Source organism: Enterococcus sp. LJL99 (genome assembly GCF_054871725.1).
Genome location: NZ_JBTXLT010000002.1, coordinates 115,344 through 173,014, shown reverse-complemented (window position 1 = coordinate 173,014; position 57,671 = coordinate 115,344). Strand labels below are relative to the sequence as shown.

The following is a 57,671-nucleotide window of genomic DNA, read 5'->3' as shown; positions in this document are numbered from 1 at the left end:
AAAGCTTAAAAAAATAAGGAGACTTTTTTCAATTGAAATTCTTTGAGTCTTTTTATTAGTAAAATAGAGACAACCACAAATATTGCCATTATTATGAGCAATCAATAAATTGTTAGGGGAAGATTTGCAGAGACACTCACTTAATGCATATGCAATTTTTTCTACTTCTATTTTAGTAAAAAAAGCGTGTGTAAATTTCGCTTCAAATCCATAAATCACTAACTCTGCAATCGAAATAACCAGTTTGTTGTGTTCAAAATAGGAAGCGGGGTTAATAGAGATTGTCATAATTTTACCTCAATCGTGTAGAGCATTTTAGAATTATAAGCTAACGAACAATGAATATTTTCAAAAATAAGTAGATCTTTGTAACTATATTTTTTTAAGGTTACTAGTGGATCGCTTAAAAACAATTGAATTTGTTCTAAAAGCATCGCTTCATCATCAACAACGAATGTTTTTGAAATATACGTTCCAGACAGAATTGGAAAATCAAAATCTTGAATCGAACCTTTTGTATATGCAACAAGTTGCATTTCTTCCGAAAATAAATAATAAATTTCTTGTAAGTTATCAAAATTTTCATCAGTAGCTATTTTTAAATAATCAATTTCATTTTCTGAAAGAAACTGATTTGAGAGAACATTAAGGTACCGATCTGGATATTCTAAAAAAACAATTTCATCTAATTGATATCTTTCTTTAGCTATATTTATCTGACTTACCAATTGTTTAATTTCGTTAAGTTCCTTAATTTTTAATTCAATATTTTTTTCTACTTTGGACAGTTCTTCATCAATCGTTTCATTCTCCAAAATATTTTTTATTGCCTCAATCGATAATCCAATATCCCTAAATATAATAATTTGATATAAACGGTAAATATCTGATTCATCAAATAATTGATACCCATTCTGTTCAACCTTACTTGTAGTTAAAATATCTTGTTCAATGTAATATCTAATTTTGTATTTAGTGATATTAAAAAGTTTCGCCAGTTGTCCGGTTGTAAGTAACTTCATCTGCTTCACTCCTAATCTGTATCACCAGTATAAACCATGTGGTAACCACATAGTCAATAAGTTTTTTTAGCGAGTTTGAAAAAATGGATTTTACCAAATATTTAGTCCTATTAGTATTTTAAAGATAAAAAACTCAATTTATTCCTAAATGAAAAAAACATGATAAATATTTTCTCAGTCCAGACCAAGAATAAAATATCTATCATGTTTTTTAGTTTTAAACTATTAAATCTGAAAGCAATTTAATCAATTTGAATCGTTTCTCGACTATTCATTCCTAAAATTACAATCGCTTCTGAAAAATGAATTTCATATAATTCTAGCATTGCTCCCGCTTGTTCAATATTTTCTGCATAACTTGGAATTTTAGCAATCCATTGTTCAGCAACATCAAAGACTGTTTGTTGACTTTTTTTGACTTTTCCGTAATGAACTCGAACATGATTTGGTGTTCCTACTGGAATCGTTGTAAAAGAAACATTTGGATTTTGTTCAAATTCCGCAATTTTTTCATTTCCTTTAAATGTTGAAAAGAACACACATTTCTTCGTTTCATCATAGAAAAAGTTTACAATACGAACATTGGGAATTTCACCTACACAGGTTGCTAAGGCCATTTCATCTTGCCCAGCCATCATTTCAAGAAATTTTTCTTTTGTATCATTCATCATCATTTTACCCCTTTATTTTTATAATTGTCTGATTGACAAATTCATTCTAGCAAAAGAACCCTGACAACTGACTGTCAAGGTTTAGAAAAATAGTTGATTAATTTAGCATTTAACTGTTTCTGATTTTTAATATCGTCAACTTTTTAATTGTAAAAAATTTGACCATTGCGACGATAGTTTATATCTGGTCTTCCTTCACGATAATTGATTAAGCGAGCAACCGCATAAAAATAATCAGAAAGGCGGTTAAGAAAAATCAACGCTTCACAATTAATTTCTTCCTCTTCTTGAACCCGAACAACGCATCGTTCCGCTCTTCTAGCCACAGTTCTAGCCATATGTAATAAACTTGCAATTGGACAACCACTTGGTAAAATAAACTCTTTTAATTCTGGCGGAATACTGCTATATTTATCAATGCGCTCCTCTAACCATACTATCATTTCAGCTGTTGTCCGATAACCTTTAGAGCTATTAGGTGTTGCCAAATCAGTCCCACAATCAAATAAAATTTGTTGAATTTCTTTTAATTCTTTTTGAATTTCTCGATAGGTTTGCATTTGACTCAGAATATAACCAATCAAAGAATTTAGTTCATCAATTGTGCCATAGGCTTCCACTCTATCAGAAGCCTTGCTTCGTTTTTCGCCACCAATGATGCTTGTTTGACCTTTGTCACCTGTTTTAGTATAAAGTTTCATCTTAAGAATTCTCCTTATTTTCTAAATACTCACGTAATTCCTTAATTCCTTGATCCGCAACTGATGAGACCTGAAAAATTTCTCTGGCACCTGCAAGCTGTAATTGCTTTTTTACTAGCTCAATTTCTGATTCTGTAGCTAAATCGATTTTGGTAATCACACCAATACAGGGTTTGGTAAAAGCTGAGGTAAAAAGAGGGGAAAAGGTTTGCTTTTTATCAATCGCACTAGCTAATAAAACAATAACTTGAGCGGAAACAGCTGTCGTCAACAACGCACTATAATAATTACGATGTTCAATAAATTCACCTGGTGTATCAATAATTTGATCATGGAATTCAACTGCCTGTGTTTTATTATAGGTTAGTTCTTTTCCTTGTAGTTTCTGCAAAAGAGTTGTTTTACCACAACCAATTGCTCCAACAAAAATAACTTTCTTCATCTTATCCTCTCCAAATAATTGTTCTATTTCTAGTAAAAATTCAAAGATAGCTTAAAAATTAGGCAGTGTCAGAAAAAGTTAAGAAATTCAAATTCTCCAATAGTTTTCAGACACTCCCTAATTACTTATCCAATTTTTAAGTTGTCTTTGATTTATTGATTTTGCCAATCCGCAGGATAAGTAACATAAACAAAACGAGCATTTCCAGTAACCGAAAATTGAATGTTACTTCCTTTTGGAATTAGTATTATTTCGCCAGGTCCAGCTGAAATTTTCCGTCCTTCAATCAAAACATCTAGTTGACCTTCAATAATATAGTCGATTTCATCGTACTCTAGTAACCAATCGAAAGTAGTATCTTCCATTACCATAAGTCCACAACCTAAACGAGGACTTTCTGCTAGAGACACTAAATCTTTACAATAAACTTTATGAGCTGGATTACCAGTATCTAAGCGATCTTCCTCTGAAACATTTAATTCTGGTAATTTAATCGCTAAAATCCCACTTGGATCAACAATTTTTGTTAAATTAGCTTTTGCAAATAGTTGTTCAGTCAACACTTCTCGAACGATTGAACGAATGGTTTCTTCATTTAGATTATTCATACTTGTCTACCTACTTTGCTTCTTTTTTTAACATACGATTCGCCATAAAAATAGCGACTACAACTGCCGTTACACCACCAACCAGTTTCCCAACGATCATTGGAAAAATCATTTCTTTTGCGACACCAGCAGTGAACCCTAAGTGATCTCCCAATACAAAAGCAGCTGATACTGCAAAAGCGACATTAATTATTTTTCCTTTTGGATCCATATCTTTCATCATTTGGAACATTGGGATACTATTTGCCAAAGTTGCGACCATTCCAGCAGCTGCGACGTCATTCATTCCTAATAGTTCCCCTAATTTCATCAAAGGTTTATTGAATACTTTGGTAATCACAAAGACTAAACAAAAAGCACCAGCTAATGTTAAAGCAATACCACCAACTACTTCAATTCCTTCTGAAATTGGAGTAATTCCTTCGATTACTGTAATTCCTACTAATAATTGCAATGCACCTAAGACTAGTCCCACTGTTGCTACCATTACAACAATTTTACCGAATATGGTAAATCCTTTAATCATTGCATCTGGTTTTAGCCAAAGACCAATCATGATCAAAATAGCAACAAGTAAAATAGGAACTAAGTTTTTTAATAACATAACGACTGGAAAACCAGCTATTAAACCTCCGACAAAGCAACCGATTGGAATCGTGATTAAGCCAGATAAAACACCTGTTGCCAAATATTTTTGGTCTTCTTTTTCAATAATTCCTAATGCTACTGGAATCGTAAAGACAATTGTTGGTCCCATCATCGCCCCTAAAATCGTTCCAGCAAATAACCCGACTTGTGGATCTTGTGCTAATTCTACAGCCAATGAAAACCCGCCCATGTCATTAGCTAATAAAGTAGTTGCAAACATGGCTGGATCAGCTCCTAATGCAGTATACAAGGGAACCACAACTGGTTTTAAAAATGTAGCTAAAACAGGAGCTAATGTAATAATCCCAACCATCGATAGTGTCAGAGCGCCCATTGCCATGATTCCTTCTTCAAATTGCTCCCCTAAACCAAACTTATTTCCAATACATTTATCAATGGCCCCTAATACCATAAAAAATGCAATAATATACATAATAATTTCGTTGATACTCATCTATATCTCATCCTCATTTCTACTCATTCATTTCAACTGAATCAATGATTCCTATAATCACCGCATCCACAGGAATCTCTGAATTTTCTAATGACATTCTGGCAGAACTACCTGTAGAAACCAAAACTAAATCATCGATTCCAGCTCCAGCATTATCTGCAGCGACAAGCGAATTATGAGGTCCATGGTATTCATCTAATTCAACAACTAAAAACTTTAATCCATTTAACTTTTCGTCTTTTCTGGTTGCCCATAAACTCCCTTTTACACGACCGATGAACATTTAAATCCCTCATTTCTCATCTATTATACGAATATTGATTCTCTGTTCTCGAAGATAATCTTTTGCATAGTCTGTTAGTTTAACTGTACTTGAAAGTTCTAGTGTTGATGCTGGATTCAAGTTTAACGTAAGAAGTTCATGATACGTAAGAATTTTTTTATCTGTTAGAATTTCATAAGGAGGTGAGCAATGGTTCAAAATGGGTTCTTCCTTTAACTCAGAAAGAGCCATAAACTTTGCTCCATAACGATGAAATTGCTTTTCGAATTCTTGAATTTTTTGTTTCAGCCCGTATCTTCCTTGTTTTAGTAAGGATAGATAGGTTCTACCTTCTTTGATAATCAGAAAATCGTCTCCTGCTTTAATTGCTTCAACAATCATTTTTTCTGTTTCATTTTGTGGATGAAACTGTAAACTATTGACTAAATTCTCAAAAGAAATTTCGGTTAAAATGACTAACTTCCTTTTTTTACTTTTTTGCTGTTTTTGTAAGTAGTTAAACGTCTCATTAGAAATAAATGATTGATTATTCCCTAATAAAATCACTTTTTGAGTCATTCGTTGTACTTGTAGTCGTTCCATGACTTTTGCTGTCACACGTTCCACTAATTGTTCAAATTCAAGTGTCTTCATTCTTTATCCCTACTTTACAATATAGCCACGAACTCCTTTTTTAAAAGAGCAGGCATTCGCTTCATCATAGTCAATATGCATTGCTGTCGCAAATTTATCACTAACTCTAATCACTACATCATCAAAAATCAATGCCCGTTGTTCACTATTGATTCGTACTTTCACGATTTGACCTTGACTAAGATTCCATTTTATAGCATCTTCTGACGATACATGAACATGTCTTTTAGCAATAATCAAGCCTTTTTCCAATGAAACAACTCGATCATTATTAATCAATACAATCCCAGGTGTTCCTTCAATATCGCCACTTTCTCGAACCAATACTTTTTTCCCTAAAGTTAACGCATCCGTTCCAGATATTTCAACTTGGGAAGCAGCTCTCGCTGGCCCTAAAATAACTACATTATGAAGTGCCCCTTTTGGTCCTAATACCGTTATTCGTTCTTTAGCCGCAAATTGTCCCGGTTGGGATAGATATCTATCAATCGTCAATTCATACCCTTTACCAAATAAAGCCTCAATGTGTTCTTGAGATAGATGAACATGACGACCACTCGCTTCTACTAAAAAACCTTGTTCTTCACTCAATTTTGCGACAACTTGTTCTACCAAATTATCAATCAATTGTTCATTCATTACATGTTTCACCTCTGCTACTTTTTTCCCTTAATTCTTAAAAAGAGATTGATCAAATGATACTTTAAACACAATTATTTTTCGTTTGAAAAAAAGGAGCATTCGATCAACATTTTATTGTTCAAACAATGCTCCTTTTTCCAAACGTTCAACGTTTGATTACTATAAAAATCGTATAGGTTAAATCAGTTAACTATTTTCAAGCGTTCAGGTAATTATTTTACTGGTGGTAAAATAGCATCTACTTCAGTATGTGGACGTGGAATTACATGAACAGATAATAAATCTCCAACACGCTCAGCCGCTGCTGCTCCAGCATCAACTGCTGCTTTCACCGCACCAACATCACCACGTACCATAACTGTAACTAATCCGCCACCCACTTGTTCTTTACCAATCAATGTTACATTTGCCGCTTTTACCATGGCATCTGCTGCCTCAATTGCTCCTACCAATCCTTTTGTTTCAATCATTCCTAATGCATTTGCGTTCATAATATAATTCCTCCTAAAGTATTGTTTTTGTTTTTTTGTTAAATGAGTAAAAATTATTTATTTACATAATATTAAATAATATTATTGTAACTTTGCTAAAATCCGTTCAACGATAGTATCTACAAGTTGCGCTTCATTAATTGGCGCAATTGTTGTTGTAACAGGTGTGTTTTCTCTTAAATCTTCTAATTCGCGGACTCCGTACGCGATTCTACGAATATTGAATAAATTTTCTGGACTAATATTATCAGAAGTAGAACTTCCCCCTACTGCTCCACAACCCAATGTCAGTGCAGGTGCTAGATTTGTAGTCGCTCCGATTCCACCTAAGGCTCCTGGTGTATTGACTAGTACTCTGGAAACAGGTTTTTTCAACCCAAATTCACGAATAATTTGATCATCTTGAGAATGAATCATCATTGTATGTCCTGCACCTTCTTGGTAAAGAATATCCATTGATAATTCACACGCTTCTTCCCAATTATTGACGGTATAGAAGGCTAAAATTGGCGCCAGTTTTTCGCGTGAATAAGGAACTTTTGGTCCGACTTGTGTTTCTTCCGCAATCAAGACACGAGCTTCTTGTGGAATACTCAAACCAGTCAATTGTGCAATCGTTTGAACAGATTTCCCAACGATTTGCGGATTCATACTACCATTTGTACGCATAATATATTTCCCTAATGTCTCTGCTTCTGTTTTTGACAAGAAGTACGCGTCTTGTTTTTTTAACTCGTTAATGACAGTTTCTCGATTACTGTTTTCAACGATAATTGACTGTTCTGAAGCACAAATTGTGCCATTATCAAATGTTTTCGAATCTAAAATTCGTTTTACTGCTAAAGGAATATCTGCACTTTTTTCAATATAAGCTGGTCCGTTTCCTGGGCCAACACCAATAGCTGGTGTGCCTGAAGAATAAGCCGCTTTAACCATTGCTGAACCACCCGTTGCTAAAATTAGATCGGTATCACGATGCTTCATCAATTCATCCGTTCCTTGCATCGTTGGCGTTTGCATACAACCAATCGCCCCTTTAGGACAGCCTGCTTGTTCCGCCGCTTCAGAAATAATTTTGATGGTTTCTAAGATGGCTCCAAGCGCATTCGGATGTGGTGAAAAGACAATCGCATTTCCTGCCTTGATTGAAATCAAGGCTTTATATATAACAGTTGAAGTTGGATTTGTTGACGGAATCAATCCAGCTACCACACCAACAGGTACAGCGATATCAATTATTTTTTTCTCTTGATCTTCTTTTAAAATACCGACAGTTTTCATGTCTTTGATATAATCCCATACAAATTTTGAAGCAAAGCTATTTTTGACAATTTTATCTTGCCATAATCCAAAACCAGTTTCTTCACTTGCCATTTTGGCTAGTTTTTCACGATTTTCATATGCAGCTTGCGCAATCGCTTCACAGATCTGATTAATTTGTGCTTGAGACATTTTGGCTAATGTCTGTTGTGCTTTTTTAGCAGAGGTCAATAGATCTCTCACTTCTTGGATTGAAGCTAAATCTTTATCCAGTGTTTTCATCCGTTACGCTCCTCTACTTTTTCTTCTGATCTTTCTTCTCTTTTGCTTTGTTTTCTTTTTTCTTCTTTTTTGGGCTTTTATTTTCTACGATTACTTCTTGTTCTATTACTGGTTCTTCGATTTCGATTACTTCAATATCCACAATTGTTTCACTTTCAATCGAACTTTCAACGGTCGTTTTAGTTTCTTCTCTATCATCTAATAATAAGTTTTGCACAGCAGGATCCATTCGAGCAATCACATGACTTGCTCTTAAACAGTTTAGCTTCTCTGCTACCATTTTCCCCGCATCCACTGCGGCAGTAATTGCTGCTACATCGCCGACTAACTCAATCGTTGTAATTCCACCTTTGACTTTTTCAGAGCGTAAAAGTTGAACATTAGCAGCTTTTAAAGCCGCGTCTGCTGCACTGATTGCACCTAAATAACCTGTTACTTCAATCATTCCTAAAGCTTCTATCATTTTGACTTTTCACCATCCTTTAATAAGTGGTTGGATTTTCTGCCACCATCATTACTGCTTCTGCAAATGCATCACAAGCTGCTTTACAAGCTGATTGACTTCCACTTAATAAAGCTCCACCGAAATTAGTTTCAGATGGCGGACCATAAAAAGCAGCAACTTCAACATCTGCTGCTTTTAAGGCAGCATCCAAGGCATACATTGACTCTAATGGGGGAGCAATTAGATAGGCGATAGCCGAACCTTCTTCAATATTTGCTTCTTTTGACAAATGTGTTCCCGTTCGAGAAACACAATGAGCAAAGTAAGGAACTGAATTATCATCGTTTGCACTATAAAAACTTGGCCCCGATTCGATTTCTTGAACAATGACTGCTAAGCCACTTTTGACTTCTGCTGGACTAGGTCCTGCAATAATGCCAATCACTTCACCAGCTAATTTAGTTGTTGCATTATCCACGCCACCATAAAAGCTTTTTGCATAAACAACTTCTACAGCAGCTGCTTTCGTTGCTTCATCTAAGGCAACATACGTAACATCATCGCAATTGGAAGTCACTAAACCTAAACTACGATGCTCAGGTTTTAAATCTAGAGATTTGGCCATTGAAGGCGCTACATTTGAGATAACTTTTACACTTAGTACATCTGCTCCTAAACGCTCATTTTTCATCGTTGCATTTCCTCCTTATTCAACTTCTTTTAAGTCAATACCAGATTTTTTATGTTCTAACATTTTGTGGATCAATTCAGCAATATACGCACCTGCTTCTACTGCCGGTGTCCCACCCTTATGAATATTCGAAATGACCGTTCTTCTTGCTTCTGGCATACCCACTGTTGGTTTATAGGCTAAATAAGCACTCATTGATTCTGCTGTTACTAATCCTGGACGTTCTCCAATCAAGTAGCATACCACTTCCGCATCCGTTAATTCACCAATTTGATCCATTGCAGGTACTCTTGCATGTTTGATAAAAACAACAGAATCATCATCATAATCCAACCCAAACATTTTTAATCCTTGTTTAATTGAAGGGAGGATTTCTTTGATATTTGCTTCAATAGCCGCAGAACTTAATCCGTCACCTACAATTATTTGAACCTTTTGTTTTGGTTTAACTTTATTTTTGATTTTAGCAGTATTTTCTTCATCAAATTGACGTCCAAGATCAGGACGTGTTACATATTCGTCTTTATCACGACATTTAGTTGCTACATCAACAAAATTCATTTCTTTGATCAAGTCATCAGAAACATAGGAAAAAACTGCATCTTGAGCTGCTGCATGATCCGCTCTAAAACGAAGCATCGATTGTGTCTTATAGCGTGGACCACTTCTCCATAGTCCTAAACGAGCAGGTGTTTTAGCTTTCATTTTTAAGTAGCCTTCACGATCAGTTGGCTTTGGAACTAAAAATTGTTTACGAATATCAACTTCTGTAATATCATCAATCATGCCATCTTCAACTTGGGTTTGAACAGCTGAATAAGGTTGTTTTTCAATTGGCTCAATGGCTGTCGAACCTGTTGTTGTTGCATTAGTATCTGTCATTTCTTCTAAAATCGACACGATCATCGTTTTGATTTCATTTTTGTCCATCATTTATCTTTTTCACTCCCTTATTTTTTTAAGAATACTGAAGCATCACCAGCTAAATCGGTCAATTGCCCATTTGCCATGAAGCCCATTTTTTCTAGCCATTCTTCAAATTCTTTGATTGGACGTTTATTCAACATCGTACGGATCGTAGCCGTTTCATGATAACCAGTTGTTTGATAGTTCAACATCACATCATCACCATGAGGGATCCCCATCACAAAGTTGACTCCTGCAGTACCCAATAATGTCAATAAGTTTTCTGCATCATTTTGATCGGCCTTCATATGATTGGTATAACAAACATCACACCCCATTGAAATACCAGATAATTTACCCATAAAGTGATCTTCTAAACCTGCTCGTATTACCTGTTTTGAATCATATAAATATTCTGGTCCAATAAAACCAACAACTGTGTTGACCATAAATGGATCAAATCGTTTAGCAAAGCCATAACATCTAGCTTCCATCGTCACTTGATCCACACCATAGTGGGCATCTGATGAAAGCTCAGAACCTTGTCCCGTTTCGAAATACATTACATTTGGACCCACAACTTGACCTTGTTGCAAAGCTAAATGTTTCGCTTCAGCAATATCATTGGCATTAAAACCAAAAGCCGTATTTCCTTTTTCAGAACCTGCAATCGATTGGAAAACTAGTCCAGTTGGCGCTCCTTGTCTAATTGCTTCCATTTGTGTTTTGACATGAGCTAAAACACAGGTTTGAGTAGGAATTTGCCATTCACTACGAAATTCCTCAAATTTATTCAAAATACGTTTAACACTTTCAGTCGAATCATCTACCGGATTAAGACCAATCACAGCGTCTCCAATCCCATAAGATAAACCTTCCATCACACTTGCCATGATGCCATCGACATCATCAGTTGGATGGTTGGGTTGTAAACGAACGGAAAAACGTCCTGCTTCACCAATGGTTGTGTTGGCAGTTTTAATAATATGAATTTTTTGTGCTGCATAAATCAAATCTAAATTAGACATCAATTTAGTTACCGCGGCAATCATTTCAGATGTTAATCCACGAGCGATTTGTTTAATCTCAAAATCTGTTGTTTTGAAATCTAACAACCATTCACGTAACTCTTCTACTGTCCAATGTTTGATTTGGTTATAGGCACGTTGATTGATATCGTCGATAATAATCCTAGTTACTTCGTCTTCTTCATAAGGAACTGCAGGATGATTAAATAAATCCTCCATCGTCAATTGTGCTAAAACAACTTTCGCCGCTACACGTTGCTCTGATGATGCTGCGGCTACACCTGCTAAACGATCCCCTGATTTTTCTTCATTGGCTTTTGCCATAACGTCCATCACAGAATTAAATTGATAAACGGTTCCAAACAATTTTGTTTTTAAAATCATGAATTTAAAAGCCTCCTCTATACTTACTATTTATAATTAGAAAACTTGTGTGTTACTCAAACACTAAAGTTTTAACTACCACTGGTAAAACACTTCCCTGAACGATTGGTTTTCCAACATCTACATAATCCCCATTTTCCACTTGAATCCCATCAAGACAAACAAATGGATAATTTGAAGGTAAATAACGAAACAACGCTTGACCTAAAGCTTTTGCATTATCTTCTTGAACTATGATTAGCAACGGAATTTTTTCTTTAATTTGTCCTTGTAAACCTGCTACGATTGCCTGAGCAAGATCAGTGATTTCATGAAAGGTTGGATTACGTTTTCCATGTAATCCTAAAGCAATTATCTGCTCTTCGTTATCCGCTGTGTACCAAGCTGATTTTTCTTTGATAATGGTCGCTAACTCCGTACAATCTTTTTCTTCATCTACTTTAGCTAATTTACAAACGGGACTATTTTTGATTGGTAATGTATCTGGACGATAAGTGATTGTACTCCCACTCACTTTAGTCGTATGTGAACCTGCTCCAACTACAGTTGCTCTAATTGTTTCAACAGAAGGAATTACCTGTTTTGTTTTGAAAAGAAGCGAATAGAAAATTTCTTGTCCTAATAACAAACCAATATCTCCATATCTAAACATTTCCATCTGATCAGCATGAATACAATCAGCCACTCCGCCAGAAAAAGAGAGATGAGTAATTTCATTTTGCAAATTTAGCCCTTTATTAGTGATTAGTAATTCATAATAAGGATTCTGATCGCCAATCCCTACACTATTTTCAAGGACAGCAACTAAGGTATTTAAAATTGGCTGCAGTCGTTCTTTAGTCGCAATCATGCCTTCTTCGATTAACCACTTTTCTTGTTGAATAATTGTTTTCAATTTTGGCGCAATATAAGTAATTTTTTGCGTTATCGGATCGACTCGAACTAGTCGTCCGCCAATATCAAAACAAGCGGTATCCAATAAATCATCATCTTTAAAAACGGCAATATTCGTTGTTCCTCCACCAATATCTAGATTGGCGACTGTTGTATGGTATTCTTTTGAATACTTTTGTGCTCCTGCTCCTTTTCCTGCAATAATACTTTCAAGATCAGGTCCAGCAGTAGCAACAACAAAATCACCAGCATAGCCACTCATCGCTTGTAAAACAGAACTGGAATTATCTTTTCTAGCCGTCTCTCCTGTAATAATCACTGCGCCAATTTGAATCTCACTTTTTTGAATCCCAGACTTTAAATACTGTTGATCTAAAAAAGTTTTAATCCCTTCTACATCAATAATTTTCGGTTCTTTCAAAGGAGTAAAAATAATCTCACTGCGAAAAATCACTTCTTTATTTGTAATTTCGATTCTAGGGATCGTAAAAGCCGAAGCCATATTATTTACAGTTAGCTTTGAAATCACCATTTGGGTTGTTGACGTTCCTAGATCAATTCCAACACTTAGCATTGATTCAGGCATGTTTTCACATCCTTTCCGATACAAAAAGGCACTTAAAAAAACTCTTCACGAGATTTTTCAAGCGCCATTGCTTTACGTTTAAATAAACATCCTTGTTTATTCATTTATTTTATTTTTTAAAATAGAAAAAGGTTTTAGTTCCTAAATGATTTGAAGTAATTTTTATTTTTCCGCGTAACTTTTCTTTAACATAACTTTTTACTATTTGCATACCTAAATTATTCAATTCTTTTTTCTCAGTATCATAGCCAACGCCATCATCTTCAATTGAAATGTACACATAATCATTTTTTTGAGTAACATCTATATAGATATTCCCATGATTTCGACCGGTAAACGCATGGTCATAACAATTTTGCACTAATTCATTTACAACAAGGGCAATCGTTACAACAACATCGCTATTCAAAATCAACTCTTGGTCAATTGTTGTTTCAACATGAATATGATAAAGATTTTCATAACATCGATGCATATTTTCAATAACAGAATCCAATACTGACTTGAGTGAAATATTGTCTTCTAATTGTTTAGACAATAATTCATGCGTTCTCGCAATAGCCATAATCCGATACACACTTTCAGTTAACGCTTTTTTAGCTTCATCACTTGTTGATCTGCGCGCTTGGATATTTAAAATAGACACAACGCTTTGCAGATTGTTCTTCACCCGATGATGAATTTCTTTAATAACCTCTGCTTTATCACTGATTTCCGCTTCTTTTCTACGCACTTCAGTAATATCGTGAATAATCAAAGTCACCGTATTTTCATTCTCTTCAAAGATATATTTTAACTCAAAATACATATTCCCAAATTCTATCTCTTTTTTCATCGATGTTAGTTCGGGACTTCTTGATCTAAAATAAGTCAATTGTTCAAAAGTAGACATATCCAAAGACAAATTATCATAATGCATTCCTAAGATATCATCTAAATAACCAAATCCTTGATAGTACATTTCCGCCGCACGATTCATTTGAACCAAATAACCTTTTGGATTAAAAATCAAGATCCCTTCATCAATATTATCAGTCACAAAATCATTGGCTATGTTGGTTTTTTCGATAGTTTGAGAAGGTAAACAAGATTTCATTTGTTTATTTACAGAGTCTTCTACAATAACCACACCTATATTTTTTTGTTGATTGCGGATTGGATAAACACGTTGCCGAACCATGACATTTTCTTGAGAACGAGCTAAAAGGCCAATTGTATTTAAGGAAGTCTCAAAGGTTCGATAGACAGCCGCTTCATTTTTTCGCTCTGCTTTTTCACCAATCACGCTTTTTGAATAGAGTGAAGCTTTTGATACAGGCGCTCGTTGAAAGACAACAATCACATCTCCTGTTAAATCATTCATGACATCAATAAAAACGTCATTATCAGGATATAAATTTTTAGTGATGATTTGTTCTGCCTGAATAATTAATTCAGCAATATCCTCATTTGAAAGTTCCGTGTATTCTTGACAAAATGCTTTGATGCCTTTGCTATGCTCAATCATCAGCAATCACAAACATTTCTGCTATTTCAGCAATTGGACAACGTTTATTCATACTTAAATCTCTCAATAATTGATACGCTTGATCCTCTGATAGTTTCTGTTCATCCATGATAATTCCCTTAGCTTTTTCAATTAATTTTCTATCTGACAACTTTTTACTCAGTTTTTCAAGCGATTGCTCATATTCCCTTGCTTTCGTCCCTGTTGCAATTGCTACTTCGACCATCGGTGTTAATGACTTTTCCATAATCGGTTTAACTAAGTAACCACTTACACCATATTTTTTAGCTTTTTCGATATTTTCTTTATCACTATAGGCAGTCAATAAAATCACCGCTTTAGCATATTTTTCACTGATAATTTTTTTACTTGCTTTTAGACCATCTAATAGTGGCATACTGATATCCATAATAACTAAATCAGGGTGCTGTTGTTTACAAACTTCGATTGCTTCAATTCCATTTGCCGCTTCTCCTACTACATTGTAGCTTGCAGCTTCCAACATTCCCCGGATATCCATTCTGGTAATAGGTTCATCGTCGACAATGACAATTCTTCCGCTCATAATGGTTCATCCTTTTCTTTTATGTTTTTGTAATGTGTGTTTCATTAAATCCCAGTATACTTCCTAAGCCGCTCAAAACCTCAGATAACGCTGATTCAACTGATGATACATCTCCCGTAATTACGACAGAACCACTAAATCGATCGATAAAACCAATCTTTATATCTCCAGCTTTTGTTGCGATATCCACTGCTATAATTGCCGCTTCACTTGGAGTTATCGTTAAAATCCCAATTGCATTTGTTTCAACATCTAGCAAACCTAATTTTTCATAAATCTCTGGATTTGGATTGGCAATAATGTGTGCCAATGTAATCTGTTTCCCCGGTACATATTCTTGAATCATCCGTTGTTTATCCGTCAATTCGAGTCACCTTTTTCATTATTATTTAACACTATCATGATTTATTTCTAGTCACAAGTAAATCTACGCAAAATTGTTATTTAATCATCTCTAAAATTTGTACCAGTTGTTCCTTTGAAGGAATTCTTGGGTTCGTTGCTGTACATCCATCAAGCAAGGCACCTTCTGCAATTTCTTCTTTAAACTGATCAAATACCTCAGAACTTACACCTGCTTGTCTTAAAGTTTCAGGCATTTTTAATTGTCTTCTTAAACGATCAATACTTCTTACTAACTGCTTAACACCCATTTTAGCTGAAGTATTCTCGTGTCCAATTAAAAGAGCTAAGCGAGCATACTTTTTAGCAGTTTGTTCGTCGTATAATTGTTGGAATTTTCCGACTCCTGCATTAAACTGGATCACTTCATTTAATAAAATCGCATTCAAACGACCGTGAGCAATATGTAGCTTGGCTCCTGCTGCATGCGCGATCCCATGATTAATACCTAACGAAGTTGAATTGAAGGCCATTCCCGCCATACAAGAAGCATAATGCATTTGTTCTCTAGCTTCGTTATTCCCACCATTTTCATAGCATTTAACTAAATTATCAAAAACTAGAACAACAGCTTTTTCACATAGCGCTTCGGAAAACACATTAGATTTTGTTGAGACATAAGATTCAATTGCATGTGTTAAAACATCCATACCAGTATCAGCTGTTATTGTTTTTGGCGCACTAACAACTAATTCTGAGGCCAAATAGGCTTCATCTGGTTGAATATTTGTAGTAACAAGTGGATATTTTATTCCTTTATCCTGATTAGTAATCACCGCAAAATTGGTTACTTCTGATCCTGTTCCACTAGTTGTGGGAATTACAATAAAAGTGATTTTTGAAATTTGTTCCAGTTTTTGACTAAAAAATTTCATTGCCTTTGCCGCATCAATTGGCGAACCGCCTCCAACTGCTAATAAAATAGTCGGTCGAAATTCTTCCATCGCGTTCATGCCGCTAATAACATTTTCAATTGGTGGATCTGGAACAACATTACTAAAAATCTTTAACTCATTTTTTTTATTCAAATACTTTGTTATTTGTTCAATTTTATTGGATTGAACCATAAATGGATCAGTAACGATAAAAATTCGTTGGTTTTCATATTGAGTTAATTTTTCTAAGACATTCTCACCAATATGAAGAGTGGTTGGAAAAGTAATTGTTTCCATCATACGCTCCTTTCTTTTACTCAAAAAAGCCGCAAAAAAGACGTTCATCATCTTCCTTGCAGCTTCATTGCTTGCTAAAACACTACCTTGTGTTTTTTATTTTATTTAATTAATTTGCATTTTGAACGCAAAAAATAGGCTCTAATCCGTTGTACATCATTGTACACGTATCACCTACTGTATCTTATTTAGAATAAAATACACTTTGTGAATGCGCTATTGTCTTGCCTCGAAACAATAGTACGGCAGCATTAGAATTAGAAAGATCTGACTTGTAGCATAACTGCTATTTACAGTGGCGGGACCGTATTGGAATCTAACCAAATTTCCATCTTGCTCTATGCGTATTCAATTTCTACAATTGAATTATATCATAATGAAAAAAAGAAACAAGTTTTTTCTAAAATTTCTTAGATATACAAAAAAGTCGCTGAATCACGATTCATTTTTTTGCTATAATTAAAAAAAAGAAAATGATTGATTCAGGAAAGAAGAAAAACAAATGAAAACAGAACGTTTATTAGCGATTACAATGATCTTACTAGATAAAAAACAAATCAGTGCTGCTCAATTAGCTGAAATATTTGAAGTCTCCATTCGCACAATTTATCGAGATATCAACTCTTTGAGTGAAGCTGGAATTCCAGTTATTGCATTACCAGGTGCAAATGGTGGCATTCAAATCATGGATACCTATAAAGTAGATAAACATTTCTTTACGACTACAGAAATTACTGCTTTACTAATTGCATTAGAAAATATAGGCAAAAATATTTCTACTACTCATTCTACCCAAACTATCGAAAAACTAAAAACGCTTGTACCAAACCATTTATCTAATGAAATTGAATTTAAAACAAACCAAATTATGGTTGATTTAACTCCTTGGACCAATAATGAAACATTGCAGCCCTTTTTAGAAACTGTAAAAAAAGCTATGGATCAGCAACATTTGCTTCAATTTGACTACACCGATAATCGTGGCAATCCAACAACACGTATTGTTGAGCCTTACCGTCTCGTTTTAAAAGAAATCAGTTGGTATGTACAAGCTTATTGCTTAGAAAAAAACGAATTTCGTACCTTCAAACTTTCTAGAATGTCAACACTGAATGAAATGAACGATTCTTTTAAACCACGAAAATTCCCAGTAGCTGCATTAGGCAAAGAACCTTTTTATGGAAAAAAATTCACTTCAGTTACACTTAAAGTTTCTCATAAAATAAAAGACCAGTTAACAGAAAAATTTGGTCACTTAACTACTTTGAAAACTGATAATCCTAATGAAATTTTAGTAGAGTTTCCATTTATGGAAGACGATTTTGGCTATAATTTAATTATCGGCTTAGGAAACCAATGTGAATGTATCGCTCCAGAGCATGTCCGAATTGAGCTAAAAAAACGAATAGCAGAGTTGCTTGAAAAATATACTAAATAAATTGGCTAAACAAAAAAACTTTTTAATTCATCCACATTTTATGTATGAATTAAAAAGTTTTTAACCTATTTCTTTTTCTTACCACCAAAAGCATCTTTCATTTTATCAAAGAAGCCTTCTTCGTGCTGTTCACTTACATCTTGTCCACCCGCTTTAGCAAATGCACGTAATGCTTCACGTTGTTCATCATTCAAGTTTTTCGGTGTAATCAATTTCACTTTTACATGCTGATCACCATTAGAGCCACCTCTTAGACGTGGCGCTCCTTTTCCTCTTAAACGGAAATTCGTATCAGTTTGTGTTCCAGCAGGAATTTTTAATTTGACGTCACCATGAACTGTTGGTACTTTGACTTCATCACCTAAAGCGGCTTGTACGAAACTCAATGGTAAGTCATAATAAATTTCTGAACCATCTCGATCAAAAATATTACTTTCTTGCACATTGAAGACTACATATAAATCGCCATAAGGTCCACCATTCATTCCTGCTTCACCTTGATTTGACAAACGCATTTGTTGTCCATCTTCTACACCAGCAGGAACATTGACTTTTACGGTATGCATTTTCTTTTCATGTCCAGAACCATGACAAGTAGGACAAGGATCTTTGATCTCTTTTCCTGTTCCATGACAGACATCACAAGTTTGACGACTCATCACTCGACCAAGTGGTGTTTGTCGTTCAACATTAATTGTACCCGATCCATGACATTTATGACATGTTTCAGGTTGCGTACCCGGTTTCGCACCATTACCATGACAGGTTGCACAGACATCTTCGCGGTTATATTTGATTTCTTTTTCAATCCCAAATATTGCCTCTTCAAATTTAAGCTTAATTGTATATTGTAAATCGGCTCCTTGTCTTGGTGCTGTCGGATCAACACTTCGTCCGCTTCCACCAAAGAAAGAGTCAAAAATATCCTCAAATCCGCCAAAGCCGCCGCCGCTGAAACCACCACCGCCAAAGCCGCCAAAACCACCTGCACCGCCGCCATAACTAGGATCTGTTCCTGCATGACCATACTGATCATAGGCTGCTCTTTTTTGTGCATCACTCAATACTTCATAAGCCTCTGAAACCTCTTTAAATTTTTCATCAGCATCAGCTTCTTTATTGATATCTGGATGGTATTTTTTTGAAAGTTTGCGGTACGCTTTTTTTATCTCATCATCTGAAGCACCTTTCGCTAAACCTAGTACTTCATAATAATCGCGCTTTGTAGCCATTCGTTCCCCTCCAACTATTCATTCCAATCGATTCTCTCGTCTCTTACTAAGTCACTCTCAAAAAAGTAAAAAACATCTTTGTTATCATACCATAATTTAAACAAAACCTAAATAGATTATCAGAAAATATCTATTGTTTGCGCTAGAAAATACGAAAAAAAGATAATTTACTCTTGTTTTTAATTAAACTTGTCTAGAAAAAACGAATTCTTCATAAAATTTCTAAAAAACGTACAATACGTTTAGTGTATTGCACGCTTTTTAGTCAAATTGCTAACGTCTAAACGTCCTCGTTCACAATTTTATTATTCAGAAAAAATCAATTATTTTTCTTCATCTTCTACTTCTTCAAAATCAGCATCAACAACATCATCTGCTCCGCCTTGTGCTGCTTCTGGATTTTCTTCTGCTTGTTGTTGTGCAGCTTGTTCATAAAGTTTTACAGTTAAGTTTTGAACGATTTCATTTAATGAATCACGTTTTTCTTTCATCAATTCAATATCATTCGCTTCAACGGCTGCTTTAAGTTCATCACGAGCATCTTCTGCTTTTTTCACTTCATCAGCATCTACTTTACCTTCAAGTTCTTTCAAAGTTTTATCAACTGTGAACAACAATGCATCTACATCGTTACGTAAGTCAACTTCTTCTTTTCTAGCTTTATCTGCTTCAGCATTTGATTCAGCATCTTTAACCATGCGTTCGATTTCATCATCTGATAAACCTGAAGATGATTTGATTGTAATTGTTTGTTCTTTTTGTGTACCTAAATCTTTCGCACGAACATTAACAATACCGTTTTTATCGATATCAAAGCTTACTTCGATTTGTGGCACACCACGAGGAGCTGCTGGAATATCAGTTAATTGGAAACGACCTAATGTTTTGTTATCTGCTGACATTGGACGTTCACCTTGTAATACGTGAATATCTACTGCTGGTTGGTTATCTGCAGCTGTTGAGAATACTTGAGATTTACTTGTTGGGATCGTTGTATTACGATCAATCAATTTAGTAAATACGCCACCCATTGTTTCAATACCTAATGATAATGGAGTTACATCTAATAATACAACGTCCTTAACATCACCAGTGATTACACCACCTTGAATCGCTGCACCCATTGCAACTACTTCATCAGGGTTTACTGATTTATTAGGATCTTTGCTTGTTTCTTTACGAACAGCTTCGACAACTGCTGGGATACGAGTTGATCCACCAACTAAGATGACTTCATCAATTTCAGAAGCTTTCAAGCCAGCATCTTTTAACGCTTGACGAACTGGTGTTTTTGTACGTTCTACTAAATCACTTGTTAATTCATCAAATTTAGCACGTGTTAATGTCATTTCTAAGTGCAATGGACCAGCATCACCAGCTGTAATAAATGGTAAGCTAATTTGTGTGCTAGTTACACCAGATAAATCTTTTTTAGCTTTTTCTGCAGCGTCTTTCAAACGTTGTAACGCCATTTTATCTTTACCTAAATCAATACCATTTTCTTTTTTAAATTCAGCTACCATGTGATCAATGATTTTGTTATCAAAGTCATCTCCACCTAAGCTGTTATCACCAGATGTTGATAATACATCAAACACGCCATCGCCTAATTCAAGGACAGAAACGTCAAATGTACCACCACCAAGGTCAAATACTAAGATTTTTTCATCTTTATCTGTTTTATCTAAACCATAAGCTAAAGCTGCTGCAGTTGGTTCGTTAACAATACGTTCTACTTCTAATCCAGCAATTTTACCAGCATCTTTTGTTGCTTGACGTTGTGCATCATTGAAATAAGCTGGAACAGTAATAACTGCTTTATCAACTTTTTCTCCTAAATATTCTTCAGCAAAACCTTTTAAATATTGTAAGATCATAGCTGAAATTTCTTGAGGTGTATAAGATTTGCCGTCTGCTTCAACTTTATAACCAGCTTCACCCATATGACGTTTGATTGATGAAATTGTATCTGGATTTGTTACTGCTTGACGTTTTGCTACTTCACCAACTTGAATTTCACCATTTTTAAATGAAACAACTGAAGGTGTTGTACGATTTCCTTCTGGATTTGCAATAATTTTTGCTTCTCCGCCTTCTAAAACTGCTACTGCTGAATTTGTTGTACCTAAATCAATACCGATAATTTTACTCATAATCAAAGATCTCCTATTCTCTATTCAGATTGTTTTATTTTTTTCATAACTTTTAATTTACTTTATTGAGCAACAATGACCATACTTGCACGCAAGACACGATCATGTAATTTGTATCCTTTTTGAAGCACATCAACGATTGTATCCGCTGGTGTATCATCTGTGGCAGGAACTGTTTGGACTGCTTGATGTAAATTAGGATCAAATGGAACACCCATTGCAGGAATTTCTTCAATTCCTTCTTCTTTCAAAGCAACTTGCATTCCTTCTAAAACCATTACAATTCCTTTTTTCAGACTAGCACCTTGCTCATCGTCTACTTGAATCGCTAATGCACGTTCTAAATTATCAATTGCTGGTAATAATTTTTTGGCTAAATCTTGCGATCGATAACGAACAAGTTGTTCACGTTCATTTTTGAAACGATTGCTCATATTCGCAATTTCTGCTCTAGCTCTTAAAAATTTATCTTCCATTTCACCTAGTTCAGCTTTAGTATTATCTAATTCTGAACTTTCTGCTTCAACTTCAGATACACCAGAAGAATCCATTGCTTCTTCCACTACTTCCGATTCAACCTTTTCAATTGTTTCCTCTTTTGTTTCTTCATTTTTGTTCACTCTAGCAACTTCCCTTCTCATTCCGTAGCTTCTATATTCTAATACAACGTTTCTTGATTCCTTTTTATTATTTTATTCATCAAGATAACGATAATAAGCTCCTAATTTCAATGCAAGTTCATGACGAAATGTATCGACTAAACTAAACATTTTTGAATAAGGCATACTAGTTGGACCTAGCAATGCAATAGTGCCTTTTCCATGATCTGCCACTTCATATGTTGCCGTAATCATACTCATATTATCCAATAACTCATGTCCGATTTCCGTTCCGATTTTAAAAGAAATCGCTGGACTATTCTCATTTGAAACGCTCAATAAATGAGAAATTTCATCTGAATCCTGAATAAATGAATATACAGATTTTAATTGATTGCGATCCTGTTCAACGCCAAAATCCAAAAGATTCATCCGACCACCTACAAACACCTTATCCTCAAATGCATGTCCTAAAATTGAATCAAACAATTGCATCATGCCTTCTGGCGTTTGGAAATAACGATGTAAAATCATCGGTATCTCTGTTCTCAATCGATGATAAACACTTAATAACGGTTGTCCTACAAGTTTATCATTAATAATTTGAGTCATTTTCTCCAAATCTTGACTAGAAACAGAAGCTGGAATTCGAAATACTTGGCTTTCTACATTTCCCTTATCTGTAACAATAATCGCAATGATTTGTCGATCATTTAATGGAACCATTCTAAAGCCAGTCAACTTACGTTCTTTGACTTCTGGTCCTAAAGAAAATGCCGTATAGCTCGTTAAAGTTGATAAGATATCTGCTGACTGTTCAATGATATCGTTGATTTCATGAAACTCTTTTCCAAAAGCTTGCCGAATCGTTTGGATTTCATTATTCTCAAGCCCGACTGGTTTTAGCAAATGGTCAACATAATAGCGATATCCTAACATAGAAGGAATTCGTCCAGAAGAAGAATGTGTTTTTAAAAGTAAGCCATGCTCTTCTAAAGTCTTCATGTCATTCCGAATCGTCGCAGAGCTAGATTCGATTCCTTCGGCCATCAGTCGTTTCGAACCAACAGCGATTCCTGTTTGTGTGTAGTTTTGGATGATAAGCTGTAATATTCTTTGTTGTCTTTCTGTTAGCATAATTACCACCCTTCATTAGCACTCTTGTCTTTCAAGTGCTAATTACAAATATAAATATACCAAGTTCTATTCAACTTGTCAAGCGAAAACTCAAAAAAATTAGCACTCTTTGCAAAAGAGTGCTAATTCGCTATTTTTATTCGACAAACTCAGTATAATCAGCTAATTTATGACTTTAATATCTATTAAAAACCATTGTTACATTACTTCATTGTTCTTTTTCCAATAGAAATTCTTCAAAAACATCATTTCCTAAAAATAATCCTTTTTCTGTCAAAAGCAAGTAATCATTTTGCTCTTCTAGTAATTCCTTTTGAATCAATTTTTCTAAAACCGTGCCGTAAATTTCTTCAATCGGTTGGTTAAATTTCGCCTGGAATTTTTGTTTTGAAACACCAGATTTCTTGCGCAAGCCTAAAAACATTTCTTCCTCTATTTGATTTGAACGACTTAAGTTCTCAACCTCAACCGTAGGTAAAACGCCTTCTCTTAACGGTTTCAAATAATGTTGAATAGGCCCACGATTTCGATAGCGAGTATGTCCTAAGTAACCACTTGCTCCAGCACCAAATCCATAATAATGCTCATTGTTCCAATAAACCAGATTATGTTGACTTTCTTTTCCTGGTATCGAAAAATTGCTCACTTCATATTGATGACGGTTTCCTTTTTCCATCGCTCTGATTGTTTCCTCAAACATTTGTGCTTCCACTTCCTCATTCGGCAATTGCAACCGACCTTGTCTGACCCAATTCATAAACATTGTTTTATTTTCTAAAATCAATGAATACAGAGAATAATGAGGTAAATCCAATTCAATCGCTCGATGCAAAGTATCACGAAATCCATCTAATGTTTGACCTGGTAATGCATAAATCAAATCAATACTAACATTAGAAAAATTTTCTTTTTCCAAAAATGTCATTGTATCATATACATCTTTTGCTGTATGTTTGCGACCAATTTTTTTTAGTAACTGATCATCAAACGTTTGAACGCCCATTGATAAACGATTCACACCAAACTCTTTCATAACTTGTAGTTTTTCTTGGGTTAAATCACCTGGATTTGCTTCAACTGTAAATTCATTTCTTTCATCAAATGGTAGTGATTTCCTGACTCCTTCTAACAAAACAGCTAATTGCTTTGCTGATAGAGAAGTCGGTGTTCCACCACCAATATAAATTGTTTCAGTTGTTTGACTAGGATATTGCTCTTTAGTCAATTGAATTTCCTTCAGTAGCGCTTGAATATATTCATCCACCGGTTGACCTTCCAAAAAAACTTTATTAAAATCACAGTAATAGCAAATATGCTCACAAAATGGAATGTGAATGTAAGCCGAAATCTTATCCTGTCTTTGATTTATTTTATTTATCATTTGATCATTTCCTTTTAAAATTCTATAGTGAAATTCGGCGTAACAAAGCAGCTTTTTTTTAAGTCAAAAATCTTTTTTCTTTATATCAAAATCATGGCATTACTATCTTTTTAAAACCTATCAGCTATTTTAACATACTTCAAAACCATAATAAATATAAAGGAATTTAATTGATTTTAATCAACCATTTTATAAAGTAAACTTTTCAGCTTCTACACTTATCAGAGAAGAGATTGAAACAAAAAAACTTTTTATAGAGAATAAAATTGCTTCTAGTAAAAACTTCTGCTATTATGTGAGTGTAATTGAATATGATTTTGTTTGCAGGGGGACGCATTTGCGTTGAGAAGGTAAAACCTGACCCTTTGAACCTGTTGGTTGATACCAGCGTAGGGAGCAGATGTCCGTTGTTTAAGTCGAAATCAAAACAAACAAGGCATTTTCCTAATTAATCTGGAAAATGTCTTTTTTATTTTTTAAGGAGGAACTGGAATGAAGAAAGTATTAAGTATTGCAGGATCAGATTGTAGTGGTGGGGCTGGAATTCAAGCTGATTTAAAGACATTTGCTGCACATGGTGTTTATGGGATGTCCGTGATTACTTCCGTCGTAGCAGAAAACACATTTCGTGTGATTTCCTATCAGGATATTAAACCAAAAATTATCCAAGAACAAATTGACGCTGTATTTGAAGACTTACCACCAAAGGCTGTAAAAATTGGCATGTTATCAAATAAACAAACCATTACAGCAGTCGCTAGAAGTTTAAAAAAATGGCATCCTAAACATGTTGTTCTAGATCCAGTTATGTATGCAAAAAACGGTGACGCACTGATGGAACCAGTAGCAATTCAAACATTGATTGAAAAAATTTTACCAGCAGCAAGTTTGATTACACCAAATATTCCAGAAGCTGAAAAGATTTGTCAAAAAGAAATCGTAACTCTCAATGACATGGAACAAGCAAGTCAACTCATTTACGATTTGTCTGGTACAACGGTTTTGATCAAAGGCGGCCATAAAACTGGCGAAGCTACTGATGTTTTTTTTGATGGCAAAAAATTTTATCATTATACTTCAGAACGAATCAATACAAAAAACACTCACGGAACAGGTTGCACTTTCTCTTCAGCTATCGCTTCACAATTGGCTCTAGGAAATACTCCAGAACAAGCAATCAACAAAGCTAAAAAATATATTACGATGGCCATTAAGCATTCTTTACCTATTGGTTCAGGACATGGACCCACGAATCACTTTTATTCATTATATAAAAATGGTTTAAGAAAGGAAACAAGCGAATGAAAACGTTTATATTATCATCAATAAAAAAAATCCACACGAAAAAACCTTTGATACATCATATTACGAATTATGTAACTGTAAATGATTGCGCAAACATTACTTTAGCTATTGGGGCTTCTCCAATCATGGCAGATGATAGAAACGAAGTGGCTGAAATAATTGAACATTCAAATGCATTAGTAATCAATATTGGTACATTGAATGACCGAACGATTCCTTCTATGATTTCAGCTGGAAAAGCTGCCAACAAAAAACAGATTCCTGTTATTCTAGATCCAGTCGGAGTTGGAGCTTCAACCCTTCGTAATGAAACCGTAAAAAAACTATTAAAAGAGATTCGTTTTACTGTCATTAAAGGAAATCGTTCAGAAATTAGGTTTTTAGCTGGTGCAACTAGTAACACAAATGGAGTGGATGCTTCAGCAGAAGATTTAAAAAGAGAAATAGAAACTCAACTAGTAGCTAAGAAAATGGCTAAAAAATATCAATGTATTATTGCTATTACAGGTGAAATAGATATCGTAACAAATGGCGATCAAATGATTTTAATAGAGAATGGCTGCGAGAAAATGAGTCACATTACTGGGACAGGATGTATGTCCGCCTCACTTATTGCAGTTTTTTGCGCTTGTCACCCAAATCAATCGCTCTATAGTACAGCAGTAGCATTAATTTCTATGGGAATTGCTGGTGAACAAGCTGCCAACAAAACAATTAATCAAGGAACCGGTAGTCTTCGAACTGCCATCATTGATAAAATAAGTTTATTAGAGGCAGAAAAACTCATTGAGAAAGGAATCTTCTATGAAAACTAAGCTAGATTATCGTCTTTACTTGATTACTGATCGGCAATTACTAAGCACTACTACGTTACAAAAAGCTTTACAAGAAGCGCTAGAAGGAGGGGTGACTTTTGTGCAATTACGCGAAAAAAAGCTTAATTCTAAAACCTTTTATCAAGAAGCTCTTCTTGCAAAAAAAATGACAACTGAATTCCAGGTGCCTTTAATTATTAACGACCGCATTGATATTGCTTTAGCTTGCGATGCTGATGGTGTCCATGTTGGCCAGTCTGATTTGCCAGTAAAAAAAGTTCGTGAAATAATTGGAAATAATAAAATTCTCGGCGCTTCTGTACAAACCGTTAAAGAAGCTATTGAGGCAGAAAAAGCAGGAGCAGATTATCTAGGAGTTGGCGCGATGTTCCCAACTACAACAAAAAAAGACGCTATTTTAGTTAGTAAAGAAGTTTTGAAACAAATAGTAGAAGTTGTTTCTATTCCTATCATAGTAATTGGCGGGATAAATGCTCAAACAATTTCGGAATTTAAAAATTACGATATCCAAGGTTTTGCTGTTATTTCAGCCATTTTAGCTAATAAAAATATCAAAACTGCAAGTGAAAATCTTTTATCACTAATCAATCAAACAATTACGAGGTGAAGACATGTCATTTTCTAAAAAATAAAAAAAACACTGCCAATCTGATTGGGAAGCTGGTTATCTCCATCCATTTGTTCAAGAATTAGGTCAAGGTACACTTGCTATCGACAAGTTTCAATTCTATTTATTACAAGATTATCTCTATCTATTTCAGTATGCAAAAGTTTTTGCTTTGGGTGTTGTTAAATCAAATGACCCTAATATAGTAAAACACTTTGTAAATGGACAATATAATATTCTAAATTCTGAACTTGATCTCCATCGTAACCACATGCTTAATCACGGTATTTCTTCAGATGAAATAACCAATATACGTCCTTCAATTTTTAATCAGACTTATACAGCTAATATGCTCGCTATTGGCCAAACAGGTGACTTAGCACAAATCATCGCTACTATTTTGCCTTGCGCATGGGTTTATTGCGATTATGCTAGCCGTCTCAAACAGAAATATCAAGAACAATTAATTAATAATCCCTATAAAGCTTGGATTGATACTTATGCCGATATTAATTTTAACGATTCTTTTGACTGGATGTTTAGTTCCCTCGATACATTGGTTGCAGCTAAGTCCGAGAAAGAAACACAAGAGATTATTAATATTTTTGCTAATAGCGTAAAATTTGAAAACTTATTCTGGGAAATGGCTTATCATAAAAAAATGGATTTCTAGAAGAGTAGGTTTGTATGTAAGAAGAAACAATAACTTCTTAAGTTCAAAATAAAATCGTTTAGTTTCAAAAATAATAAGGTCCATGAAAAATTTCGTTTAGATATTAAATACTACCTACTTGGTGTTGCTCATTTTTTTGATATCCAAGTAGGTATTTTTCATATCTATTCATTTCCGTACGCTATGTCTTATAAAAATATCTTCTTATTGTATTACGGCTAACCGTTCTACTCCACTCTAACTTTTTGTAAAATAAGCTGCCGTATCTATTTCATCCTGTTTTAATTGTGCAATTAATTTTTCCACATGATCGAATTTCACTTGATCTCTTAAATAATGATTCCAGCGAACACGTACTTGTTCACCGTATATATTTTCATGAAAATTCAAAATATAAACTTCTACAGTCAATGCTCGACCATCACCAAACGTATCATTGTGTCCAATCGATCCCATACCTACGTGCCATTTCCCACCAATTTCTATTTCAACTGCATAAACACCAATTCTAGGTAATCGAACCGTGCTTTTAATTTTGATATTCGCAGTTGGGAAACCTAACAAACGACCTCTAGCATCTCCATGAACAACCGTACCTTCAATTTCATAAACGTAACCAAGTAATTTAGTTACCTCTGCCATATTCCCTTTTTCCATTTCTTCTCTGATCCGAGAAGAGCTGATCTTGTCTCCATCACATTCTTCTTTTGCAACAGTTACAACTTCAAATCGATTTTGAGCATAATTTGGAAGCAGCTCAACATTCGCAATTTCTTTAGGACCATACGTATAATCAAAACCACTAACCGCTACTTTGCTATTTAATCCTACTAAATATTGATTGACAAATTCTTGTGGTGCTAGTTGAGCAAATGCCGAAGTAAAATCAACAACATACAAAATATCTACACCATTTTTCTCCATTAAACGTTCTTTTTGATCCAAACTATTTAAATATTTCATATTTTCAGGTAAGACCTTTTGAAAAACAATCGACGGATGTTGGTTAAACGTCATTACAGCTAATTTCAAACCACGTTCATCCGCAATTTTTCTACCCGTCTCAATTACTTTTTGATGCCCCAGATGAACACCGTCAAAAAAACCTAAAACCATAACTACTTCTTCATTGATAATATCTTCTTGGCGATAAGGATGCCGAATCGGAACTATTTTCATTTTCAATCTTCTTTCTTTATAAATTAATTATTGCGTAAAACCTTACTCGGCTTTAACATATTTTGCTTTGTCGGATGCGCCATATATAAACTTACTACTTGCTCATTAAAATATAGTGCAACCAAATCATTAGGAATTTCAACTAAGGATAACTCATTCAACGATAGGAAAACGCCATTTTTCACCTTTTGATAAAGTGCAGTCGAAAGATCAATTCGTTTAAATTGTTGAATAGCCGTTTCGATTGGCAACAACACTTGATCAATTTCTTGATCATTCATTTTATTTGCAACTTGCTCTAATGTTAAACATTGATCAGCCATTAAACCACCACTGGACGTTCGAGTCAAATCTGACATATGCGCGGGGTACCCTAATAGTTCGCCTGTATCAACAGACAAGGTTCTCACATACGTCCCTTTCCCACAACTAACTTTGAAGCGCCAACTTTGTGTTCCTAACTGTTCATTAAATACAGGTTCACTCGTTCGTTTAAACGCATAAATCATCGCTTTTCGAATGGGACGTTCTACTTCCTCGCCATTTCGAGCATACTCATACAATCGTTTTCCATTGACTTTAACAGCGGAAAACATAGGTGGAATCTGCGTAATTTCACCAAGCATTTTAGCCATTGCTTGATCAATTGCCTCACTCGTTAATGGATCAGTTACTTTTTTTCTTTCAACCACCTCACCACTCGCATCTTCAGTGGTTGTTGCGCACCCGATTGTGATTTCTCCTTCATAAACTTTCCCTGAATCAACCATATATTCGATCACTTTGGTCCCTTTGCCAACACAAATCGGCAATACACCAGCAACATCTGGGTCCAAGGTTCCTCCATGACCTATTTTTTTTGTATGTAAAATTTTCCGTAATTTAAAAACACAATCATGACTTGTCATGCCGCGTTCTTTCCATAATGGTAAAATACCGTCCATCATTTCCCTCCAACATCTACTCTGATTATTAACTTGTTTATTATAGCATAGAACGAACGAATTTTTCACATTTCAAAATTCTATGTAAAGATAACTTTCTGAAATAAATGAATATAATAAAAAAGCAACTATAAGAGCTCAACCACAGTCAAGTCTCTCATAATTGCTTATTATCGTTAATTCATTTTTTAGATTGCTGTTGTAGCGCCACGGTATACAATACCACGACGAGGGTCTACAGTAATCAATTCATCACTGGCAATCAAGGTTGTTGCATTTTCAGCTCCAACAATAACTGGAATATTTTTAGCAATCGCAACAACTGCAGCATGAGAAGTCAATCCGCCTTCTTCAACGATTAAGGCTACTGCATTATCAATTGCAGGCATATATTCTTTATCTGTTGTTTTAACAACTAGAATAGAGCCTTCAGTTGTGTTTGCAACAGCTTCTTCAGCTGTATTCGCAATAACTGCTTTAGCAATTACAGAAGATTCGCCAATTCCTTGTCCTTGAACTAATTTTGAACCAATCATTTGAATTTTCATCAAGTTAGTCGTTCCTTTTTCACCAACAGGAACACCAGCAGTGATAATAATCAAATCGCCTTCGTTAGCATACCCTTCTTCTTGAGAAACGGTTGCAGCTAAATTGAACATTTCATCTGTACTAGCTGGTTTGTTCGCAACAGTTGCATAAACACCCCAAGATAAAGCTAAACTACGCGCTTTTTGCTCTGAGAATGTAATTGCAACGATATGTGCTTTTGGACGGTATTTAGAAATCATACGAGCTGTATGTCCAGATTCAGTTGCCGCAACAATTGTTTGAATTCCTAAGTTACGAGCTGTGTGTCCTACTGATTGACCGATTGCTTCAGCCATATCTGTTTTGCTATATAATTTCAAAGCAAATGTATCTTGATTTACTAACGCTTCTTCTGTACGAACTGCAATACGAGCCATTGTTTGAACCGCTTCTAATGGGTAGTCTCCAGCAGCTGTTTCACCAGAAAGCATTACTGCATCAGTTCCATCATAGATTGCATTGGCAACGTCATTTGCTTCCGCACGAGTTGGACGTGGGTTACGTTGCATAGAATCTAACATTTGAGTCGCTGTAATAACTGGTTTACCCAAAGCATTACATTTTTTAATCAATTCTTTTTGAACAACTGGTACATCTTCAGTTGGAATTTCAACACCCATATCTCCACGAGCGACCATTAAACCATCAGAAACTTTCAATATTTCATCAATGTTATCGATTCCTTCTTGGTTTTCAATTTTAGGTATGATTTGGATGTGAGTAGCGTTTTCTTCTTCTAAAATTTTAGTGATTTCTAAAACGTCAGTCGCACGGCGAACAAAACTTGCTGCGATAAAGTCAATTCCTTGACCAATCCCAAAACGGATATCCGCTGCATCTTTTTCAGTAATTCCAGGTAAATTAACTGATACACCAGGAACGTTAACGCCCTTTTTATTTTTCAATACGCCTTCGTTTTTAACTAAAGTCACGATTTCGTTTGCTGCATGATCGATATCCGTCACTTCTAAATCAATTAAACCATCGTCTAAAAGAATATGTGAACCAACATTTACATCATTAATCAATTCTGGATACGTAATTGAGAATTTTTCGTTTGTACCTAAAACTTCTGTCATAGAAATACGAACTGAATCACCAATTTTCATTGTGATTGCGCCATTTTCCATGTCATTCGTACGGATTTCAGGACCTTTAGTATCAAGTAAAATAGCAACTCTTTTACCTGTGATTTTTACAGCTTCGCGAATATTTTTGATGCGGTTACCATGCTCTTCGAAGTCTCCATGTGAGAAGTTCAAACGGCAAACATTCATGCCAGCATTAATTAGGTTTACTAGCATCTCTGTTGATTCACTAGCAGGTCCGATCGTACATACGATTTTCGTTTTTTTCATTACAAAACGCTCCTATTCGATTTTTGTTTATACAAAAGCTTATAAAGCCAATTATAACTGTTTAAAATAACTATTCTTTAGACATCGCTAATTGACTACAACAACTAGCTCAAAATCTCGCTCTTATTTTAGAATGAAATTTCCTTATTCAAGTCATAAAGTGATAAATCTGGTTTATGTTTCCCTTTTTCCAACGTGTCGACGATATTAGCAGAAACAACTTCATTCTCTAACATACCAATACATAAGCCGCCTTTACCTTGTTTTAATAATTCAACTGCATAAGAACCAAATTTACTAGCCAATACACGATCACGTGCACTTGGAGATCCACCACGAACAACATGTCCTAAGATTGAAACACGAGTATGGAAATCACCATGTTCAGATAATTGCTCAGCAAATTCATTTCCACCCATTACACCCTCAGCTAAAATGATTAGGCAATGTTTTTTACCACGATCGCGTCCTTCTTGAATTCTTTTCGCTACATTTTTCATATCAAAATCATGTTCGGGAATAATAATTTCATCCGCTCCACCCGCAACTCCAGACCACAATGCGATATCGCCAGCGCCACGTCCCATTACTTCAATAACAAATGTACGAACATGAGAAGTTGCTGTATCACGAATACGGTCAATTGATTCCAATACAGTGTTGATTGCTGTATCAAATCCAATCGTAAAATCAGTACCAGGAATATCATTATCAATTGTCCCAGGAATCCCAACAGCTGGGAAACCGCGTTTAGTCAACGCCATTGCTCCATGATAAGAGCCGTCTCCACCAATAACAACCAAACCTTCGATACCGAATTTTTTCAATTGTTCGATACCTTTTAATTGTCCTTCTTCTGTTGCAAATTCAGGATATCTAGCAGAGTATAAGAAAGTTCCACCACGTTGGATTTTATCGCCAACATCAGCGATATCTAAGCGACGGATGTCTCCAGCAACTAATCCGGCAAAACCATAATTGATTCCGTAAACTTCAATCCCATCATAAATACCTTTACGTACTACTGCACGAATCGCAGCGTTCATTCCTGGAGCGTCTCCTCCACTGGTTAAAATACCGATACGTTTCATTCGTTCTTTCACCTCATATAATATACTTTAGCTGCAACGAATAAGAACGTCACAGTTTTTAATTGATCCAATCGTATCACGTCACTCATTTTACCATTAATAGAACAAAATGTCTTGGCTAAACAAGAAAAAATTTAAAAAAATGAAAACAAATAGTCTTTTTTACTGTAAATCATTTGAAAACAACATTTCCAACGCCTAAAATCCCTTGTAACTGCTCTTCTACCGTGTCAGAATAATCCAACCAATTTTCTTCTCCTAAAACCAGTTTCCTTTTACTTGATTCATAATATAGAACAACAGGGCTTAAGCCTTTATTTTTTTTTATCACTTCATGTACTTGATTTAAGTGTTGTGCCTCATTTTCTCCAATAGGAATTTTTAAATAACAAGTTACATCTGCAATCGACTGCTCGATTTCATTTGCTTGAATGATTCTATCGACTAGAAGTTGTAACTCCTGATTGTAATTGCTTTTTTCAATTTTTCCTTCAACGAAATAGACTTGGTTTTTTTCGATTTTGTTGCGAAGTGTTCTAAAAACCGTCGGGAAAACAGTCAAGGACAATGATCCTGTCATATCATCCACTTCAACAAAAGCCATTTGTTCCCCTTTTTTCGTTCGAATTACACGGACGTCTTTAACATAAACTAGCAAACGGACTTGTCTTCCTTGAGCAATATCGCTTACCATCATAACTTGTTTCGCTAAACGTGTTTTCTTAAATTCTTCTGTCGGGTGTCCAGATAAATAAACGCCTAAGTATTGTTCTTCTAATTCTAATTTTTCTTCCAACGCATAGTCCGCAACCTCAACTTCTTTCAACTCCAACGTTTTGAACAGATCCTCACTCCCACCACTGTAGACAATGTTTTGAATTTTGCCATCTAAGTCGTCCATTAATTGTCGTCTGTTTGGTGACAACTCATCAAAAGCACCGATTGCAATTAAAGGCTCGATCATTTCCTTCTTAAGCCATTTTCCTGATAACCGAAGCAAAAATTGATCAAAAGAGCGATATAATCCCCGTTCTTTTCGTTCATCTAATATATGTTGAATGAAATCTCGTCGAATTCCTTTTAATGAACTAAAACCAAACATAATTTCATTTTGATCACTTAGATAAAAACTATAATGACTTTTATTAATCGAAGGAGAAACGATTTCTTGCTTATTTTTCCGCGCTTCTCCGATATACTCTTTGATTTTATTTGGATTATGTCTGACTGAATGCAAAATAGCAGTATAAAAAGCTGCAGGATAATGAACTTTTAAATACGCCATTTGAAATCCTATGAAAGAATACGCAAACGCATGGGATCGATTAAAGCCATAGTTCGCAAAACGCTCAATATAATCATAGATAGTATTCGCGTTTTCCTCTTTATGACCTTGAGCCAAAGCACCTGCTACGAAGTGCTTTCTCTCTTCGTCTAGAACATCTTTCTTTTTCTTGCTCACTGCTCGACGTAAAATATCCGCTTGTCCTAAAGAAAAACCAGCCATTTCAGAAGCTACTTGAATAATTTGTTCTTGGTAAACGATAATTCCATAAGTATTTTTCAAAATGGGTTCTAGAATAGGATCTGGATAGCTAATTGCTTCCAACCCTTTCTTTCTACGAACAAATAAATCAATGTTTTGCATCGGTCCTGGTCGGTATAGTGCATTAACCGCTGCAATATCTTCAATACTTGTTGGACCTAATTTTCTTAAGACATTACGAATCCCTGCTGATTCAAACTGAAATACACCACTGGTTTCACCCTTCTGGAAAAGTTGCAATGTTTCAGTATCATCTAATGGAATTTGATTCAAAATGATTTCAGTATGATCCACCCGACGAATCGCCTTGACTGCACGATCGATAATCGATAAATTCCTTAATCCAAGAAAATCCATTTTGAGTAAACCAATTTTCTCTACATCATTCATTGTAAACTGTGTTAAAAGAATGTCATTTGAACCAGGTTGTAAAGGAATTAATTCTAATAGGTTCTTATCACTAATCACTACTCCTGCTGCATGAGTTGAAACATGTCGAGGCAAACCTTCTAAATGAACAGCGGTTTCGAAAAGCAATCGATTTGTCTCATTTAATTGAACGAGTTCAACTAATTTTTTTGATTCTTGATAGGCTTTTTTCAATGTCATTTTGAGTGCATTCGGAACTGCTGCTGACCAACGATTTGATTCACTTTGTGATAAGCCAAAAACTCGTGCAACATCTCTTAAAACCATTTTGGCAGCCATCGTACCGAATGTTGCAATTTGAGCCATATGATGATGCCCATATTTTTCTCTCACATAGGCTAAGATTTCTTCTCGTCGGTCATCCGGAATATCAAGATCGATATCGGGCATTGAACGGCGTTCTGGATTTAAAAAACGTTCAAATAATAAATCATACTTAATCGGATCAACATCTGTGATTGATAATACATAGGAAACCAATGAGCCTGCTGCTGACCCTCGTCCCGCTCCTGTTACTATTTTTTTTCGATGGGCATAATCCATTACATCCCAAACAATCAAAAAATAATCATCAAATCCCATTTCATGGATAATCGTCAATTCTTTTTTTAACCGTTCTTCATAAATTTCCGTATGATCAGGTACACGTAGATTAAGTCGTTCCCAACAAAGCTTTTCCAGAAAGTCACCAGCATTTTGATTATCCTCTAACGGATAATGAGGCAACAAACGTTGATGTAAAGGGATTTCCAAACAACAATTCCCAACTATTGATTCAGCATTAGCAATCGCTTCTTCACCAAGTAAAGAAGTTAGTTGTTGTTGAGCTTCTGAAGAATCACGTAAAAACTCTGTCCCTTGTTTTGTTATCGCATTAGTGTTTATGCTGATATTCATTTGAGTTCCATCATTGATATGTTTCAATACCTCTGAAGCAAATCCTTCATCGCTCGTTAAATAGCAAACCTTTTGCCATGCAACCAATGGTAAATTATGCGTATCAAAATAATGAAATAGTGGGTAATTAGTTTGTGGGTTCTTATCGATTGTCGTGCCAATAAAAAATGAATCTATATCAAAATACGAAGTCAGTTTCTCAACTATTTTATCTAGTTTTTTATTTTTTTGTTCAAAAGCAAAAGTAATTTCGCCTTGCTCAACTGGCATTATTGCAAACAAATCAGAACAAAAATCTTTTACTACTTCTATGTTAAAATTAACGGATTGGGTCATTTTAGCACTAGAAATTTGCATTAAATTTTGATACCCCGCTAAATTTTTAGCATAGAGAACAATTTTAGCTACTTGTTCAGAATCATCTGTTATATATTCTAAAGTCAATCCAATAATTGCTTGGATATTTTCTTTTTGACATGCCTCGTAAAATTCAATTGCCCCATGCATGACATTTAAATCAGTAATTGCAATTGCTTTATAACCCATTTTTTTGGCTAATTTGACATATTCTGCAATCCGAATCGTACTTGATAATAAAGAGTAAGAAGTCATTGTATATAATTGTGGGAAAGTCATAAGATAACTCCTTTACATAGTATGTATAAGCAAAACACAATTTTTTTAGTTCTCTTGACCTATTATAACTGAAAATGACCAAAACAATCTACTATTGAAATGGAAGGAAAATTGCATCCACAAAAATTAGTTTTTTCTATACAAATTTCTCGAAAAAAATAAAAGACTTAGCAACAAATTTCGAAAAAAGAAAAATAAGTCATTTCCATCGTTGTTCTTCCTTTACTTTTAAAAAAAATATGCTAAACTAATAGCTAGAAAAGAGGTGCTGTTATGCGTTACATCATTGTATTATTATGGTCTTTTCTACTAGGACAAGTAGTCGGTTATATCGGTGGTGCACTGACTAATGGAAGCTATGATTTTATGCTGACTACCATTATTTCTTTAGTGACAGGCATTATTATTATATTGATTGGTCATTTCGCTTTACCTAAAAAAGAAGCAACAAAAAATTCAAATTAATTGAACTTTTAACGATTGAAAGTTCAAAACATAAACGTTCAATAAAAAAAGGGTGCATATACACGAAAATTATTTACAAATTTTTGTGTATATGCGCTTTTTTATTTTTTTGAACAACATTTCTGTCTCAAACTCATTTAATTAAATCTTTTGTTTGAGGATTTTACGAAAATTAAATAATGATAATAAGAAGTTCCCCAACACAAAACAAGCTGTCACAATAAACACAGCACTATAGCCCGAAGCATGAGCTACTGTGGAACCCACCATTGGACCTAACACTTGTCCAAAATTACTAAACATTTGATTATAGCTATAAACACGACTCACCCCTTCTGAAGGTGTGATTTTACTAATTAACGTATTAATAGACGGCATCAACGCTCCCGTTGAAAAGCCTAAAATAAATCGTAGAACGCCCAATTGAAAGGGGGTTTTCACAAAAGCCATTGGAACATAACACACAAATGATAATAGCAATCCTGCTAAAAGAACTTTGTGATTCCCTACACGGTCTCCAATTCTTCCCAGTGTAGGTGAAGAAATAATTGCTGAAACACCAGCAATTGAAACAATTAATCCACTTACGAAAAGAATATTCCCTGAATTTGTACTTAATGAACGAATATATAGTGTCAAAATTGGACTAATACTTGTGATTCCTAGTTGTAATATCAGCGTAGTGATAAAAAGACCAATTAATATAGATAAATGATCCATTTGACCAAAAATTTCTTTTGTTGAAACCATATCTGTTTTTTCAACTGGTTTAAAATTTTCTTCGACCATAAAAATAGTCAGTAGCGTCGTGATTAATAAAAAGAGTCCCGTAATAATAAATACATTTTGCATACCAAACCATTCGGCTAAAGCACCACCCATCAAAGGGCCAATCAAACTGCCAGCCACAGCGCCTGTCGAAAGCGTGCCTAATGCCCAACCACTTTTTTCCTTAGGTACTTGAGAAGCAATCATTGCCGTTGCGTTAGGAATATAACCTGCTAAAATTCCATTAAAAAAACGCATCACTAACAACCAATAGACATTGGGAACAAACGCTAATGACCCCATCGTAAATGTCATTCCCGCTGCAGCTCGAATCATCATCAGTTTCCGTCCTTTTCGATCCGCCAAATTTCCCCAAATAGGTGCAACAATTGCCGCAGCAAATGCAGTTACTGAAATCGCCAATCCCGAAAACAGTTCTACTTGATTGCTAGGCGTTCCCAACTGTTCGATATAAACTGGAATAAATGGCATCACTAAACTAATGCTTGCTCCAGTAAAAAAACAACCTAACCATGCGACCATCAAATTTCTTTTCCAATCGATTCTCATTTTCCTTTGCACCTCACACTTATTCTTCTCTACTATACTCCAAAAATCAGAATCTCTCAAAGAAATTTATGAAACTATCGTTAAATTGAAAAAAGTATTGAATTAAAATTTACTTTGTACGTAAAAGTCATCTGAAAATGAAAACAAGAGGTTAGAAAGTAACAGAAGTCGTCACCTTTTAGCCTCTTGGTTCTAATTATCTATTTGTTTAATTAACACTTACCTAGAAATTATTTGGAAACAACCAAATTTTCTCGATAATAGTTAACTGATAATTTACTTTCTACAGAATTGCTAAAATAATAAAGTTCAAAATGAATAATGCATTAATTACCCAAACAATTGGGGAAATCTCATTGATTTTGCCTTTTGTTACTTTAACGATTGCAAAGAAAATAAATCCAACCGCAATTCCATAAGAGATACTATAGCTTAATCCCATAAATACTGAAGCAAAAAAGGCTGGGATTGCTTCTTCCAAATCAGTCCACTCAATATCCTTGAATGAAGCCAACATCATTACACCCACTAAAATCAAAGCTGGAGCCGTTGCTTGTGCAGGAACAATTGCAATTAATGGAGAGAATAAGCTACTTAAAGCAAATAAGATTGCAACGAAAACTGATGTTAAACCAGTTCGTCCACCAGCACCAATTCCAGCTGCACTTTCAACATAAGTAGTTGTATTAGACGTCCCAAAAATCGCTCCAATTGAAGTTGCAGCAGCATCTGCAAATAAAGCTTTATCCATCTTAGTAGAAAATCCTTTGCTATCTTCTAACGCCAACTCATCTTCTTTCGAGAAAATCCCTGTTCGACGACCTGTTCCAATAAAGGTACCAATTGTATCAAACGTATCGGATAAACTAAATGCAATGATGGTCATGATTACTTGAGGAATCTTGGCTGTATCACTAAATAATGATTGCATACCATCCGCTCCAAAAGCTGCTCCAAATGTCACTCCTAAATCCTTAAATGAACTTCCTAATGAGTTTTCTTGCCAATTAACCGCAGATAAATCAACCACACCCAATGGAATGGCGATCAAGGTTGTTGCAACAATCCCAAATAAAATTGCTCCACGAACATTTAATAAGACTAGAACAGTTGTTAAAACTAAACCAATAACAGCCAAAATAATTTCGGGATTATTGAAATTCCCTAAAGCTGGAACAATATTACTTCCGTTTACAACGCCATTGTTAGGTTCTGCCTCAATTGTGAAGTTAAGTAAACCCGCATTTTTAAATCCGACATAGGCAACAAAAATACCAATCCCGCCACCAATCGCATGCTGTAAACTTTCTGGAATCGATTTAATAATCAATTTTCGTATTTTCGTTACGGTAATCAGGATATTGACAAGTCCACAAATAAATACCATTGCTAATGCTTGTTGCCAAGTATAACCTAAACCAAAAACTACAGTAAAAGTAAAGAATGCGTTTAGCCCCATACCAGGTGCTTGCGCATAAGGAACGTTTGCAAATAATCCCATGATTAATGTTCCAATTATGGAAGCAATGATTGTTGCTAAAAAGACCGCTTGAAATGGCATCCCTGTTTGTGACAAAATCGAAGGATTTACAAATAAAATATAACTCATTGCAAAAAATGTGGTAACCCCTGCCATCGCCTCAGTAGAAATGGTTGTATGATTTTCCTTCAATTTGAAAAACTTTTCCATAAAAATAATTCTCTCCTCTATTCACAATATTTCAGATCAATAAAATAATAGCCTTCTCATATCTTAACAATACTTACTGAGTATAAATTAGCCTTTCGTATAATTCAACTAAAAAATTAACTTTATCTAAATAAAAACAAACAATGTTCGTCTTTCCCTAAAATGAAAGCAAAAAAGAAAGATAAAACAATTAATTTGTCTTATCTTTCTTTACAATCACGAATAACAACCTATTTTACTTTAACCTTACGACGCACTTCAAAAACAGACAAACTCCCTACAATAGCAAAACCAACTAGAGCTAATCCTTCCTCATGTGCGCCTGTTTGAGGTAATTCTTTTCCAGACGTATTTCCAGTACCAACAGTTGTCGAACTAGTTGTTGTTTCATTCAAAACTTTTGCTGGTAAAACATCAATTGAAAAGGCTACTTTATTTGCAGTTTCATCTACAACAAGAGCAGTGATTTTTTTCTTTCCTTGTAATTTCAAAGGTTGCACATTAATCCGAATAAAGCCTTCCCCATCAGCATTTGCAACGATTTTTGCCTCTGGAATATCCTCTTGGCCTTCTAAGATAGCAATTGAAACTTCTTCAGGGAATAATATTACTTTAGCATTAGGCAAAGTGACCCCACGTAACAAATCATCATCTTCATACAGTGGATCAAAAATAGTCGCTTTTCTAATTTTCTCTTTTGCTAAAGCTGTTTCATCAGGTTGAGGTGTCTCTTCCTTAGCATCTACCAATTTTTTACGACCTTCCACTGAAGCCGTAATCGGCTCTCCTATGGCTTCTTTAGCTTCAATATAGCCAATAAATGTATCCGTATCAGATTGCATCGTATCGACTACTTTAGATCCTGTAAACCCAGAGAAACCATCTCCACCGCCTAATAAAAAGTCATTTATTACTACACGATAGACTTGATTTGACTCAACTAGAGTACCATCTTTTTTATAAATATCCTTAACCACAAACGGTTGAGTTTCATTTTCGTTTTTTACATACGTATACGTTAAGCCAGAAATTTGCAAATTATAAAGCTCTCTTTGCGTATATTGTTCGTTTAAAACTTGTTCTACTTGAGCGCCTGTCATTTCAACGATTTGCATAATATTTCCAAATGGCTGTACTGCTTGAGCCGCTCCCCAGGTAATTTCTTGATTATCTCCAACTGCTAAATCTGCACGAACTCCACCATTATTAGTCATCGCAAAGTCCACTTGACTTCCCTGAGCATTCGCCATAGCAACTTGGGCATCTGTAATTAAATTTCCTAGTGCTGATTCTTTAAATTCATTCAGTTCACGTGTAATGTTCCCCGCTTCTTTTGCCGTTCCGATTTTCTTATTCGTTACTGGCTCAACACGTTTTTGCGCATCTTTGACAATTGCCTCAACAACCTTATCTTTTTCAGGTGCATTAGCTGCAGCAGGATCGACCGCACGAACTTCCGCTTTTGGAATATCTACAAATTCTTGTGTTTCTACATCAATTTCTCCTTGCAAATCCACAAATCCTTTGCCTTGAGAAGTAGATTGAACCACGCGTGTTTTATTTACAACACCATTTGTATATTGATGATTATGCCCAGCAAAAAGTGCATCTACACTGTTATTTGGATCAATCGTGTTCACTTTATTCAAAATATCTGCTGCATCTCCGCTAACAACGTCACCTTTACTGGTAGCAGGTATATGTGCTAAAACAACAATCGCATGAACACCTTGCAATCTTAATTGTTCGGCATAATATGCAATTGTTTGCGCTTCATCTAAAAAGTCATACGCTTCATAATGTTCTTTTAAAACTAGATTTGGTACTTCCGTTGTTAAAACACCAATAAAGCCAATTTTGACCTTACTATCATTTTCCCCAACTTCTTTGATTGTATACGGTTTCCAATTATAAGGAAATTCCGGATGATCAGCTGTGCCTTTTTTAACGACATTTCCAATTACAATCTCCGCTTTTGAAGCTTCTCTAGGATAGTTCGCCAAAATACCATATTTATCTAACTCAACTGAAGGTTTCCCCCCCGTCATGATTCGATTGAATTCTGCTAACCCCTTATCAAATTCATGATTTCCTAATGTTCCAACAGAAAAATTCATCTGATTTAAGGCTTTGATTGTGGGTTCATCTTGTAGTAACGCTGAACTAGCTGGACTTGCTCCAACCATATCACCAGAGTGAACTCGAAGCGTTTGCCCATTTGAATGCTTTGTCGTAAAATCTTTTTCAGCTTGGTTCAAATAACCAGCTAATAAAGCAACAGTTCCAGCTTTTTCTGTTTTCTTTCCTTCATCATTATAAAAAGAACCTGTTGTGTCCAACGCTCCATGAAAATCATTGATTCCCAATATTTGAATTGGAACTGTTTTTCTAGCTACTTCTTGATTCGTTGTCGTTTCTGCAGTTGCGACCACGCCAGTATATGAAAATAGCCCCCCAGCTAATCCAAACATAATTCCTAAAGATACGACAAAAGTCCCCGATTTCTGCCATTTTTTCATTTTTAATAAACTCCTTTATTATCTAACATCTTATTAAATAGTATAACTATTCTTACATCGCCTGTCAATCTCACTTATTTCTACTTTTTAAACGGTCTAAAAAAATTAGCAATGCAAATTGGAAGAATGTAAATATCATAATAAAAATAAACTTGCTGACAGACCACTCAAAGAAAACTAAAGAAATAGTCTCAAAAGGTCTTGTAAATAAATAAACACTATGTAAACGATCAAAACGCCCTACAAAAATAGCTAAACCAGATAAAAAATTAATCCCAAAATAAAAAATCAACGTTTGATAGTTATTTTTAATAAAACCTCGTTTTTGTAATTCATCAGCTACAGAAAAAATCGTTTGCATTCCTAAAAAACTATAAATACAAATTCCTAATGTCATTAAACAAAAATAAAACCAATCAACATTATTTAAAGCAAAAATTCCATTGACTCCTTGGTAAATATGTAGTTCTTCTAAATGAAAGAAATCCGTTAACAAATATGGTGCATTTGGGTAAAACAAAACCCAACCCATTAGTATTAGCATAAAAGTCTTATTTTTTCTATTTTTAAACTGATAAGAAAATTCAATTGGAATATACGCTAAAAACACATTCAATGCCATCAATTCGAACTTATTAGCAACAAAAAACATGCCAATACAATATACGAGAGTAACAATTCGTAGTTCCCATTCTTTTTTTGTTTCTATCTTTTTTCACCTTCCTTTCTATTCAGTTTATCACAAAAATTATCTTTTCTGAAATTTTCATATAAACTTGTTATTCTTCTATTTTATGCTAGACTAAAGAAAGAAAACAAACGACTTTGGGAGGAAATACTTTGAAAAAATTAATAGCCATTGATTTAGATGGTACTACACTGAATAATCAATCATTAATCAGTGCCTCAACTGAAAAAGCATTAAAAAAAGCGATTGAACATGGTCATCATGTAAGTATCGTCACAGGCAGACCATACCGTATGAGTAATCAATTTTATAAACAACTTGGTTTGACCACTCCAATGGTCAATTTTAACGGGGCTTTAGTTCACATTCCTAATAAAAAATGGGAACATGAAAAAGAAACTGGAATCCAAAGAGACCTCGTTTTTGATATTTTATCGCAAAAGCAAGCCTTAAACTTAGATTTTGTTGCAGCAGAAAATAAGGAAACTTTTTTCATCGATAGTCTGGATTATTTTGATGCGAATTTCTTTGCCTCTGAAGCAACTGAAAATAATTTGTTAACAACTAAAAATTTGCTTAGCGATCCGACTTCAATGATGGTTCGCACCATCAATAGCGAAGCTCAAAAAGTTTCTGATTCGCTAATGGCTCAATATGGTGATTATATTGATGTTCGTACTTGGGGTGGACCAACACCTATTCTAGAAATCGTATCTAAAGGAATTCAAAAAGCGAAAGGTGTCGAACAAGTTTCTAATTTCCTTGGAATCAAACGAGCAGACATTATTGCTTTTGGCGATGAACACAATGATGAGGAAATGTTGGATTATGCTGGTTGGGGTGTAGCAATGAAAAATGGTGTTGAAAAAACAAAAGCTGTCGCAAATGATATCACAACTGAAACCAATGATGAAGATGGATTGGCTAAGTATTTAGAAAACTATTTAGATATCGCAGACTAAAATCATAGTCTTCGACTGAATTAAGTAGGCAACTATCTTGAATAACTGTATATAAAAATTTGAGTCACTAACAAAACAGCCCTAGTTTTGTTAGTGACTCTTTTTGACATTTTAATTATTATCGCTTAAAATAGAACGCATGTTCGTATACTATTTTAGAAATGAGGAACAATCATGGAATTATCTAGAAAAATCGAAATTCTCGCAGAAGCAGCTAAGTATGATGTTTCTTGTTCAAGCAGTGGTGTCACAGACAATTCTCGTTCTGGAAGCGTTGGTAGCACTGCTGCAGCCGGTATTTGCCATTCTTTTACAAGCGATGGACGCTGTGTGTCTTTGTTAAAACTATTATTTACAAATGCTTGTATTTTTGATTGTCATTATTGCCTCAATCGAAAATCAAATACGATTCCTAGAGCAACTTTTAGCCCACAAGAAGTAGCTGATCTGACAATGGATTTTTATATGCGAAACTATATCGAAGGACTTTTTCTAAGTTCTGCCATTATCAAAAATGTTGATTACACGACTGAACTATTAATTAAAACTTTAAAAATTTTACGTTTTGACAAAGGTTTCAAAGGATATATTCATGTAAAAGCGATTCCTGGAGCTGATGAACGATTAATTGAAGAATTAGGTTATTTGGCAGATCGAATGAGCGTCAATATTGAGTTACCTTCTAGAGAAAGCCTCAAATTATTGGCACCAGATAAAGATCCCTATGCATTATATAAACCAATGAAACAAATTGCCACAAAACAAAAGGAACAATCACTTTTACCTGCCTTAAGAAAGCAAAATACTTTTGTGCCAGCTGGACAATCAACGCAAATGATTATTGGCGCTTCACCAGAAAGTGATTATTCAATCGTGAAAATTTCAGAAAAATTATACCAAACCTATCAATTGAAACGTGTTTATTACTCTGCCTATATCCCAGTAAATCAAGATTCGCTATTACCAGCGGTGACAACTGATCCACCACTTTTAAGAGAACATCGACTTTATCAAGCAGATTGGTTACTACGATTTTATAAATTTTCAGCTGATGAAATTTTAACGGCGGAAAAACCAAATTTCAATCTTTATCTTGATCCCAAAGCAAACTGGGCTGTTCAAAATTATGATTGTTTTCCTGTAGATGTCCAAACTGCTTCTTATGAAATGTTGCTTAGAATTCCCGGTATCGGACCAAAAAGTGCCCAAAATATTGTAAAGGCTAGAAAATATTATCAACTCCACTTAAGTGATTTAAAGAAATTAGGCGTCGTCATTAAACGAGCACAGTATTTCGTCTGTTGTAATCAAAAGATACCTGCTGGCTTGATTAATGATCCTGAATGGGTGATTTCATCCTTAATCTCTTCCCGTCAGTACGAAACACTAAAAAAAGCCAACAGTCAATCTACCCACGAACAACTCTCATTATTTGATGTAGAACGCTTTGAATTCCATAAAAGAAAAGAGGCTCGCTATGCATAATGAAAAAAGTAGTGAAACATGGGAATATGACGGTTCATTTTATGGTTTTTTGACTGTCGTTTACCACGCTTTTTCAGAAAATAAATTCCCAGAAACGATTCTTACTTCGGAAACAGCCATTGAATCGTTATTTCAAAGTAAATTAATTGAAACAGACGAAAGAATTGCGAAAAAAATATATGTTCGTTTACTTAATCGATTGAGAATTGAAAATAGTGAATTCATTATTAACGGTTTTTACTGTTCATTAAAAGATAAAGATCGTTGCTTACTCGATGCCATTCAAATTGGCTTAAAAACGACAGACCTTTTGACAAATCATTTAGGTCATCCATCTGTTCTAGCATTGCAAAATTCATTAAAATCTTTATTCAGTGAAGTTCATTTATATACTGGTTTTGTTCGTTTTGAGTATGTTGGCAATCTACTTTACAGTAAAATTGCGCCCAAACATCTTTCACTTCCCTTTTTATGCCCGCATTTTGCCGAAAGATATCCAAATCAAACACTGATGATTTATGATGAAACGCATCACATTTTAGCAATTATAGATCAAGGAAAAATTTCTTTAATTGAAAATAGTGAACAACCCGTCTTCGATTCTCTCGAAAATGAAACTGAAATTCAAGAAAATTGGTTAACTTTTTTAAAGGCTGTCACTATTGATGAACGAAAAAATGAAAAAGTTCAATTATCACATTTACCAAAACGTTATCGAAGTAATATGATTGATTTTGCTTCCCACTAATCGAATGTGAAATAGCTCTCCCTTGATAAGAACTCTTCTACTATATGCAAAAACAATAAGCTACAAATCACAAAAAACTAAAACGGTTTTTATGATTTGTAGCTTATTGTTTTTGCACAACTTCTCTTATGTTCGCTTAGTTGACTGAACAGCGCTCTAAATTATTCACTTCTTAAATGAATTTTTTTAACAATTAATTTATCAGGAAGTTGTGACGTATTGCTTTGTTCACCAATTACTTCCGCAAAAATATTCGTACGATCTTCTTTTTTTTCTAATTGATACTCTATTTTACCAGTCTCATTGATTTCTTGAATCACATCTTCATAATCATCTGCTTCGGTTGGTTCACTTTTAGAAATAAAGCCTAATGAAACTAGTTGTTCGTCCAAATTCTTGGTTGAAATCAAAGAACCAAAAGAAATTTTATTACGGATTGCATTATTTAATTTTTCTAGCTTTTCATATGTTGTATTTTCAAGTGTTTTTTTATTTGAAAGTTGTTCATATTGTTCAACAGTCAACATTACACCAACAGCCTTCCCGCGATTATAAACATAAAGACCTGTTCCTTCTTTTTCAGCTAAATCAAAAGCTGCCATTGGTGACTGTTTTAATTGGGTAATTGAGTATGAGGGTTGTTCTATATTTTGTGTATCTGCCATTCTTCAACATCCTTTCCAAAACTGATTATATCATATCATTTTGAAAAAAAAGGAAGATTTTTTACTTTTCGAGAAATTCAACTAGAACTCAAGGAACTTTACAACTATAGTTTCTAAATAAATCATAGAAATATTCGCCGCAAAAAAATAAAGTGCGCAAGGCTGATACAAAAGCAACGAATACAATAGCGGATATTTTGTCCAATTGCTCGTTTCTAAGCGATTGTTTTATAACCTGAGTAAATGGTAATGCGAAAATTGCTATTATACTGAGTTTCATTTGCAGAGTACATTGATTTGATTCTACATCTTGCTTACTCGGTTCTCAAAACTAATCACTTTTGCCTTTGCCTCAACCTCACTCACCATAACCGATTTAACGGCACTAAAAAAGGAATTAAAAAAGAAAAAATTAATAGGGTTGAATACATCATAGTTGAGCAACCTTAAATGGAACTTAACTTTTAATTATTTTCTTGATTAATCAATCTGAAAATGAGAAGGCTTTCTTTCGTTAACCATCTTATGATATAGTAGATTCAATAGGTTGGGAGGTATAAACATGGAACAAACTTTAATAATCATCAAACCCGATGGTGTACGCCGTCACTTAGTTGGTCGTATCTTACAACGTTTTGAGGAACGAAATTTGACCATTTCTAACATGTACTTAGGAACAATCACTCAAGAAAAAGCCAAAACACATTATGATCATTTAAAAAATGAAGCATTTTTTACGGACATCATTGATTATATGGTTTCTGGTCCAGTTGTATTTGCTATTATCGAAGGGCCAAATGTCATTGCTTTAACTCGAAAAATGATTGGTGCCACTAATCCGTTTGAGGCAGCACCAGGTACAATTCGCGGTGACTTTGCTTTGACTTCTAGAGAAAATGTAATACACGCTTCTGATTCAATTGATACAGCTAAAATTGAAATCGAACGATTTTTTGATTAACTAATAACGCTAGTTATATATCCTAATCATTTAATAAGTTATAAAAGTATAACAATTGATTATTTTACTAGCAATGAATCCTACTAACTTTAAAAATTTACTAAAGAACAGGTTATTCAAAAAAATGTACGAACTGTTATTATTAAATCAAATTTACATTGTTTTTTTAGCATCTATTACTTTTACTATCTTATTAATTGTGTTATACTATTCTAGCATAAGTTTTAACTATTCTATTCTTTCGGGGACGTTACGGATTCGACAGGCATAGTTGAGCTTGAATTGCGTTTCGTAGGTTACGTCTACGTAAAAACGTTACAGTTAAATATAACTGCTAAAAACGAAAATAACACTTTCGCTCTAGCTGCGTAAAACCAGCGGGTGAAGATCCTCTCGGCATCGCCCATGTGCTCGAGTAAGGGTCTCAAATTAAGTGGGATACGTTAAACTTTTCCGTCTGTAAAGTTTAAAAGAGATTATCAGACTAGCAAGAGTTTGGGCCTGTTATGCGGCATATACTCAAGCGAAGCTTAAAATAGTATGACTATGAACGTAGAGGTTTAAGTGGCAATATGTTTGGACGCGGGTTCGACTCCCGCCGTCTCCATCAATTGTTTTAGTAATTTCCAATAAGAACGAAAATCTTTTTAAAATAAGGTTTTCGTTTTTTTAATTTTACTCGTGTCCAACTTTATAAAAACTTTATCAAGATCAATTTCAAGGTTATTTTTAAACTACCATACTCACAAAATAAGACAGCCTTTATCAGAAAAAAATCCACCAAACAGCTTATTTTCTATTCTTAGCAAGGAGTTGTTGTTAAGAATGAATGATTCGGTATTAGCTATACTTATGATTAATATTTTTAGAAAGGAGTAATGAAATGACTTATAAAAACAATCACTCTCAAACAAATAAGCAACGAGAAGAAATAAATAAGACCCAAGCAAAATATTTAAATGATCGATCTAAAGCAAGATCATTTATTCGTAATCAAGCTAGCATTGAAGATTTAGCAGAATTAGAACAACTGATTGCAGAACGTAAAAATGTTTTACCACAATAATTAACTTTTCTAAGTCAGGAGGTTCTATGAATGAACTATCATTTATTCTCAATCTTATTTCAAGAAGCTTTAGCCTGTGATTCATTGGAAAATTTCTATTCAAAGCACGCAACACAAGAATGGCTGAAAGACTATGAAAATATTCCTATTTTAACGACTATCTTTAATTTATCAAAAATGTCTGTATCAGATTTATATAAGAGTATTGGAATGAGTCAAACTAAATTTGCAATTTCCTATGATATCCCTTTAGCTGTAGTCAGAGAATGGGATTCGGGACAAGCTATTGTTCCTAACTACATCATAATGTTAGTAGCATACACGTTAATTGATTAAAGAAACCAGTAGTTTCGAATATCTTTTATGATAATCTTATCAACAAAAAAGCCTATTGATTGATAATTCATAAAAATAGTATATAATGAAATTTAAATATAAAAAAAACAACAGTTCTGCCTAAAAATCTTGGGGAAGATTGCATCATTTACTGTTGTTTTTTTCCTGTTTATTATACCATTTTCCAACCCTAGTTTAAACCTACTATTGAAGATTCACCATAAAGTAAAACCTTTAGTTTTTCATTTCTAATATATTTTACACAAGAATATTTTGTAAATAATGCACAATTCAAATCCCTCAATCGTTTTTTAATACTTCCTAACATCTCAAAGCTAAATATATGTTTTTAATTCTATACAGCCTACCAAACTACCCTCTACACAAAAAATTTACTTACTCTCCCCTTCTCTTCATACTCAGATTCTCATCCCCATACAAACCGAAGATTCCATACCCACATAAGGTGGGAAATTTTCTACTTTAGTAAATCCATATTTTTCATAAAATTTAATTGCCTGTTTAAAGGAATTATCCGTCTCTAATAACAACTTTTGAATTCCTTGTTTCTGAGCTTCTTCCTTAATTCTATTCATTAATTTGACTGCAATTTGCTTAGAACGATATTCTTTTCTAACAAAAACTCGTTTAATTTCTGCGCAAGTCTCTTCATATTTTTTAAATGAAGCACACCCAATCGGATAACCATCTTCATAAGCTATGTAAACTTTTTGATTTTCCCGCGGAATATTATAAGAACTGTAAACGTCTCTTTCTTCAATATTTTCGTTTTCTGCTTGATGATTCAAGTCGTAATCTAACAGATTACATAAAAGCACAAAATCTTTGTCCGCAACTGTCACTTCTACGATATTGATTGCTGATATATTATCCATTTTTTTCACCTTTCATCTTATCATTTCTAATAAATCAAATTTTTTAATGACTATTCAATAAAAAAACAAGCTGAAAGTCAAAAAAATCAAAAACATAACCTTTCAATCTTAATACAAAAAGATTTATAGCCAGTGTTCTGGAAATCATTGTGCGTTTCAGCTTGTCTTCTAAATTTCATTTATTAAAAAATGTTAATTACAATTTTTTCAATTCTTTTTTACCAAGAAAAACTCCTATAAATAGGAATAATTCCAATAAAATAAAAAATAAAACAAAGCAATGCATAAAAAAAGCTTCTGGTAAAACATTAATAATCGGGTCCGTTGCTGGATCAAATAGCCAATCATTATTATTAAAAAAAATACCATGGAATGAAACAAAAAATTGATCAAAACCGACCAACATCAAAAAGCCAAATAATACCGGAATCACCATGCCCCATTTAAATGGCTTAATTAAACGCCATAATCTTTTATTTTTGACAAGATGTTTAAGTGTAAAGAAACTAGGAATCGTTGTCGCAATTAAAACCCCATAACATAGTAAAAATAATCGTTTAACTTCATAGAAATGAAAGGCACCACTTGTAGACATCGGAAAATCACTCAATTTTAATGTTTGATTAAATGGATTATTCAAATAACTCATTAATTCTCCAAAGTTTTTCAATAACGTAGCTTTATCTAGTTCAGTATAATCTAAAATCGATAAATAATTGATATCGAATACATATAAAGGGCGAAAGTTGATTGTGATTGTAATGCTTAAAGCAAGAATAAAAACCATAAGCAATGCAATCCCACCGTTTTCAAACCATAACCATTTTCTTTTTTCCATTAAAATTCCCATTCATCTAAAGAAGAAACAACAAACGTTGGTTTTTCAGGTAAAGTTGGAACTGCTTCTTTTGGCGTAAATCCCGATAAAACTAACAACGTATCAATACCATTTTGTAAACCTGATTGAATATCAGTTTCGTAATTATCTCCAACCATTAATACCTCATTTTTGTCCAAATTTAACCGTTTGATTGCTTCATCCATAATAATTGCCTTTGGTTTTCCAATAATGATTGGTTCAACTTGTGTAGCCGTTTGTATAAGGGCAATAAAAGAACCTGCTCCAGGTAAAAGTCCTCTTTCTGTTGGAATGTTTTTATCTGGATTTGTACCGATAAATGTGCTACCTTTTTGAATAGCTAGAATAGCTGTCGATAGTTTCTCATAATTGATTGCTGTATCTAAACCAACCACCACATAATCTGGAGTTTCTTCCTCCCAGATAAATCCTGCCGCTAAAATTAAATCAACCAAACCAGATTCACCAATCACGTAGACTTTATTTCCTTTGCCATCAGCTTTCATAAAATCAATTGTCGCCAAACTTGCCGTATAAATCGTTTTTTCAGGTACATGAATGTCAAATTCATTCGCTAAACGATTCGCAACTTCACTAGGCGCTTTGGTTGTATTATTAGTAACAAATAAAAACGGAAGCTGCAACGTTTGTAGTTTTTCAACAAATCGTTTTCCAGCTGGAATGATTTGACTTCCTAAATAAATGGTTCCATCTAAATCTATTAAAAAGCCTTGATAGTTTTTAGTCACTACTGTTTCTCCTCACGTTGACGAATTGTAAAAGATCGCCCTTTATTACTAGCATTAGCAGTTTCTTTTAGCTCTTGTTTCTTTTCATTTATTTGTGGTTGATTTTTTGCTTTCGGCTTATTGTTTTTAATGACTGGTTTCACTTTCGGTTTCGTACTATTATTGACTGGTGCTTGTTTTTCAGAAGTAAACGCTTGGGATTGGTTCGTTGCTTTTTTACTTCTTTTTCGTCGATTCTGTGTTTTTTCTCGTTTTCCACCGATGCGTTCAATCACGAAATACGCACAACCGAAATTACAAAATTCATATAGATAGTCCTCTAGAGTATCGATTCGTTGATCTGGATTAGCTTTGCGGTTTGATCCATAAAAAAAGCCTTTTAAGCGTAATTGATCATAGCCCCAATCCCCCACAATATAATCGTACCTAGAAAGAACATCGCTAAAACGTTCTCCCAATCGTTCTGCATCAAAGGCATCCCGATGATTTTTCACTAATATATACTGACGGTCTCCGATATTAAGATGATCATCATCAATAATCGTAACGATTTCACCTTTTTTCTTTTCTTTGACGGTTGGTTCTTCTTTTATTTCTTCTAAAACAGCCGTTATTTCGTTTGTTAACGATGTTTCAGGTTCTTTTTTAATTTTTTTAGATTTATTTATTTTTTCTGCCATTATTTCACCACCTAATTAGTATTATACAATGTTTTCATTGGATTGGATAGTGCTCAGCCAGATAGTCACTCACGACGTTTCTAATAAATTCTGGAAATAGAAATTCAACCTTTCCAGCAATTTCAATTGTAGGGAAAAACGGGATAAACATCAAATGATCAACAGTGGTAAAGGTATAATTCTCATTTAAATCAACAGGATTTCCTAACCATAATACGTCCTTTGTCTTTTTTTGATAAGTAAGACCACCATAATATAAATCACCAAAAATTTTACCCCGAAATCCCATCCCAACAATAGGAAACTTTCTCAAATACTGTCTATTTTTTTCCATTTCTTTGATTAAGCGAATCAAATCAGCACCTTTTAATGTAACTTTTATTAAGTGCATTGGATGAGGTAACGTACTATGGAGCATATCTTCATTTACAACACCTGCAGGTAAATCCGCTAAAAATAACCCACTATTCAAAATAGCTACTTCTGTTTGCCCTTTTTCTTTGAGTGCTTCGATAGCCATAGACATGACAGTCTTTTCATTATGTAAATCGACGGTAAGTGTTTCAGGAATAATGGCAACTTTTTTATCAATTAGCAACCGATGTCCTAAAATTAAATAATTTTCAACTTCTTTTTTATCTGTTTCCGTTTCTTCAAATTCCTCTGTCGGTATAGCTTCAGCGGTACTTTTCACAATCTCTCCATCTTCAATCCATAAATGAACTTCGCCTACAAAACGACCAAATTTTCCAGCAGCTGACAGTTGTGTTTGGTTGACCTTTTCACCATATCTAAATAGGTGATGCGTATGTGAGCCTAATATCACATTTATTTCAGGATATATATTGGCAATGTTTAAATCATCATCAATTCCCAAATGACTCATCAAAATAATTCCATCGCTTATCTTTTGGACTTCTTTGATTAGTTCTGGAAGCACTTCTTTCATCGTTCGAATCGTCCAACCATTAGGCTCATAGGTCAATGGGAAAGGTGCGGTTAATGCAATCAAAGCAAGCTTCATTTTATTGGGTGTTTCAATGATTTTATATTTTTTGGCCCATTCTGGTCTTTTAAGGGTGATTGGATCAAATAAATTTCCTAAAATAACATCAAAACTAGCTTCGTCATATAAATGATTTAGTTGCTCTTTAGAATTACCGACTCCTTCGTTATTACCAATAGTTGCCGCATCATAAGCAACTTGATTCATTAACTCTACATTCGCCTGGCCATCAGACGCTTCGGTCAGTGGATGCCAACGATCTACAAAATCACCAAGATCTAATGTTAGTACCGTTTTATTTTCTGCTTCATATAATTTCTTCTTTTGATTGAGATATCTTCTTATTTTCGGCCAATTTTCAAGATGAGAATGTAGATCATTGGTATGAAAAATAATTATTTCTTCCATTCTCTTCCCCCATTTCTAAGTACTATAGTTATAGTACCATAAAATCTAACTAAAAAAGGCTTTTTTAAACGGGTTCCTTGTTATAAAAATTGATTAAGCTAAAATGATTGCCAATTAAAAAAAACAAGTAAAAATCACAGAAATTTGGAAAACAATACGAAGAAAACATCCATTATCGAATAGAAATCTAACATATTTTTGTCATTTCTGTGATTTTTCATAAATTTTTAGATGATGATTTGCCTCTAAATCAAGCACTTTTAAACAAGTTCAATCTGATTTAATATAAATTGAATTCGTCTTCTTTACGTTTTTTCATAAAGTAAACATTAGCAATCAAAACCAGATTAATCGATCTCAGCACTATACTGCTTTCTTTCGTTCCTGTTTCTGGTAGTTATTTTGTACTTTGTTCACTTATTTTTTCATCGCTGTCGCTTGACCAGTTATCGAATTTTTTTAATCATTGACTAATTATGTTGCAAGTTTATTGTCTTTAGTATCTGATTTACTATCTAAAACCGTTAATGTACTAGTTGCTGCACTTTTTTCTGTATCATTTTCAGCATGGTTAGACTAAATAGTTTTGTCGTGCCATTTACTTTGTGCGAAAATCAAAAATTTATTTTATTCATCTTCATCATCTGTACTACTTTTACCACGATATTTTTCTAGAAATTGTTCTCTTGTTAATACATCATCAACATTCATATTAAATTCTACCAAATCCAACCCCGTCATAAATTTAATTTTTTCTTTGACGTTTTCTGTTGCTTGCTGAAACAAATCAGCTATGTCCACATCATACTCACAAATGACAGAAACATCGATAGCTACTTGCTTTGTTCCAACTTCCACACTGATTCCTTTCGTAATATCACCTGTATCACGAAAACGATCGGCAAAATCGGAGAACAAATTACCACTTAAGCCTAAAATACCTTCGATTTCCGAAATAGAAATACCTGCAATTTTTTTAATTACCAAATCATCAAAAGATAATTTCGCTTTGATTCCATTAACTACTTTTTTTGTTTCATCTGACATAGCTCATCTCTCCTATTCTATATAAAAAATAATTAATTATTTAACATCGAGCGAATCGACTCAATTAACGAGTAAATATCTAAATTTTCATCTCTCATTTTCCCAATTGTAAAACCTAAACAGGCAAACAAAGCGATTATAAAAGTTTTCCAAAAACCAATGAGTAAGATCAAAGTTGCGAAAATTAAAAATAAACAGGTAAAGAGAATTCGAAATTTAAACGGAGATAAAATAGCTACAATTGATTTAATTTTTTCGTTCATTTCTGTTCTCCCTCCTATACCACACGTGATTTGCTTCCGCCAAACGATTTGGACTCAGAATCAACTTCAATTAGCTGAATGACCACCAAATGATTGCTAGTTTGCAAGGTATCTGTTAACGTAGTTTCAATTTCTTTTTTCAACTTGTCAGCAATTAGTTGCGCCCTCCCTTTACTTCTTACTAGTAATTTCAAACGCACATTTACACGATTTTTTCTTTTAATTTTTATTTTCAATCTTCTTCTATCAACATGAATTATTTCATCGGCCGCTGTTTCAACAATTGATTCAATCGTTTTCTTTGGTATTTTAATTTGGCGCTTTTTTTCTTTAAAAACAATTGATGCTCTTTTCCCTGAAGTAGCAAGAACAAGTAAAAAAAGAAAGAAAAGAATAATAATTAAACTTACTAAAACTCCTTTTAGAAATTGCAATACCCAGGGGAACATATTAATCCAATCATCTACTCTGGAGGAGAGGATTGGAATTTCAAAAAATTGACTTAGAACAGCCACCGCTCCAGCAAAAATAAGTAGGATTACCAATGACAAAACAAACTTCACTACTTTTCTCACATAGTTCCCTCCTTTTAACAGTTGATTCTATCTACATTAAATTGTACCCTTTTAAAAAAAAGAACACAAAGAATATGATGTGAAACTAGTGTTACAAAAAATAAGTTAATTAATTTAATAACAATCAATTGGCAAAATCAGCATTGACCTTTCTATTATTTTTTGTACATTATTCATCTAAATATTCTTCTTTTGAAAATTCTGTATCTTCATATTTTCCATCTTCCCCATAAAATGAATTGTACCGTTTTTTAAATTTTTTAAACATATAAATTGCAAGCACTTTAATGATTGCATAAATTGGTATACCAAAAATCAAGCCAAACATTCCTAACAAATCTCCCATGACCAAAAGGACAATAACAATCGTTAACGGGTGTACTACCAAATGTTTTCCCATAACTTGAGGCTCAATCAAATGACCATTCAACATTTGAACAATAATCCAAACAATACACATTTTTACGAATAGACCAAAAGATCCCATAATCGCAATTATAGCAGCAGGAATAAACGCTACGACTGGACCGATATAAGGTACAACTGCTGTTAAGCCAACAAAGATAGATAAGGATCCTGAATAAGGCATACCAATTAATAAAAAACCAATAAAAGTTAAAATTCCGATTGCGATTGATACCATAATTTGTCCTTTTAAGTAGGCGCCAACTTGACTATCCATTGTTGCTGTTATTTCCTTAACATCGTTTCGAAAACGTGGTGGAACAATACTTAACACAAACGAAGCAAATTTGCGTTCATCTTTAAGTAAGAAAAAAGTAATAATCGGTGCTGTCACCATGATCAAAGCAAAACCAGTGAGAGTAGAAAAAATAGTAGACGCTCCTTCAACCGCTTTACTTAAATAATCACCTAAACTATTTGATAAAGAGTCAAACCATTTTTGAGCGTCATCAAGTACTCCCATAAGAGGTTTCTCAATAGGAGAGTTATGAAAAAACTGAGTCAAATCATGATTTAGTTCATCCATATATTCTGGAAAATTCTTTATCATATCTTGGATTTGAGTTTCTAAAATGGGAATAATCAAAATAATTCCAATTGCAAATAACGCAATAATAATTAGAAAAATTGCACAAACGCCATAAATTCGTTTAATTTTGTGCTTTTCTAGCCAATCCACAAGTGGGTTGAAAAGATAATACAAGATTAGAGCTAAAATCAATGGTCCTATGATTGTTTTAAAGATTATTACAAATGGAGAAAAAATAAAATTAATCTGATGAAATACAAAAATAACACAGCCTAACAATAATAACGCTATCAAAGTAAAAAGCAGATTATTTCCTCCAATAAACTTGATCCACTTTGTTTGTTTTTTATTCTCCATGCGATCCCTCCTAAACACTTTCCTTAATTGTATCGAAGTTCTTCTGATCTGTAAAAAAATAAGTACTCAAAATATAGCTTGTAGCTATATTTTGAGTACTTAAACTATAAGAAACATCCAGTAGAAAAAAAGAATAGAAACGATAAACATCACTGTTTCAAGTCTTCA

Annotated in this window: 56 protein-coding genes, 1 other RNA gene, 1 pseudogene and 2 riboswitches (1 of these 60 only partly in view); of the genes and pseudogenes, 13 read left to right on the top strand and 45 right to left on the bottom strand. The window is 34.2% G+C overall.

Going from position 1 to position 57,671, the window contains the following annotated elements; all coding sequences use genetic code 11:
• The 21 genes from ACYSNW_RS03950 to ACYSNW_RS03850 all read right to left on the bottom strand — a co-directional run.
• On the bottom strand, nucleotides 1–288 hold the 5' end (the start) of the coding sequence (locus ACYSNW_RS03950) for a GNAT family N-acetyltransferase (RefSeq protein ID WP_461743155.1). 309 nt of this gene lie to the left of the window's left edge; 288 of the gene's 597 nt are visible here — the first part of the coding sequence; it begins with the start codon at nucleotides 286–288; its stop codon lies off the left edge, out of view.
• The gene (locus ACYSNW_RS03945; RefSeq protein WP_461743154.1) at nucleotides 285–1,022 is read right to left on the bottom strand and encodes a MerR family transcriptional regulator; all 738 of its coding nucleotides are present in this window, start codon (nucleotides 1,020–1,022) and stop codon (nucleotides 285–287) included. Before ACYSNW_RS03945 ends, ACYSNW_RS03950 begins: the two co-directional genes overlap by 4 nt.
• A gap of 242 nt (nucleotides 1,023–1,264) precedes the next feature.
• Nucleotides 1,265–1,690, bottom strand: a complete 426-nt coding sequence (locus tag ACYSNW_RS03940; protein WP_461743153.1) for a pyridoxamine 5'-phosphate oxidase family protein — start codon at nucleotides 1,688–1,690, stop codon at nucleotides 1,265–1,267.
• Nucleotides 1,691–1,836: 146 nt separating this feature from the next.
• Nucleotides 1,837–2,394 carry a cob(I)yrinic acid a,c-diamide adenosyltransferase gene (locus ACYSNW_RS03935; protein ID WP_461743152.1) on the bottom strand — a complete coding sequence of 186 codons (558 nt, stop codon included), beginning with the start codon at nucleotides 2,392–2,394 and terminating at the stop codon, nucleotides 1,837–1,839.
• A gap of 1 nt (nucleotide 2,395) precedes the next feature.
• Nucleotides 2,396–2,836 (bottom strand): EutP/PduV family microcompartment system protein, encoded by a 441-nt coding sequence (locus tag ACYSNW_RS03930; protein ID WP_461743151.1) that lies wholly within the window; start codon nucleotides 2,834–2,836, stop codon nucleotides 2,396–2,398.
• 152 nt (nucleotides 2,837–2,988) lie between these two features.
• Complete coding sequence (locus tag ACYSNW_RS03925; protein ID WP_461743150.1) at nucleotides 2,989–3,444, bottom strand: AraC family ligand binding domain-containing protein; 456 nt, start codon at nucleotides 3,442–3,444, stop codon at nucleotides 2,989–2,991.
• Between the two features lie 10 nt (nucleotides 3,445–3,454).
• Nucleotides 3,455–4,546 (bottom strand): ethanolamine utilization protein EutH, encoded by a 1,092-nt coding sequence (gene eutH, locus ACYSNW_RS03920; RefSeq protein WP_461743149.1) that lies wholly within the window; start codon nucleotides 4,544–4,546, stop codon nucleotides 3,455–3,457.
• Nucleotides 4,547–4,565: 19 nt separating this feature from the next.
• Nucleotides 4,566–4,829, bottom strand: coding sequence for a EutN/CcmL family microcompartment protein (locus ACYSNW_RS03915; RefSeq protein WP_461743148.1), 264 nt, complete (start codon nucleotides 4,827–4,829; stop codon nucleotides 4,566–4,568).
• A 9-nt stretch (nucleotides 4,830–4,838) separates the two neighbouring features.
• The gene (locus ACYSNW_RS03910; RefSeq protein WP_461743147.1) at nucleotides 4,839–5,462 is read right to left on the bottom strand and encodes a hypothetical protein; all 624 of its coding nucleotides are present in this window, start codon (nucleotides 5,460–5,462) and stop codon (nucleotides 4,839–4,841) included.
• Nucleotides 5,463–5,471: 9 nt separating this feature from the next.
• Entirely contained in the window at nucleotides 5,472–6,101 is a 630-nt protein-coding gene (gene eutD, locus ACYSNW_RS03905; protein ID WP_461743146.1) for an ethanolamine utilization phosphate acetyltransferase EutD, read from the bottom strand.
• A 215-nt stretch (nucleotides 6,102–6,316) separates the two neighbouring features.
• Nucleotides 6,317–6,595 carry a BMC domain-containing protein gene (locus ACYSNW_RS03900; RefSeq protein WP_211272478.1) on the bottom strand — a complete coding sequence of 93 codons (279 nt, stop codon included), beginning with the start codon at nucleotides 6,593–6,595 and terminating at the stop codon, nucleotides 6,317–6,319.
• Between the two features lie 81 nt (nucleotides 6,596–6,676).
• Nucleotides 6,677–8,137, bottom strand: coding sequence for an acetaldehyde dehydrogenase (acetylating) (locus tag ACYSNW_RS03895; RefSeq protein ID WP_461743145.1), 1,461 nt, complete (start codon nucleotides 8,135–8,137; stop codon nucleotides 6,677–6,679).
• Nucleotides 8,138–8,150: 13 nt separating this feature from the next.
• Nucleotides 8,151–8,600 carry a BMC domain-containing protein gene (locus ACYSNW_RS03890; RefSeq protein ID WP_461743144.1) on the bottom strand — a complete coding sequence of 150 codons (450 nt, stop codon included), beginning with the start codon at nucleotides 8,598–8,600 and terminating at the stop codon, nucleotides 8,151–8,153.
• 19 nt (nucleotides 8,601–8,619) lie between these two features.
• Entirely contained in the window at nucleotides 8,620–9,273 is a 654-nt protein-coding gene (gene eutL / locus ACYSNW_RS03885) for an ethanolamine utilization microcompartment protein EutL (protein WP_461743143.1), read from the bottom strand.
• A 15-nt stretch (nucleotides 9,274–9,288) separates the two neighbouring features.
• Nucleotides 9,289–10,203, bottom strand: coding sequence for an ethanolamine ammonia-lyase subunit EutC (eutC, locus tag ACYSNW_RS03880; protein WP_461743436.1), 915 nt, complete (start codon nucleotides 10,201–10,203; stop codon nucleotides 9,289–9,291).
• 20 nt (nucleotides 10,204–10,223) lie between these two features.
• Nucleotides 10,224–11,591, bottom strand: coding sequence for an ethanolamine ammonia-lyase subunit EutB (locus tag ACYSNW_RS03875; protein WP_461743142.1), 1,368 nt, complete (start codon nucleotides 11,589–11,591; stop codon nucleotides 10,224–10,226).
• Between the two features lie 52 nt (nucleotides 11,592–11,643).
• Nucleotides 11,644–13,071 (bottom strand): ethanolamine ammonia-lyase reactivating factor EutA, encoded by a 1,428-nt coding sequence (gene eutA, locus ACYSNW_RS03870; protein WP_461743141.1) that lies wholly within the window; start codon nucleotides 13,069–13,071, stop codon nucleotides 11,644–11,646.
• Nucleotides 13,072–13,180: 109 nt separating this feature from the next.
• Nucleotides 13,181–14,578, bottom strand: a complete 1,398-nt coding sequence (locus tag ACYSNW_RS03865; protein ID WP_461743140.1) for a sensor histidine kinase — start codon at nucleotides 14,576–14,578, stop codon at nucleotides 13,181–13,183.
• Complete coding sequence (locus ACYSNW_RS03860; protein ID WP_461743139.1) at nucleotides 14,571–15,143, bottom strand: ANTAR domain-containing response regulator; 573 nt, start codon at nucleotides 15,141–15,143, stop codon at nucleotides 14,571–14,573. The genes ACYSNW_RS03865 and ACYSNW_RS03860 overlap by 8 nt, the downstream gene beginning before the upstream one ends.
• Before the next feature lie 19 nt (nucleotides 15,144–15,162).
• Nucleotides 15,163–15,507, bottom strand: coding sequence for an ethanolamine utilization microcompartment protein EutS (gene eutS / locus ACYSNW_RS03855; protein ID WP_461743138.1), 345 nt, complete (start codon nucleotides 15,505–15,507; stop codon nucleotides 15,163–15,165).
• A gap of 76 nt (nucleotides 15,508–15,583) precedes the next feature.
• Nucleotides 15,584–16,717, bottom strand: coding sequence for a 1-propanol dehydrogenase PduQ (locus ACYSNW_RS03850; RefSeq protein WP_461743137.1), 1,134 nt, complete (start codon nucleotides 16,715–16,717; stop codon nucleotides 15,584–15,586).
• 209 nt (nucleotides 16,718–16,926) lie between these two features.
• Nucleotides 16,927–17,071, bottom strand: a riboswitch (adenosylcobalamin (AdoCbl) riboswitch).
• Between the two features lie 148 nt (nucleotides 17,072–17,219).
• Here ACYSNW_RS03850 and ACYSNW_RS03845 point away from each other — a divergent pair.
• Nucleotides 17,220–18,155, top strand: coding sequence for a helix-turn-helix transcriptional regulator (locus ACYSNW_RS03845; protein WP_461743136.1), 936 nt, complete (start codon nucleotides 17,220–17,222; stop codon nucleotides 18,153–18,155).
• A gap of 65 nt (nucleotides 18,156–18,220) precedes the next feature.
• Here the strand turns inward: ACYSNW_RS03845 and dnaJ are convergent, their stop codons facing one another.
• The 5 genes from dnaJ to hemW form a co-directional block, all read right to left on the bottom strand.
• Nucleotides 18,221–19,387: a molecular chaperone DnaJ gene (gene dnaJ / locus ACYSNW_RS03840; protein WP_461743135.1), complete on the bottom strand. Its 1,167-nt coding sequence runs from the start codon at nucleotides 19,385–19,387 to the stop codon at nucleotides 18,221–18,223.
• Between the two features lie 323 nt (nucleotides 19,388–19,710).
• Nucleotides 19,711–21,540, bottom strand: a complete 1,830-nt coding sequence (gene dnaK / locus ACYSNW_RS03835; RefSeq protein ID WP_461743134.1) for a molecular chaperone DnaK — start codon at nucleotides 21,538–21,540, stop codon at nucleotides 19,711–19,713.
• A 62-nt stretch (nucleotides 21,541–21,602) separates the two neighbouring features.
• Nucleotides 21,603–22,181 carry a nucleotide exchange factor GrpE gene (grpE, locus tag ACYSNW_RS03830; RefSeq protein ID WP_461743133.1) on the bottom strand — a complete coding sequence of 193 codons (579 nt, stop codon included), beginning with the start codon at nucleotides 22,179–22,181 and terminating at the stop codon, nucleotides 21,603–21,605.
• A 51-nt stretch (nucleotides 22,182–22,232) separates the two neighbouring features.
• A complete protein-coding gene (gene hrcA / locus ACYSNW_RS03825; RefSeq protein WP_461743132.1) occupies nucleotides 22,233–23,276 on the bottom strand; it encodes a heat-inducible transcriptional repressor HrcA in 1,044 nt (347 codons plus the stop codon).
• A 208-nt stretch (nucleotides 23,277–23,484) separates the two neighbouring features.
• Nucleotides 23,485–24,657 (bottom strand): radical SAM family heme chaperone HemW, encoded by a 1,173-nt coding sequence (hemW, locus tag ACYSNW_RS03820; RefSeq protein WP_461743131.1) that lies wholly within the window; start codon nucleotides 24,655–24,657, stop codon nucleotides 23,485–23,487.
• A 315-nt stretch (nucleotides 24,658–24,972) separates the two neighbouring features.
• A riboswitch (TPP riboswitch) is annotated at nucleotides 24,973–25,070 on the top strand.
• Nucleotides 25,071–25,149: 79 nt separating this feature from the next.
• Between hemW and thiD the strand changes: the two genes are divergently transcribed.
• The 4 genes and pseudogenes from thiD to tenA form a co-directional block, all read left to right on the top strand.
• On the top strand, nucleotides 25,150–25,962 hold the full coding sequence (gene thiD, locus ACYSNW_RS03815; protein WP_461743130.1) for a bifunctional hydroxymethylpyrimidine kinase/phosphomethylpyrimidine kinase: 813 nt from the start codon (nucleotides 25,150–25,152) through the stop codon (nucleotides 25,960–25,962).
• A complete protein-coding gene (gene thiM, locus ACYSNW_RS03810; RefSeq protein ID WP_461743129.1) occupies nucleotides 25,959–26,777 on the top strand; it encodes a hydroxyethylthiazole kinase in 819 nt (272 codons plus the stop codon). The genes thiD and thiM overlap by 4 nt, the downstream gene beginning before the upstream one ends.
• Complete coding sequence (thiE, locus tag ACYSNW_RS03805) at nucleotides 26,767–27,405, top strand: thiamine phosphate synthase (protein ID WP_461743128.1); 639 nt, start codon at nucleotides 26,767–26,769, stop codon at nucleotides 27,403–27,405. Before thiM ends, thiE begins: the two co-directional genes overlap by 11 nt.
• Nucleotides 27,406–27,454: 49 nt before the next feature.
• Nucleotides 27,455–28,078: pseudogene (gene tenA, locus ACYSNW_RS03800) on the top strand (thiaminase II); the annotation flags it as partial.
• A 237-nt stretch (nucleotides 28,079–28,315) separates the two neighbouring features.
• Here the strand turns inward: tenA and ribF are convergent.
• The 5 genes from ribF to dnaE form a co-directional block, all read right to left on the bottom strand.
• Nucleotides 28,316–29,257, bottom strand: coding sequence for a riboflavin biosynthesis protein RibF (gene ribF / locus ACYSNW_RS03795; RefSeq protein ID WP_461743127.1), 942 nt, complete (start codon nucleotides 29,255–29,257; stop codon nucleotides 28,316–28,318).
• Nucleotides 29,258–29,280: 23 nt separating this feature from the next.
• Entirely contained in the window at nucleotides 29,281–30,201 is a 921-nt protein-coding gene (truB, locus tag ACYSNW_RS03790; protein ID WP_461743126.1) for a tRNA pseudouridine(55) synthase TruB, read from the bottom strand.
• 188 nt (nucleotides 30,202–30,389) lie between these two features.
• The gene (pyk, locus tag ACYSNW_RS03785; protein ID WP_461743125.1) at nucleotides 30,390–32,147 is read right to left on the bottom strand and encodes a pyruvate kinase; all 1,758 of its coding nucleotides are present in this window, start codon (nucleotides 32,145–32,147) and stop codon (nucleotides 30,390–30,392) included.
• 128 nt (nucleotides 32,148–32,275) lie between these two features.
• Entirely contained in the window at nucleotides 32,276–33,238 is a 963-nt protein-coding gene (pfkA, locus tag ACYSNW_RS03780) for a 6-phosphofructokinase (protein ID WP_461743124.1), read from the bottom strand.
• Nucleotides 33,239–33,410: 172 nt separating this feature from the next.
• Nucleotides 33,411–36,746: a DNA polymerase III subunit alpha gene (gene dnaE, locus ACYSNW_RS03775; RefSeq protein ID WP_461743123.1), complete on the bottom strand. Its 3,336-nt coding sequence runs from the start codon at nucleotides 36,744–36,746 to the stop codon at nucleotides 33,411–33,413.
• 273 nt (nucleotides 36,747–37,019) lie between these two features.
• Between dnaE and ACYSNW_RS03770 the strand changes: the two genes are divergently transcribed.
• On the top strand, nucleotides 37,020–37,211 hold the full coding sequence (locus ACYSNW_RS03770; RefSeq protein WP_461743122.1) for a YjzD family protein: 192 nt from the start codon (nucleotides 37,020–37,022) through the stop codon (nucleotides 37,209–37,211).
• Nucleotides 37,212–37,352: 141 nt separating this feature from the next.
• Here ACYSNW_RS03770 and ACYSNW_RS03765 read toward each other — a convergent pair whose 3' ends face one another.
• From ACYSNW_RS03765 to ACYSNW_RS03750, 4 genes are all read right to left on the bottom strand, one after another.
• Nucleotides 37,353–38,549, bottom strand: coding sequence for a multidrug efflux MFS transporter (locus tag ACYSNW_RS03765; protein ID WP_461743121.1), 1,197 nt, complete (start codon nucleotides 38,547–38,549; stop codon nucleotides 37,353–37,355).
• A gap of 283 nt (nucleotides 38,550–38,832) precedes the next feature.
• On the bottom strand, nucleotides 38,833–40,239 hold the full coding sequence (locus ACYSNW_RS03760) for an NCS2 family permease (RefSeq protein ID WP_461743120.1): 1,407 nt from the start codon (nucleotides 40,237–40,239) through the stop codon (nucleotides 38,833–38,835).
• Nucleotides 40,240–40,469: 230 nt separating this feature from the next.
• A complete protein-coding gene (locus tag ACYSNW_RS03755; RefSeq protein ID WP_461743119.1) occupies nucleotides 40,470–42,758 on the bottom strand; it encodes a bifunctional metallophosphatase/5'-nucleotidase in 2,289 nt (762 codons plus the stop codon).
• A 70-nt stretch (nucleotides 42,759–42,828) separates the two neighbouring features.
• A complete protein-coding gene (locus ACYSNW_RS03750) occupies nucleotides 42,829–43,410 on the bottom strand; it encodes a DUF1361 domain-containing protein (protein ID WP_461743118.1) in 582 nt (193 codons plus the stop codon).
• A 188-nt stretch (nucleotides 43,411–43,598) separates the two neighbouring features.
• On the opposite strand from ACYSNW_RS03750, the gene ACYSNW_RS03745 reads away from it, so the two are divergent.
• The 3 genes from ACYSNW_RS03745 to ACYSNW_RS03735 all read left to right on the top strand — a co-directional run bounded on the left by ACYSNW_RS03745 (nucleotide 43,599) and on the right by ACYSNW_RS03735 (nucleotide 46,641).
• Nucleotides 43,599–44,408: a Cof-type HAD-IIB family hydrolase gene (locus tag ACYSNW_RS03745; RefSeq protein WP_461743117.1), complete on the top strand. Its 810-nt coding sequence runs from the start codon at nucleotides 43,599–43,601 to the stop codon at nucleotides 44,406–44,408.
• Nucleotides 44,409–44,582: 174 nt separating this feature from the next.
• Complete coding sequence (locus tag ACYSNW_RS03740; protein ID WP_461743116.1) at nucleotides 44,583–45,893, top strand: putative DNA modification/repair radical SAM protein; 1,311 nt, start codon at nucleotides 44,583–44,585, stop codon at nucleotides 45,891–45,893.
• Nucleotides 45,886–46,641, top strand: a complete 756-nt coding sequence (locus ACYSNW_RS03735) for a TIGR03915 family putative DNA repair protein (protein ID WP_461743115.1) — start codon at nucleotides 45,886–45,888, stop codon at nucleotides 46,639–46,641. Before ACYSNW_RS03740 ends, ACYSNW_RS03735 begins: the two co-directional genes overlap by 8 nt.
• Before the next feature lie 161 nt (nucleotides 46,642–46,802).
• On the opposite strand, the gene ACYSNW_RS03730 is transcribed toward ACYSNW_RS03735, so the two are convergent.
• Nucleotides 46,803–47,306 (bottom strand): type II toxin-antitoxin system Phd/YefM family antitoxin, encoded by a 504-nt coding sequence (locus tag ACYSNW_RS03730; protein ID WP_461743114.1) that lies wholly within the window; start codon nucleotides 47,304–47,306, stop codon nucleotides 46,803–46,805.
• A gap of 562 nt (nucleotides 47,307–47,868) precedes the next feature.
• Between ACYSNW_RS03730 and ndk the strand changes: the two genes are divergently transcribed.
• The 4 genes from ndk (at nucleotide 47,869) to ACYSNW_RS03710 (ending at nucleotide 49,669) form a co-directional block, all read left to right on the top strand.
• Nucleotides 47,869–48,267, top strand: coding sequence for a nucleoside-diphosphate kinase (gene ndk, locus ACYSNW_RS03725; RefSeq protein WP_461743113.1), 399 nt, complete (start codon nucleotides 47,869–47,871; stop codon nucleotides 48,265–48,267).
• A gap of 243 nt (nucleotides 48,268–48,510) precedes the next feature.
• Nucleotides 48,511–48,877: a transfer-messenger RNA gene (gene ssrA, locus ACYSNW_RS03720) on the top strand.
• A gap of 273 nt (nucleotides 48,878–49,150) precedes the next feature.
• The gene (locus ACYSNW_RS03715; RefSeq protein ID WP_461743112.1) at nucleotides 49,151–49,333 is read left to right on the top strand and encodes a hypothetical protein; all 183 of its coding nucleotides are present in this window, start codon (nucleotides 49,151–49,153) and stop codon (nucleotides 49,331–49,333) included.
• Between the two features lie 30 nt (nucleotides 49,334–49,363).
• A complete protein-coding gene (locus tag ACYSNW_RS03710; protein WP_461743111.1) occupies nucleotides 49,364–49,669 on the top strand; it encodes a hypothetical protein in 306 nt (101 codons plus the stop codon).
• 419 nt (nucleotides 49,670–50,088) lie between these two features.
• On the opposite strand, the gene ACYSNW_RS03705 is transcribed toward ACYSNW_RS03710, so the two are convergent.
• From ACYSNW_RS03705 to ACYSNW_RS03665, 9 genes are all read right to left on the bottom strand, one after another.
• Nucleotides 50,089–50,565, bottom strand: a complete 477-nt coding sequence (locus ACYSNW_RS03705; RefSeq protein WP_461743110.1) for a GNAT family N-acetyltransferase — start codon at nucleotides 50,563–50,565, stop codon at nucleotides 50,089–50,091.
• Nucleotides 50,566–50,761: 196 nt separating this feature from the next.
• Nucleotides 50,762–51,415, bottom strand: coding sequence for a TIGR01906 family membrane protein (locus tag ACYSNW_RS03700; RefSeq protein ID WP_461743109.1), 654 nt, complete (start codon nucleotides 51,413–51,415; stop codon nucleotides 50,762–50,764).
• On the bottom strand, nucleotides 51,403–52,173 hold the full coding sequence (locus tag ACYSNW_RS03695) for a TIGR01457 family HAD-type hydrolase (RefSeq protein WP_461743108.1): 771 nt from the start codon (nucleotides 52,171–52,173) through the stop codon (nucleotides 51,403–51,405). Before ACYSNW_RS03695 ends, ACYSNW_RS03700 begins: the two co-directional genes overlap by 13 nt.
• A complete protein-coding gene (locus ACYSNW_RS03690; protein WP_461743107.1) occupies nucleotides 52,173–52,853 on the bottom strand; it encodes a YutD family protein in 681 nt (226 codons plus the stop codon). Before ACYSNW_RS03690 ends, ACYSNW_RS03695 begins: the two co-directional genes overlap by 1 nt.
• Nucleotides 52,854–52,887: 34 nt before the next feature.
• Nucleotides 52,888–54,267 (bottom strand): bifunctional metallophosphatase/5'-nucleotidase, encoded by a 1,380-nt coding sequence (locus ACYSNW_RS03685; protein ID WP_461743106.1) that lies wholly within the window; start codon nucleotides 54,265–54,267, stop codon nucleotides 52,888–52,890.
• A gap of 627 nt (nucleotides 54,268–54,894) precedes the next feature.
• Nucleotides 54,895–55,314, bottom strand: a complete 420-nt coding sequence (locus ACYSNW_RS03680; RefSeq protein WP_461743105.1) for an Asp23/Gls24 family envelope stress response protein — start codon at nucleotides 55,312–55,314, stop codon at nucleotides 54,895–54,897.
• A gap of 32 nt (nucleotides 55,315–55,346) precedes the next feature.
• Nucleotides 55,347–55,577 (bottom strand): DUF2273 domain-containing protein, encoded by a 231-nt coding sequence (locus tag ACYSNW_RS03675; RefSeq protein ID WP_461743104.1) that lies wholly within the window; start codon nucleotides 55,575–55,577, stop codon nucleotides 55,347–55,349.
• A 14-nt stretch (nucleotides 55,578–55,591) separates the two neighbouring features.
• Nucleotides 55,592–56,152, bottom strand: coding sequence for an alkaline shock response membrane anchor protein AmaP (gene amaP / locus ACYSNW_RS03670; protein ID WP_461743103.1), 561 nt, complete (start codon nucleotides 56,150–56,152; stop codon nucleotides 55,592–55,594).
• A gap of 169 nt (nucleotides 56,153–56,321) precedes the next feature.
• Nucleotides 56,322–57,503: an AI-2E family transporter gene (locus ACYSNW_RS03665; protein WP_461743102.1), complete on the bottom strand. Its 1,182-nt coding sequence runs from the start codon at nucleotides 57,501–57,503 to the stop codon at nucleotides 56,322–56,324.
• Nucleotides 57,504–57,671: the final 168 nt, after the last annotated feature.

What these genes read in the sequence shown, in the direction of transcription:
- ACYSNW_RS03945 (WP_461743154.1), bottom strand. Translation starts at nt 1,022, where the DNA reads ATGAAGTTACTTACAACCGGACAACTGGCGAAACTTTTTAATATCACT.
- ACYSNW_RS03940 (WP_461743153.1), bottom strand. Translation starts at nt 1,690, where the DNA reads ATGAATGATACAAAAGAAAAATTTCTTGAAATGATGGCTGGGCAAGAT.
- ACYSNW_RS03935 (WP_461743152.1), bottom strand. Translation starts at nt 2,394, where the DNA reads ATGAAACTTTATACTAAAACAGGTGACAAAGGTCAAACAAGCATCATT.
- ACYSNW_RS03930 (WP_461743151.1), bottom strand. Translation starts at nt 2,836, where the DNA reads ATGAAGAAAGTTATTTTTGTTGGAGCAATTGGTTGTGGTAAAACAACT.
- ACYSNW_RS03925 (WP_461743150.1), bottom strand. Translation starts at nt 3,444, where the DNA reads ATGAATAATCTAAATGAAGAAACCATTCGTTCAATCGTTCGAGAAGTG.
- eutH (WP_461743149.1), bottom strand. Translation starts at nt 4,546, where the DNA reads ATGAGTATCAACGAAATTATTATGTATATTATTGCATTTTTTATGGTA.
- ACYSNW_RS03915 (WP_461743148.1), bottom strand. Translation starts at nt 4,829, where the DNA reads ATGTTCATCGGTCGTGTAAAAGGGAGTTTATGGGCAACCAGAAAAGAC.
- ACYSNW_RS03910 (WP_461743147.1), bottom strand. Translation starts at nt 5,462, where the DNA reads ATGAAGACACTTGAATTTGAACAATTAGTGGAACGTGTGACAGCAAAA.
- eutD (WP_461743146.1), bottom strand. Translation starts at nt 6,101, where the DNA reads ATGAATGAACAATTGATTGATAATTTGGTAGAACAAGTTGTCGCAAAA.
- ACYSNW_RS03900 (WP_211272478.1), bottom strand. Translation starts at nt 6,595, where the DNA reads ATGAACGCAAATGCATTAGGAATGATTGAAACAAAAGGATTGGTAGGA.
- ACYSNW_RS03895 (WP_461743145.1), bottom strand. Translation starts at nt 8,137, where the DNA reads ATGAAAACACTGGATAAAGATTTAGCTTCAATCCAAGAAGTGAGAGAT.
- ACYSNW_RS03890 (WP_461743144.1), bottom strand. Translation starts at nt 8,600, where the DNA reads ATGATAGAAGCTTTAGGAATGATTGAAGTAACAGGTTATTTAGGTGCA.
- eutL (WP_461743143.1), bottom strand. Translation starts at nt 9,273, where the DNA reads ATGAAAAATGAGCGTTTAGGAGCAGATGTACTAAGTGTAAAAGTTATC.
- eutC (WP_461743436.1), bottom strand. Translation starts at nt 10,203, where the DNA reads ATGGACAAAAATGAAATCAAAACGATGATCGTGTCGATTTTAGAAGAA.
- ACYSNW_RS03875 (WP_461743142.1), bottom strand. Translation starts at nt 11,591, where the DNA reads ATGATTTTAAAAACAAAATTGTTTGGAACCGTTTATCAATTTAATTCT.
- eutA (WP_461743141.1), bottom strand. Translation starts at nt 13,071, where the DNA reads ATGCCTGAATCAATGCTAAGTGTTGGAATTGATCTAGGAACGTCAACA.
- ACYSNW_RS03865 (WP_461743140.1), bottom strand. Translation starts at nt 14,578, where the DNA reads ATGATTGAGCATAGCAAAGGCATCAAAGCATTTTGTCAAGAATACACG.
- ACYSNW_RS03860 (WP_461743139.1), bottom strand. Translation starts at nt 15,143, where the DNA reads ATGAGCGGAAGAATTGTCATTGTCGACGATGAACCTATTACCAGAATG.
- ACYSNW_RS03850 (WP_461743137.1), bottom strand. Translation starts at nt 16,717, where the DNA reads ATGGAAACAATTACTTTTCCAACCACTCTTCATATTGGTGAGAATGTC.
- ACYSNW_RS03845 (WP_461743136.1), top strand. Translation starts at nt 17,220, where the DNA reads ATGAAAACAGAACGTTTATTAGCGATTACAATGATCTTACTAGATAAA.
- dnaJ (WP_461743135.1), bottom strand. Translation starts at nt 19,387, where the DNA reads ATGGCTACAAAGCGCGATTATTATGAAGTACTAGGTTTAGCGAAAGGT.
- dnaK (WP_461743134.1), bottom strand. Translation starts at nt 21,540, where the DNA reads ATGAGTAAAATTATCGGTATTGATTTAGGTACAACAAATTCAGCAGTA.
- grpE (WP_461743133.1), bottom strand. Translation starts at nt 22,181, where the DNA reads ATGAGAAGGGAAGTTGCTAGAGTGAACAAAAATGAAGAAACAAAAGAG.
- hrcA (WP_461743132.1), bottom strand. Translation starts at nt 23,276, where the DNA reads ATGCTAACAGAAAGACAACAAAGAATATTACAGCTTATCATCCAAAAC.
- hemW (WP_461743131.1), bottom strand. Translation starts at nt 24,657, where the DNA reads ATGATAAATAAAATAAATCAAAGACAGGATAAGATTTCGGCTTACATT.
- thiD (WP_461743130.1), top strand. Translation starts at nt 25,150, where the DNA reads ATGAAGAAAGTATTAAGTATTGCAGGATCAGATTGTAGTGGTGGGGCT.
- thiM (WP_461743129.1), top strand. Translation starts at nt 25,959, where the DNA reads ATGAAAACGTTTATATTATCATCAATAAAAAAAATCCACACGAAAAAA.
- thiE (WP_461743128.1), top strand. Translation starts at nt 26,767, where the DNA reads ATGAAAACTAAGCTAGATTATCGTCTTTACTTGATTACTGATCGGCAA.
- ribF (WP_461743127.1), bottom strand. Translation starts at nt 29,257, where the DNA reads ATGAAAATAGTTCCGATTCGGCATCCTTATCGCCAAGAAGATATTATC.
- truB (WP_461743126.1), bottom strand. Translation starts at nt 30,201, where the DNA reads ATGGACGGTATTTTACCATTATGGAAAGAACGCGGCATGACAAGTCAT.
- pyk (WP_461743125.1), bottom strand. Translation starts at nt 32,147, where the DNA reads ATGAAAAAAACGAAAATCGTATGTACGATCGGACCTGCTAGTGAATCA.
- pfkA (WP_461743124.1), bottom strand. Translation starts at nt 33,238, where the DNA reads ATGAAACGTATCGGTATTTTAACCAGTGGAGGAGACGCTCCAGGAATG.
- dnaE (WP_461743123.1), bottom strand. Translation starts at nt 36,746, where the DNA reads ATGACTTTCCCACAATTATATACAATGACTTCTTACTCTTTATTATCA.
- ACYSNW_RS03770 (WP_461743122.1), top strand. Translation starts at nt 37,020, where the DNA reads ATGCGTTACATCATTGTATTATTATGGTCTTTTCTACTAGGACAAGTA.
- ACYSNW_RS03765 (WP_461743121.1), bottom strand. Translation starts at nt 38,549, where the DNA reads ATGAGAATCGATTGGAAAAGAAATTTGATGGTCGCATGGTTAGGTTGT.
- ACYSNW_RS03760 (WP_461743120.1), bottom strand. Translation starts at nt 40,239, where the DNA reads ATGGAAAAGTTTTTCAAATTGAAGGAAAATCATACAACCATTTCTACT.
- ACYSNW_RS03755 (WP_461743119.1), bottom strand. Translation starts at nt 42,758, where the DNA reads ATGAAAAAATGGCAGAAATCGGGGACTTTTGTCGTATCTTTAGGAATT.
- ACYSNW_RS03750 (WP_461743118.1), bottom strand. Translation starts at nt 43,410, where the DNA reads ATGTTTTTTGTTGCTAATAAGTTCGAATTGATGGCATTGAATGTGTTT.
- ACYSNW_RS03740 (WP_461743116.1), top strand. Translation starts at nt 44,583, where the DNA reads ATGGAATTATCTAGAAAAATCGAAATTCTCGCAGAAGCAGCTAAGTAT.
- ACYSNW_RS03735 (WP_461743115.1), top strand. Translation starts at nt 45,886, where the DNA reads ATGCATAATGAAAAAAGTAGTGAAACATGGGAATATGACGGTTCATTT.
- ACYSNW_RS03730 (WP_461743114.1), bottom strand. Translation starts at nt 47,306, where the DNA reads ATGGCAGATACACAAAATATAGAACAACCCTCATACTCAATTACCCAA.
- ndk (WP_461743113.1), top strand. Translation starts at nt 47,869, where the DNA reads ATGGAACAAACTTTAATAATCATCAAACCCGATGGTGTACGCCGTCAC.
- ACYSNW_RS03715 (WP_461743112.1), top strand. Translation starts at nt 49,151, where the DNA reads ATGACTTATAAAAACAATCACTCTCAAACAAATAAGCAACGAGAAGAA.
- ACYSNW_RS03710 (WP_461743111.1), top strand. Translation starts at nt 49,364, where the DNA reads ATGAACTATCATTTATTCTCAATCTTATTTCAAGAAGCTTTAGCCTGT.
- ACYSNW_RS03705 (WP_461743110.1), bottom strand. Translation starts at nt 50,565, where the DNA reads ATGGATAATATATCAGCAATCAATATCGTAGAAGTGACAGTTGCGGAC.
- ACYSNW_RS03700 (WP_461743109.1), bottom strand. Translation starts at nt 51,415, where the DNA reads ATGGGAATTTTAATGGAAAAAAGAAAATGGTTATGGTTTGAAAACGGT.
- ACYSNW_RS03690 (WP_461743107.1), bottom strand. Translation starts at nt 52,853, where the DNA reads ATGGCAGAAAAAATAAATAAATCTAAAAAAATTAAAAAAGAACCTGAA.
- ACYSNW_RS03685 (WP_461743106.1), bottom strand. Translation starts at nt 54,267, where the DNA reads ATGGAAGAAATAATTATTTTTCATACCAATGATCTACATTCTCATCTT.
- ACYSNW_RS03680 (WP_461743105.1), bottom strand. Translation starts at nt 55,314, where the DNA reads ATGTCAGATGAAACAAAAAAAGTAGTTAATGGAATCAAAGCGAAATTA.
- ACYSNW_RS03675 (WP_461743104.1), bottom strand. Translation starts at nt 55,577, where the DNA reads ATGAACGAAAAAATTAAATCAATTGTAGCTATTTTATCTCCGTTTAAA.
- ACYSNW_RS03665 (WP_461743102.1), bottom strand. Translation starts at nt 57,503, where the DNA reads ATGGAGAATAAAAAACAAACAAAGTGGATCAAGTTTATTGGAGGAAAT.